Source organism: Hymenobacter psoromatis (assembly GCA_001596155.1).
Taxonomy (GTDB): Bacteria; Bacteroidota; Bacteroidia; order Cytophagales; family Hymenobacteraceae; genus Hymenobacter.
On sequence record CP014771.1, the window covers coordinates 346,029 to 403,699 of the forward strand.

A 57,671-nucleotide genomic window follows, 5' to 3' on the forward strand; every position below is an offset into this window, starting at 1 on the left:
GGTCGGCCAGCATCTGGTCGCGGGTGGTGCCCAGCGTTTCGGCGGCGCTATATAAATATAGGCCGTGGCCCGCCTCATCCTGCACCTTGGCCAGCAAAATGGACTTGCGGCGCAGCGAAGGCGCGCGCGTTATCCAGTTGCCTTCGGGCAGCATGCCCACCAGCTCGGAGTGCGCGTGCTGCGAAATCTGCCGAATCAGCGTCTTGCGGTACGCGTCGGGCATCCAGTCTTTAGGCTCGATGCGCACGTCGGCATCAATGCGGGCCTGAAACTGCTCTTCGGGGGTAGGGGGTAGGGTTTCCATGACTGCACAACGAAAACTAACAACCGTTAGTTTTTCAAAGATAAGAAAAAAAACGCGCTAGGCGTGAGCTGTAAAGCGCAGTGGCAGTCCGTTCGGCGTTAGCGCAAGTCGTTCAATGCCAAACGGAGTACCGCTCCGTTTTACACCTTGGCTTCCTCGTCGCCCAGCACATCGTGCACATACAGCATCTTCACCAGCACCGTAATAATGGCGATAATGGGCGTAGCCAGCGTGAGGCCCAGCAGGCCCGTAAACGAGCCAATGATGAGCTGCCCCAGCAACACGAGCGCGGGCGGCAGCGAAATCAGCCGCTGTTGCACCACCGGCGACACGGCCGCGCTCTCCAATGTCTGCGTGCCCAGGTACAGCAGCAGCACATACAGGGCCATGTGCGGGCCACCGTTGAAGAAGGCCAGCAGCAGCGCCGGCACCATCGACACCACCGGCCCGATGTTGGGAATAAACGTGACCAGGCCGGCAAACAGCCCCAGCACTCCCGCCAGCGGCATGCCCAAAAACCGCAGGCCCACCACCGTGAGGCCGCCCACCACGGCCATCGATACCAGCCGGCCCAGCACCCATTTTACCAGCGTGTCGCTGAGCTTATCGTACACTTCGTTGGCGCGGGCGCGGCCGGCTTTGGGCACCAGCATCACTAGGCCCGCCCGGTAGGTTTTGGGCTGAATGACCAGAAACACCGCCAGGAAAAGAATCACGTAGCCATCGGCCAGAATGCTAAAAGTGGTGGAAAAAATGCCCGTGGCCCGGCCCAGCCACTCCGACGTGCCACCGGTAAGCTTGCGCAGGTCGAAATTTTCGCCGGCCAGCCATTGCCCCCAACTCGTGCCGTTCACGCGGACCTGCACGTCGTGCAGGGCCTGTGGCAGCTGCTGCCGCAAGCCACTCAGCTGCTCGCTCAGCGTAGCCGAAAATAACCAGCCCATGCCCCCGAGCAGCCCCAGCACCAGCAGCGCCAACAGCCCCAGCGCCAAGCCCGTGGGCAGGCCCGTGTGGCGGTGCAGCCACTCGGCCCCCGCGCGCAGGGGTAGGGCAATGAGCAGCGCCGCCAGCAGGCGCAAAAACACCCCAAACGCGAACCCCAACAAACCCGTGAAGGCCAGCAGCAGCAGCGTGAGGCCCACCGCGATGAGCACCCGGTGCACGTAGGTCGTTAGTGAGGGGGTAGGGGATGGTTCCATAAAGCAAGTAAAAAAACGGGATGCCAGGCACTTACCTTGGCAGTAAGCCCATACGGCTTAAACGCCTTTTTCGTCGATAAAAAGGCCGATGCGGGTGCCTAGGCATCATAATCAATCGTCACCTCCGGCGTGGTGGGCCGGGCCTGGCAGGTGAGCACGTAGCCCCTGGCTACCTCAGCTTCCGAGAGCGAATAGTTGACATCCATCGCCGCGGTGCCGCTCGTGACGCGGGCCAGGCAGGTGCTGCACATGCCGTTTTTGCACGAGTACGGCGCGTCGAGGCCGGCGGCCAGGGCCGCGTCAAGCACCGTATCGCCGTAATAAGACATGGCCAGGGGGTAGGCGCGGCCGTCGAGGCGCAGCGTCACCTGGCTCCGCTGGTCATCTTCGCCCGCCGGGCGGGGGGTAGGGGCCGCCTTCTGGGCCGCGCCGCTGGCCGAGGCAAACAGCTCAAAATGAATCTTCTCAGGCGCCACGCCGGCTTCGGCCAACGCCTGGCGCACGCCGTGTATCATCTCCTCGGGGCCGCAGATGAACGACTCGTCGAGCCGCCCGGCCGGAATGAGCTGGCGCAGCAGCTGCGCCGTTTTGGCGTGGTCGAGGCGGCCGTAGAACAGGTCGCTGTCGCCCTGCTCGCGGCTCAGCACGTGGTACACGCTCAGTCGATTCATAAATGTATTCTTTAGACCTTCAATCTGTTCCTTGAAAATAATGGAGTTGCGCCCCCGGTTGCCATACACCAGGTACACGTGGCTGCCCGGCTCGGTCAGCAGCACCGTGCGGGCAATGCTGAGGATGGGCGTGATGCCGCTGCCCGCCGCAAACAGCCCGTAGCGCCGCACTTGTTCCGGGTGCAGGCTCGGCGTGAAGCGACCCTGCGGCGGCAGCACGTCGAGCACATCGCCGGAGCGCAGGCCATCGGCCACGGCTAGCGTCGAGAAGCGCCCGCCCGGCACCTGCTTGATGGCCACGCGCCATTCATCATCCAAGGGGCTGCTGCACAGCGAGTAGCTGCGGCGCAATTCCTCGCCTTCGTGCTCGCGGCGCAGCGTCAGGTACTGGCCCGGCTGGTAGCGAAAAGTCTCGCGCAGCTCGGCCGGCACCTCGAAGGACAGCGACACGCAGTCGGGCGTTTCGCGGGTGATGCTCTTTATTTTTAAGGAATGGAAGCGGCTCATTTATAATTTATTGCCTAATAAAGGCTCGTTGTCATGCTGAGCCTGCCGAAGCATCTCGCGTGGGATACTAATTTCAATCGTTCAATTATGCGAGCGAGATGCTTCGGCAAGCTCAGCATGACGTTCTTTTATGGTTAGTAGTTCGGCTACCCCAGCTGCCGCCGGTCCTGCACCCGGCTCAGCTTGCCGCCTTCGCTGCGCGGCAGCTGCCCGCCGCCCAGCAAAAACACCCGCATGCTAAGGCCGATGTTATCCTTGATTTTCTTGGCAAACTGGCCTTGCAGCTCACGCAGGGCGTCGTGCTGCTGCACGTGCGCGGCCGTGAGGGGGGTAGCGGCCAGGCCCAGCGCGCGCAGCAGCGGCTCGGCCACTTCCACATGCACCGCCACCTCGTCGAGCGCGCCGCGCCGGGTAACTACTACCTGGTAGTGCGGGCTGGCGTGCGGCAGCTGGCTGATAATATCCTCAACTTGCGTAGGGAAAAAATTGACCCCGCGAATGATGAGCATATCGTCGGCCCGGCCCCGAATCGGCCCCATTTTCACGTGCGTCCGCTTCACCGAGTGCCCGTAGGTGAGGTGGGTGATGTCGCCCGTCCAGTAGCGCAGAATGGGCAAGGCTTTTTTGGTTAGCGTAGTGAAAATCAGTACGCCCGGCTGGCCTTCGGGCACCGGCTCGCCGGTGTCTTTGTCCACTATCTCGGGGTAAAAATGGTCCTCCCACACGTAGCTGCCGGTGCCGCGCTCGTCCACGTCTTCCTGCGAAATGCCGGGGCCGAGAATCTCGCTCAACCCGTAGATATTGGTGGCCGCCACGCGCAGGCCAGTCTGCACCTGCGCCCGAATGGCCTCGCTCCAGGGCTCAGCGCCCAGCACGGCCAGCTTCAGGTTGATAGCCTTGGGGCCGATGCCGCGCCGCTGTAGCTCTTCGGCCAATACCTGCGCGTAGGAGGGGGTAGCGCACAGAATTTCGGGCCGAAAATCCTGCAATAATTGTAATTGCCGGTCGGTGCTACCCCCCGATACCGGGATGACCGTCAGCCCCAGCCGCTCGGCGCCGTAGTGCAGGCCCAGGCCGCCCGTGAAGAGGCCGTAGCCGTAGGTATTCTGCATTTTCATGCCCGGCCGGCAGCCGGCGGCCACCAGCGAGCGCGCCACCACTTCGGAGAAAATGGCCAGGTCGCCGGCCGTGTAGCCCACCACCGTAGCCTTACCCGTGGTGCCGCTGGAGCAGTGCAGCCGCGCCACCTCCTGCTCAGGCACCGCAAACAAGCCAAAAGGATAGTTATCCCGAAAATCCGCCTTCTTGGTAAAGCCCAGCCGGGTCAAATCTTCCAGCCCCCGAAACGTGGCCGGGTTAATACCCGCCTCGGCAAACCGGCGCTGGTAGAACGGCACCCGCGCCGCCAGGTAGGCCACCTGCTCCTTCAGCCGGGTGTTTTGCAGGGCGCGCAGCTGGGGCAGCGGCAGGCGCTCAATGTCGGGGTTGAAGAGCATGGGTAGGACCGAAGTGGGAGGAAAATCGGCTAACGCTGCAAAACTAACAAACGTTTGTTGTTAATAGGAGCTGCGTCTTAATTAGCTTGGGCGCGTGACCAACCAAGCACGACTGCCAGGTGGCTGCCTACCCCTGCAAATACAAGTTTACCGGCACGCCGAAGTGCGCGGCAAGGCGGTTGGCGGCTTCAGTAGTTTGGTCCAGGGTTTCTACCGACGTGCGCCCAATAATGATGCCCTGCCGGGAGTGCTGCACCGAAAGTATAATGACGATTTCTTCTAATCGGCCAGTTGAGTTTTGCCAGCTTCCCCAACTCATAGCGGCGGGCATTCGACTCTGGAGAACCGAAAACTTTTTTAACGTCACGCCCACAATAGTTGGCAGCTTTTGCCAGCTACCGAAACGCCAGCCAAGCAAGTCATAATAATCTCTGACTTGCGTGAATTCAGCACTGATTTCTTTGCCAGCATACCCCCTGCTAATGAGTATCCACAGGGCTAGGCAAATCAACACGGCCTGCCAGGGAGCCATGCCAAAAGCGACTAAAATAATGGCCAGCGGGATGGTCGCGCTCAGGTATTTTAGCCGTAAACCAGTGCGAGAGAGGGGGAAATCCATGCCGCCAAAAATAGGTTACAAAGCGCCCTCTACACCTTCAGCAGCGCGGCGTCCTGGTGCCCGGCCAGCTGCTGCCACAGCAGAATCAGCACAGCCTGGGTAGTGTAGTCGATATTAATCTGCCGGCCGCGGTCGATGTTTATCTGCCGGCTCACGGTGCCAGCGGGGGTAGCGCAGGCGATGCAGATGGTGCCCACCGGCTTGAGTGGCGTGCCGCCACCGGGGCCGGCAATGCCGCTGGTGGCCAGGGCCACGTCGCAGCCCAGGCGGGCGCAGGCACCCTCGGCCATCTCGCGCACGGTGGGCTCGCTCACGGCCCCGTGCTGACCCAGAGTTTCGGCGTTCACACCTAGCAGGCTCTCCTTGAGGTCGTTATCATACGCCACTATGCTGCCGCGGAAGTAGGCCGAGCTGCCCGGCACGCTGGTAATGCGCTGGGCCACCGCGCCGCCGGTGCAGCTTTCGGCAGTGCCGAGCTGCCAGCCTCGGGCCTTTAATAATTGGCCTACCACTACTTCAAGCGGCGAGTCTTCTTCGGCAAAAATGTACTCGCCGATGCGCTGGCGCAGCTCGGGTAGCAGGGCCAGCATCCGGCCGCGCAGGTCGGGCTGGCCGTCGTCGGTGCCGGTGAGGCGCAGGCGCACGCTGCCCAGGCTGGGCAGGTAGGCCAGCTTGATGTGGGGGGGTAGGGCGCTTTCCCAGTCCTTGATTTTCTCGGCCAGAAACGACTCGCCCAGCCCGGCCGTCATGATGACCACGTGCTTGATGGGGGCCAGCTGAAACTTCGCCCGGAGCTTGGGCAGCACCTCATCGGTCATCAGCTTTTTCATCTCGAAGGGCACGCCGGGCAGGCTGATGAACACCGTGCCGCCGTCCTCCAGCCACATGCCGGGCGCGGTGCCCACGGCGTTGTGCAGCACTTCGGTGCCGGCCGGCACCAGCGCCTGCTGGCGGTTCACGTCGAGCATGGGCCGGCCGAAGCGCTTGAAAATGCCTTCCACGTGGTGCAGCGTGGGCTCGTGCAGCACCAGCTCGCGGCCGAAGTAGCGGGCCAGCACGTGCTTGGTGAGGTCGTCTTTGGTGGGGCCGAGGCCGCCGGTCATCAGGATGACAGTGGCGCGCTGGCGGGCCTGGTCGAGGGCGGCCACGATTTCGTCGGCGCGGTCGCTCACGCTTGTTATCTGGCGCACGCGCAGGCCCAGGCGGCCCAGCTGCTGGCCCATAAAGGCCGAATTGGTGTCCACGACCTGCCCGTAGAGCAGCTCGTCGCCGATGGTCATGATTTCAACGTCCATGAGGGGGGTAGGGAAGTTTGGCAGGGTTTTGTAGAGAACTTTGCGCCGCAGTGCTTGCAGGACAGCTATACGAGCCGTCCGGTTTTTAGCCCCGCTTTTTTTCTTTTACCGCTTTATGAAAAATTTACTCCTGGCCTTGGCCTTGCTCAGTGCCGTGCCCGCCCTGGCTCAAACCAAAAAAAAGACGACTACCAAGAAAACCACCGTCGTTAAGAAGAAGGCCCCGGTGAAGGCCACCACCAAAAAAACCACGGCCACCAAACCCACCGCCGCCGCGCCTACCCCCGCCCCCGCGCCGGTAGCGCCCCTCACCGAGGCCGAGGCCGCCAGCGGCCTGCGCGAAGCCCTCACCACGGGCATCACCAAAGCCGTGGGATTTGCCTCCGAAAAAGATGGCTTCAACCTCAACGACGACATCCGCATTCCGTTTCCGCCCGATGCGCAGCTCGTGGCCACCACGCTGGGCGCGCTGCCCGGCCCCATTGGCAAGCAGGCCGTGGAGCAGGCCACCAACCTCATGAACCGCGCCGCCGAGGCCGCCGCGCCCGCCGCCAAAGACATCTTTCTCAACGCTTTGCAAAACCTCTCGCTCAGCGACGCGCTCTCGCTCGTGACCAGCGGCAGCAAGGACGCCGCGACCCAGCTGCTACGCAAAAACTCGGAAACGGCCCTCAACGCCGCCCTGCGCCCGAGCATCGTGCAGAGCCTCGACCAAGTGGGGGCCAACGCGGCCTACGCCAAGCTCATTGAGCGCTACAACAAGATTCCGCTCGTGACGCCCGCCAACGCCAGCCTCACCGACTACGTGACTAAAGAAACCGTGGACGGCCTCTTCGTGCTGCTGGCCCAGCAGGAAGCCAAAATCCGCCAGAACCCGGCCGCGCAGTCCACGGCCCTGCTCAAGCGCGTGTTTGGCGCGAAATAATTTTTTGCCCCCGCCCCGCCCGCGATTCTGTCGAGACAAACGCGCGGCCTGTCGATTAAAACCCAGCCCCGACCGCCCTGCGGCCGGGGCTTTTCGTTGGAACATTAAACCACTAAACGAAAGGAATGTCTAACGTTTGTAACTTACATAATCTGTTGTCTTCATGAAGATTACATACCTGCTAGCGCTGAGTTTAGGTCTGCTCGCCGGCTGCCATAAGGACGCCGACCTCACGCCGGCTCCCACTACCCAGCTGCACCTGACCTTTGGGGCGGGAGCGCTCACGCTCAACCCCTCGGGCTATGCGCCGCTCACGGCGCGGCTCATGCTCAACTCGCCCCAGAGCGGGCGGCTGCGCCTGGTGGTGCACGGCCGGCACGGCACGGCCTCGGACCTCACCCAGCAGTTCAACGACGAAGGTACGGCGCACGCGGTGGCCATAATGGGCCTGTATGCGAACTATGCCAACAGCGTGACGGTGTCGCTGGTGAATCCCACCGGGCAGGTGCTGGCCGATACGACCCTCACTATCCAGACCGCCGCCCTACCCCCCAACATGCCGACCGGCCTCGTGACGGCCGAGCCAACGGGCACGGCCCTGGGTGGCGACTTTACCTTGGTGAGCAACTTCAGCGCTACCGACCCGCAGATGCCGCTCATCCTGGATAACTACGGTGATATTCGCTGGCTGCTCGACTACCGCACCCTGGCCGAGCTGGGGCAGCTTTCGTACGACTGCGGCATCAGCCGGCTGCAAAATGGTAATTATTGCTTTGGCGATAAAACGACCAGCCAGCTTTTTGAGGTTGATGTGTACGGTAACATCATCAACCGCTGGAACCTGCCGGGCTACACCTTTCACCACGAAATGTATGAGAAGCCCGACGGCAATTTTCTGGTGACGGTGAACAAAAACGGCAGCACCCACCCCGACGGCACGGCCACCAACGAGGACTATGTGGTCGAGATTGACCGCCACGCCAACCGCGTGCTCACCGAGTGGGACCTCAAGCAGAGCCTGAACGAAAACCGCCACGCCCTGGAGCCCGACCCCGTGGACTGGGTGCACGCCAACGCCGTGCTCTATGACCCCTCCGACAATACCATCATCGTATCGGGCCGCTACCAGGCGGTAGTGAAGCTCACCTACGACAACCACGTGAAATGGCTGATGGCCCCGCACCGCGGCTGGGGCCTCAACCACCAGGGCCAGGACCTGAGCCAGCTGCTGTTTACGCCGCTCGACGCCAGCGGCCAGGCCATCGCCGACACGGCCGTGGTCAACGGCTCGGCCAACCATCCCGATTTTGAGTGGAACTGGTACCAGCACTCCATTCAGCTGATGCCCAACGGCGACCTGCTGCTGTTTGACAACGGCACCAACCGCAACTTCATCCACGGGGCCCCCACTCACTACAGCCGCGCCGTGGAATACCGGCTTAACCCCAACGCCCACACGGTGCAGCAAATCTGGACCTACGGCAAGGAGCGCGGCGACGACACGTACTCGGCCATCGTGTCGCGGGTGCAGTACCTGCCAGCCGTCAACCACATGATGTTCTGCCCCGGCTACCTGGTACCCAACACTATCGGCCAGGGCGGCAAAATCATCGAAGTAGATTATGCTACCAAGAAAGTGCTGTTTGAAATGCAGGTGAGCGATGCCAACGGCTTTGCCTTCCACCGCGCCCAGCGCGCGAGCATTTACCCTTGATTAGCGGGTAGTAGCGCAAAAAAGAGAGGGGGTAGGCACCGCGCCAGCGGTGCCTACCCCCTCTCTTTTTATCAGCTTGTCAGCTTGCGCTTAGTAGTCGCTGTCGTAGTCGTCGCCCCGGCCCCGGCCGCGCGGGCTGCTGCCAAAAGAATCGTCGTCGTCGTCGGCATCGAGGTCGTCGTCGTCCTCAAGAGGAGCGAGGCCGCTGCTGCCATCGGGGTCCTCGGCGGCTTCGGCGGTCGTAAATTCTTCCTCCGTCATGGAAGCCAGGTCGAGCGCCTCGTCGTGCGAGGAGCCCGTGTCGCGCCACATCAGGTAGTCGGCGTACTTGGCCGCCAGCTGGTTTTCGCTGGAACCCTTGGTTTTAGCGCCGCCCGTGCGGGCAAACTCGTCGAGGTTATCGTCGTCGGTGAGGTCGTCCTCGTCCAGGTCGTCGTGCTGTCGCATAGCAAAAATGGCAGTAGAAGGGAGTTAATTGATAGTTTAGGGGGTAGGGCGAAGATACGGCGGGCGGCGAAATGGGTTGGCCGAAACGCGTAAAAGAACCTCCCAACCCCCCCGCCAGCGGCACTTTGCGGTAGAGGTCGGCCAGCGTCAGCTCTATCCCAATGGCCGGCAGGGGCACCACCGCCGCCAAGCCCTCAAACGTGTCGAAGGCCCACACCTTGGGCTCGCGCCAGGTGGCCAGGCGCACGATAGGCTGCGTGCTTTCAAGGAGCAGGTAGTGCCGCAGCGTGGGAATATCTTTATAGAGGATGAACTTGCCCACCCGGTCGTATTCCCCCGTGCTTCTTGATATCACCTCCGCTAGCACGATGGGATTCAGCAGCGTATCCAGGTACTTGTCGGAGGCAAATTGCGGCGGCCCGCACACCACTGATAAGTCGGGGTAGGTATAGAGCCCATTTTCCTTCACTTGCAGCCGCATATCGCTCACGCGAACCGTGCAGTCGCGCTCACGCAGGGCAATATTGAGCGCCGTTGCGGCATTCAGATTCACTAAGTTATGCGCATTGCTGGCGCCGGCCATCGCATACACTGCGCCTTGGTAATACTCGCTCTTGAAAGAGGCAGCGCGTTCAGCTGCTAAGTATTCTTCGGGCGAAACCGGAGTAAAGGCAAGGCTGGGAGCGGCAGACATGGGAAGCTGGTAAGTGGTTTACCCAAAAGTAAGCACGAGCCGCTTACCCCTGCTGAAAGTCCGTAATCCGCACCTGGCCCTCGCAAAACGCGTATTCGGCCGGCACATTCGAGGAGACGATAACCAGGCGGCCGGCGTCGCGCACCCGCGCCACGTGCTCCTGGTACCAGGCCGCGCCCTGGGCATCGAGGTTGGTGGTGGGCTCGTCGAGCAGCAGCAGCGGGGCTGCCGCATACAGGGCCATGCCCAGCTTGAGGCGCTGCTTCATACCCGACGAAAACGTGCGCACCGCCTGGTGCCGCGACTTGTGCAGGTACATGATATCGACTAGCCCCGCCACCGACAGGCCCGGCCGCAGCGGCTTGAGGCGGGTGTGAAAAGCCAGCAGCTCCAGCAGCGTAAAGTCTTCGGGCAGCTCCAGGTAGGGCGCGCAGTAGGCCAGCTGCTGCGGCACGGCGGCGGGGGGTAGGGCCCTACCCCCCAGCGAGTACGCCACCTCGCCCTCAGACGGCAGCAGCTGGCCGGCCACAATGCTGAGCAGCGTGCTCTTGCCCGCGCCATTAGGCCCCAGAATGGCCGTGGCCGTGCCCGGCCGAAAATCGTGACTCAGGTGCCGAAAAATCCACTGGCGGCCGTAGCGGCGGCCCAAGCCCTGGGCAGAAAGGGTAAAAGCCATGAGTAAGTAGGTCGCGCAAAAAGAACGTCATTCCGAGCTTGCCGAGGAATCTCGCTTGCGGTCGTTCGGTCCTTGTTCAACGACGCAAGCGAGATTCCTCGGCAAGCTCGGAATGACGTTCTTTTTGCGCAAATCACTTGGCGGCTAGCATAGCTGGCGGCTTTTCTCCAGAACGAAACCAACAGCCAGCAGCTATGAAATTAGTCCAGGCCTTCCTCGGGCAGCATGCCGCGGCTTGGGCCTTTGATGATGCCACGCGCCGCCGCCTGCACAAACTGCACCACCTGGGTGCGCTCAGCCGAAGCGGGCAGCTCGGCTTCGATGCGGGCCAGCGCGTCGAGCAGGGGTAGGCCGCTCAGGTACAGCACGCGGTACATCTCGTGCACTTCGTTCACCTGCTCCTCGCTGAAGCCGCGGCGGCGCAGGCCCACCGAGTTCACGCCGGCGTAGGTCAGCGGCTCGCGGGCGGCCTTCACGAAGGGCGGCACGTCCTTGCGCACCAGCGAGCCCCCCGCGATGAAGGCGTGCGGCCCAATATTGGTAAACTGATGAATGGCCGTGGTGCCGCCAATAATGGCCCAGTCGCCCACCACCACGTGGCCGGCCATCTGGGTCGAGTTCGAAATTACGCAGTGGTCGCCCACCAAGCAGTCGTGAGCAATGTGCACGTAGGCCTGCAACAGGCAGTGGCTGCCCACCACGGTGCGGCCCCGGTCAATGGTGCCGCGGTTCACGGTCACGCACTCGCGCAGCACGGTGTAATCGCCGATGTGGGCCGTCGTCACCTCGCCGGCAAACTTCAAATCCTGCGGAATGCCCGCCACCACCGCGCCCGGAAAAATCTGGCAGTTTGCCCCAATCCGCGCCCCGTCCATGATAGTCACGTTGGGCCCAATCCAGGTATTTTCGCCAATCTCCACGTCCCCGTAAATAGTGGTGAACGGTTCAACAGTAACTCCCGGCGCGAGCCGGGCGGCGGGGTGGATATGAGCGAGGGGAGAAATCATTTCTGAGTTAAGAGTTAAAAGTTAAGAGTTAAAAATTAGCGGATGAGAGCTAAAACTGCCGGCTGGCAACTCTTAACTCTTAATTCTTAACTTTTAACTCCCCTTGCGGACGATGGCGGCGCTCATCTCGGCGTCGCACACCACTTTGCCATTCACGAAGGCCTGGCCTTTCATCTTGGCGATGCCGCGCTTGATGGGGGCCGTGAGCTGGCAGTGAAAAATGACGGTGTCGCCGGGCAGCACCTTTTTGCGAAAGCGCGCATTCTCAATCCCCAAAAAGTATTGCCAGTAGTTTTCTGGGTCGGGTACGGTGTTCATCACCAGAATACCGCCAGTCTGGGCCATTGCCTCAATCTGCAACACGCCCGGCATCACGGGGTTACCAGGGAAGTGGCCCTGGAAAAAGGGCTCGTTCATGGTTACGTTCTTCACGGCCGTCACCATCTGCGAGTCGAGGTGAATCACCTTGTCCAGCAGCAGGAAGGGGTAGCGATGGGGCAGCACCTGCATAATGCGGTTGATGTCCATCACTGGCTCGCGGCTGGGGTCGTAAAACGGCACGGCGCTGGTACGGTCTTCCAGCATCCGCTTCTTGATTTTTTTGGCGAAAGCTACGTTGGCGGCGTGGCCGGGGCGGGCGGCCAGAATCTGGCCCTTGAGCGGGCGGCCCACTAGGGCCAGGTCGCCCACCAGGTCGAGCAGCTTGTGGCGGGCAGGCTCGTTTTTGTGGCGCAGGTCCACGTTGTTGAGAATGCCTTCTTTCTTCACCGACACCTTGGGCTTGCCTAGCATGGCCGCCAGCTCGTCCAGCTCGTCCTCGCCCACCACGCGGTCCACCACCACGATGGCGTTGCTCAGGTCGCCGCCCTTGATGAGGTTCGATTTGTAGAGATGCTCCAGCTCGTGCAAAAAGCAAAAGGTGCGCGACGACGCAATTTCATCGCTAAACTGCTTGATATCAGTAAGCGACGCGTGCTGCGAACCCAGCACCGGCGAGTTGTAGTCCACCATCACCGTGAGGCGGTAGTCGGAGAGGGGTAGGGCCGCGATTTCCACGCCCCGCGCATTGTCCATGTACCGAATGGTATCGGGAATCTCGTAGTAGTTGCGCAGCGCGTTCTGCTCCTCAAAGCCCACCGTGTTCAGGGCCTTGATAAACTCATACGACGAGCCATCCATGATGGGCGGCTCGGGGCCGCTAAGCTGAATGAGCACGTTGTCGAGCTGCAGGCCCACGAGGGCGGCCAGCGTGTGCTCCACGGTGTTGACGCGCGCGCCGTTTTGCTCAATGGTGGTGCCCCGCGAGAGGTCCACCACGTTGTCCACGTCGGCATCGACCAGGGGCTGGCCCGGCAGGTCCACGCGCTGAAATTTGTAGCCGTGGCCCACCGGAGCCGGGCAAAACGTCATCGTGGCTTCCGCCCCCGTGTGCAGCCCGATGCCCCGCACCGTGACGGGGGCCTTGATAGTGTGCTGTTTATCGTTCATTCTTTCAGGTTGCTAGTTTTCGGTTCCTGGTTCCTGGTTCCTGGTTTCCAGTTAGTAGGCTGACGAATATGCATCAGTTTAGTAACCAGAAACCAGGAACCAGAAACCAGGAACCAGAAACCTCCTCGCAAAGCTAAGGCTTATCCGTCGCCGCCGTGCTTTTTTCGAGCGCGGCGAGGCGGCGCTCCAATTCGGGCAGGCGGCGGTACACTGCGGCGGCCCGCAGGTTGTCTTTGAGGTTGAAGGCCGGGTAGCCCTGCAAAACCTGGCCTTCCTCGCGCACCGATTTTTGCACGCCGGTTTTGGCCGCCAGCGTGGTGCGGTTGGCCAGCGAGATGTGCCCCACCAGGCCTACCTGCCCGGCCAGCACGCAATAGTCGCCCACCTTCGAGGAGCCGGAAATGCCACTCTGCGCCGCGATAACCGTGTGCCGGCCCACTTCCACGTTGTGGGCAATCTGCACCAGGTTATCGATTTTGGTGCCCTGCCGAATGAGCGTGCTACCCATCGTGGCGCAGTCCACGGTGGCATTGGCCCCAATGCTCACGTCGTCTTCCAGCACCACATTGCCAATCTGGGCAATGGCCCGGTACGAGCCATCGGGCTGCGGCGCGAAGCCAAAGCCATCGGTGCCCACCACCGCGCCGGCCTTGATGACGCAGCGCTGGCCAATAACGGTGTCGGCGTAAATCTTGGCCCCGGCGTGAATCACCGAATTATCGCCGATGCGCACCCGGTCGCCGATGTAGGCGTGCGGAAAAATCAGCACGTTCTCGCCCAGCACGCAGTTGTCGCCCACGTACGAAAACGCGCCCCGGTAGTGTCCGCCGCCGATGGCCGAGCTTTCGCCCATAAAGCTGGGCTGCTCCACGCCGCGCTTGCCCATGCGCGTGGCCTGGGCATAAAATTCGAGCAGCTTAGTGAAGGCCGAGTAGGGGTCGGCCACCCGCACGAGGGTCGCCGCCACGGCCTGGCGCAGCGGCAGCTCGGGGCTCACGATGACGGCCGTGGCCCTGGTCGAATACAGAAAAGGCTCGTACTTGGCATTCGCCAGGAAGGCCAGCGCGCCGGGGCCGGCTTCCTCAATCTTGGCCAGGCTCGATACGGTGGCCTCAGCATCACCTTCCACGGTGCCGCCCACCACCTGGGCAATCTGCGCAACGGTAAACTTCATAGCGGGCAAAAGTACGGGCGGGCGCGTTACCGTATGTCGGCCACGTCGGCACCGAAGTAGGCGCGCAGCCGCTCGCGCAGCAGGGCCACCAGCGCGGGGTCCTGAAAGGGATAGTCGTCAGGAATGCGCAGGTTGATAATCGGCTTGCCTTGCAGCGCCGGCCCAAACTTGGCCCGCAGGCGGTCGGCGTGCTTTTTTTCCATCACGAAAAGGACGTCGGCCCAGCCCAGGTAGCCGGCCGCCACGCGCACCCTGGCACCCGGCTCGGTGCCGGCCGAGCGTGCCAGCAGGTGCGGGTGGTCGTCAAACAAGCGCTCGGCCGTGAGGCTGCGCCAGCGGTTCTGGCTGCAGATGAAGAGGAGCTGCCGGGGTAGGGGGGTAGGGGCGGGCACGGTAGCTGAATTTTTACCAGAAAAGGCTGCCTTGCTAGTATCGTTAATATGCTGAATAAGATAATTTTAGTTGTTTAGAGGGGTAGGGGCTCGGCGCGCACACCCTTATTGGTCATTTTTACGGGCAGAATATCCCCCTTTTTATCAAAGTGCATTTCATCCAGGCACACCTCGCGGTGGTTGCCCTCTTTGTCGCCGAGCGGGTGGCGATGGTACACGATGTACCAACGGTCGGTGCCCGGCACATTGAGCACCGAGTGGTGGCCCGCGCCGGTACCAACGGCCAAATCCTGCTGCAACACCTTGCCTACCCGCCGAAATGGCCCAAATGGCGAATCACCCACGGCGTAGGCCACCGAGTAGTCGGGGCCAGTCCATTCGCCCTCGCTCCACATGAAATAGTACTTGCCCTGGCGGCGGAACATCACCGGCCCCTCCACGTAGCCCTCGGGCGTGATGGACTTGAATACTGTGCCATCAGCAAAAGGCACGAAGCCCGTGAAGTCGTCCTTGAGCCGCGCGATGTTGCAGTGCCGCCAGCCGCCGTACACGAGGTAGTACTTGCCGTCTTTGTCCTTGAACACGAACTGGTCGATGGGCTGCGCGCCGTTCTCGAACTTGTCCACCAGCGGGTGGCCCAGGTGGTCTTTGAACGGCCCGGCCGGGTTGTCGGCCACGGCTACGCCAATGCCGCCGCGCTGCTGGTTGTTCTGAATGTCATTGGCCCCAAAAAACAGGTAGTATTTCCCGCCCTTAGCCACGATGGCCGGGGCCCACACGGCCCGGCGCGCCCACTTCACGTTGACCGTGTCGAGCACGTGCAGGTGTTTGGTCCAATGCACGAGGTCGGGCGAGGAAAAAGCATCCAGGTACACCTGCTCCTCATACTTGGCCGAGCACGTAGGATAAACCCAGTATTGCGACCCGAAAATGGCGGCCTCCGGGTCGGCATACCAGCCGGGAAAAATGGGGTTGCCGCTGGTAGCCTTAGCCGACGGCGGCGACTGCGTGACGCGGCCGGCTGGCCGGGGGGGGCCTGCTGGGCCGGGGCCAGCCGGGCGGCACCAGCCGCCGTGGCCAGCACTGCCGTGAGGAGCAGGGCGGCCCGCATCAGGTGAAGGTGGGCGTTTCGGGGGCCATTTCGAGGCCGGCCGGCGCGGGCTGGTGGCCACGAACCCCATACCAGGCAATGTAGGCGTAGCACACCATCGGCAGCAGGTAGGCCAGCCGGAACGCGTGCACCCCGCCGCCGCCCAGCTGGCTATCGGCCATGAGCCCGAACAGCGGCGGAATGATGGCCCCCCCCACGATGGCGGCCGATAGCAGCCCCGACGCCTGCTCGGTGTGGCGGCCCAGCCCGGCCACGGCCAGCGTGAAGATGGTCGGGAACATGATGGAGTTCATCAGGCCCACGGCCAGGATGCTGTACATGGCCACCGGCCCGTTGGTGTTAATCGAAATCAGGATGAGCACCACGGCTCCCAGGGCGTTGAGGGCCAGCACCCGGCCGGGCCGCACGCGGCTCAGCACCCCAACGCCGATGAAGCGGCCAACCATCGCCCCAAGCCAGTAGAGCCCGACTTTGTTGCCGGCGGCTACGGACGAAAGGTCCATTACGTCTTTCTGAATCAGATAGTTGAGCATCGCGGAGCCAATGGCCACCTCGGCCCCCACGTAGGTGAAGATGGCCACCAGGCCCAGCAGCAGGTGGCGGTAGTTCCAGGCGTTGGAGGTGTCGCCGGGGGCGGCCGGCGCGTGCTCGATGACCGGCATTTTCAGAAAAAACAGCAGCCCGCTGATGATGACGAGCGCCAGGCCAATGTAGAGGTAGAGCGACTGCACGGGGGCCACGTCGATGGCCGCAGCCTGCACGGCGGTCAGCTTCTTGAGGTCGGGGAGCTTGGACAGGATGAGGGCCGTGCCCAGCGGCGGGGCAATGGCGGTGGCCAACGAGTTGAACGCCTGGGTGAGCGTGAGGCGGGCCGACGCCGACTCGGGCGGACCCAGAATGGACACGTAGGGGTTGCCGGCCACTTGCAGCATAACCACGCCCGAGGCCAGCACGAACAGCGCTCCCAGGAATAGCCCGAACGTGCGGCTCCCAGCGGCGGGGAAAAACAAAAAGCAGCCCAGCGCCGCCACCAGAAAGCCCACCAGCATCCCCTGCTTGTAACCCAGCCGCTTAACTACGTAGCCAGCCGGGATGCCCATTATCAGGTAAGCCCCGAAAAAGCAGGAGTTGACCAGCATAACTTTGGCATAACTCAAGCTGAACAACCCTTTCAGGTAAGGAATCAGGATGTCATTCAGGCAGGTGATGAACCCCATCATGAAAAATAACACCGTGAGCGACGCCAGGGCCGAGGTGTAGCGGGGGGTAGGGGTGAGGCTGGTAGCCGGGGTGGGCCGGGCAGCCGAGGTAATGATGGGGGTAGCCATGCGGGGTGGGAAAAGTTTGAACCGGGTGCTAAAGGTATTCGCCAAGCCCCTATTTATCGCCGGAACGGCCAGCTTAAAATGCAAAAAATGCTCATTTTTGTCAAAAAAATACTAGCGCTCACCCGTGCTTCCGCCCGACCTTCGTTCCGCCCGCCTTCTTCCACTCCTACCCTTCGCCGATGTTCGTTTCTAAACTTACCGCTACTACTTTGCTGCTGAGCCTGTTGGTCCCGGCCACCCACGCCACCGTGCGCCTGCCCGCGCTGGTAGGCAGCCACATGGTGTTGCAGCGCGACCGCCCCGTGCCGGTGTGGGGCTGGGCCGCGCTAGGCGAGGCCGTCAGCCTCACGTTTCGGGGCAAAACGTACCGGGCTACCCCCCCCGATGCCAGCGGGCGCTGGCAAGCCACGCTGCCGCCTACCCCCGCCGGCGGGCCGTATGAGCTGACGGTGAAAGGCCAGAATACCATTGAGTTGACTGATGTGTTGGTGGGCGATGTGTGGCTGGCCTCGGGGCAGTCTAACATGCAGTTTAAGGTGAAGGATGCCAACCCCGGCGGCTACCAGCCCACCCAGAACGCCGACCAGGAAATAGCCGCCGCCAACTGGCCCGACATCCGCTTTTTCACCGCCGACCAGGCCGTGGCCTACCGGCCGCAGGCTGAACTGGCGGGCACGGGCTGGCAGGTATGCAGCCCAGCCACCGTGGCCGGGTTTTCGGCGGTGGCCTACTTTTTTAGCCGCGATTTATATGAGAAGTACCACGTGCCGATGGGCGTGGTAGTGAGCAGTTGGGGCGGCACGCCCGCCGAGGCCTGGGTGAGCGCCGAGGGCCTGAAAACCTTGCCCGAATTCGCGCCCCGCATTGCCACCTTTGCCGCCAAGACGACCAGCCTCAGCGACGACCAGCGTGCTTACGAAACCCAGCAGCGCGAGCTGCTGCGCAACGTGCGGGCCCACGACAAAGGCTACCTGCCGAACGGCACCACCTGGGCTGCGCCCGATTTCGACGCCCGCGCCTGGCCTACCATGTCCCTCCCCGGCCTCTGGGAAGCCACGCCGGCCCTGGCCAGCTACGACGGCATCGTGTGGTTTCGGAAGGAAATCGACCTGCCCGCCGCGCTGGCCGGCCAGCCGCTGACCCTCACGCTGGGCAAGATTGACGACAGCGACAGCACCTATATCAATGGCCAGCGGGTGGGCTACGGCTACGGCTACGACAAGCTGCGCACCTACCAGGTGCCCGCCGGTGTGCTGCGGCCGGGCCGCAACGTGCTGGCCGTGCGCGTGGTAGACACGGGCGGCGGCGGCGGCATCGCGGGCGAGCCCAGTGAACTGGCCCTGCGCGGCGCGGGCCAGACGCTAGCGCTGGCCGGTCCCTGGCAGTACCAGGTGGGCCTACCCCCCGAGGACCAGCCCGTGGCGCCCGCGCCGGGCGGCAGCCAAATGGCCCCCACTACCCTTTACAACGCCATGATTGCGCCGCTCCAGCCCTTTGCTTTCAAAGGGGTTATCTGGTATCAGGGCGAAACCAACGCCGACCGCGCCGAGCAGTACCGCACGCTGTTTCCGGCGCTCATCACCGACTGGCGTCGGCACTTCGGGGCCGACCTGCCCTTCCTGTTTGTGCAGCTGGCCAACTTCCAGCCCGCCCGGCCCCAGCCGGCCGAGTCGGCCTGGGCCGAGCTGCGCGAGGCGCAGGCGCTGGCCCTCAAGCTGCCCCGCACGGGCATGGCCACGGCCATCGACATTGGCAATCCGGCCGACATTCACCCCCATAACAAACAGGAAGTGGGCCGCCGCCTGGCCCTGGCCGCCCGCCACGTAACCTACGGCGATAACCAGATGGTTTACAGCGGCCCTACCTACGTCGGCATGGCGGCCAGCGGCGGGGCCATTCGCCTGAAATTTACCCACCTCGGCCCCGGCCTTGAGGTGCAGAATGGCCCCGCGCTGCGCGGCTTCGCGGTGGCCGGGGCCGACCGGCAGTTTCACTGGGCCACGGCCCGGCTGGTGGGCAACGAGGTGGTAGTGCAGAGCGCCGAGGTGAAAAACCCCGTGGCCGTGCGCTACGACTGGGCCGACAGCCCCAACGGCAACCTCTATAATAAAGCGGGCCTGCCCGCCGTGCCCTTCCGCACCGATAGCTGGCCGGGCGTCACGGACGGCCGCAAGTAGCCCGGCTGGCGTGCGGGCCTCTTGCCCCGCCCAGGGGGGGTAGGAAAACCCCAGCGCGCGCACGCTACGCCGCCGGGTCGGTAGCGCGCATAAAAGCCGCCACGAACCGCTTGAACACCAAGCTCCTGGCCAGCAGTAATTGCAGGATAAAAATACCCGTCAGCGCGGTGGTGATGCCGGCCAGCACGTCCAGCACGTAGTGGTGGCTGTTGTAAACCGCCGCAAACCAGATGCCCAGCATAACGCTGAGAAAGAACAGGTTCAGCCAACCCGACCGGTTTTTCACCGCGTAGTACAGCACCACCACCGGGTAGGCCGAATGCAGCGAGGGCATTGCCGCGAAAACGTTGGAATTCTTGGCGTAGATAGACTGAAATAGGCCAACTCCAAAGTAGGCGTCGAAGCGGGCCAGGCCGGCGGTGCTGCCCAGCTTCAGGGGTTGAAACGCGAAGCCGTGCTGCTGCACGTACCAGGGCGGGGCCGCCGGGTGCAGGTAGTAGAGCGTGAACCCCAGCAGGTTAACAATGAGAAAAGTGAGCGAAAACTCAAAGAACAGCCGGCGATTGGTGAAAAATAAATAGCCCGCGAAAACTAGCGGCACGGGCACCCAGCACAGGTAAAAGATGCCGCAGGCCACGTCCAGCCAGGTGTGTTTGTGCAATAGCCAGTACTCATTGGGCGTCAGCAGCAGGCCCTGCGAATGGATGCCAAACAGGCTTTTCTCAGCGTGGTAGAGCGACGCGATGTCCACCGCCCGCACCAGGTAGTTGGGAATAATCTTCAGGTAGTCATACAACACCCAGTAGACCAGAAAGATAGAAAACCCGGTGATGAGGCGACGGGTGAAACCGGATAAAAAATAGCAGCCATTGACCAGCACCACCAGCACCACCTGTTCGGCGTGAAAGCCCAGCAGCCAGTGCGAAAGAAAAAAATAAGCCAGCGTGAGCGCCGGCACCAGCCAGGTGAGATGGCGGCCGGCGGGCCAGCGTGCGGCACCAGAAGGGGGGTAGGGCATAGAAAGAAATTCGGCCGGAGCGGGCCGGTAAACAACGGTGGCGAGCGGGCTACACCGGAATCCGCTCCACCACCGGCTTCTGGCTGGCCGCGTCGCGGCCCGTCAGCTCAATATACCGGACGTTAGGCACCCAAAACGTGCCGCCCTCAATGCGCAGGTACACCCGCTCCAGCTGAATCTGCTTGTTGGCCACGGTCGCGTACACGTGAAAGGCGTTGTCGAAGCCGGACTTCATGAGCACGAACGGCACCTTGCCGTAGGCGGCAAATTTCAGCGCGTACTTGCCCGGCGCTATCTTTCTGGCGCTGAGGCCGTAGGCAAACCGGCGCTGAATAAAATTCAGGTCCTTGCGCTGCCCCTGTTCCTCATACCGCAGCCAGAAAATATTAATGGGCTCGTCCTCATCCAGCTGGCCCGCGCTGTTCACGTTCAGCTGGTAGATGATGGTATTGGTATTGGGGTCGCGCTGCAAGTAAAAAAGCTGGTGCGCCACGCCGCTCGGCACCGGATACGTGAGCATGGGCGTGGGCTGCTGCCCCGCCGCCACCAGCGATAAGCTGCTGCCCAGCAAGCCGATAAGCAGCACCGCCGCCTTCGCCGCCTGGGAGGGGGGTAGGGCGGCGGCCGGCGCGGCGGCGCGCAGGGCCAGCGCCCGCTTGGCCTGGCGCAGGCGCGCCACGGCCGTAATGTTGGCCAGCACGGCCAGCACGGCAATCGGGAAGGTGAGAATCGACATGGTTTCAAAGACGTGAAACGGAATGCCCGGCACGAACAGCTTATAGTCGCCGCCCAGCCAGGCCGAGCTGACGCCGCAGGCTAAGGCGCTGACGCCCAGCAGCACTACCCGCTCGGGGCGCTGCATCAGGCCGCCCTTGCACTCCACGCCTAGGCCCTCGGCGCGGGCGCGGGTGTAGCTCACCATCATCGAGCCGATGAGGGCGATGAACGCGCCCAGCGAGCCCAGCAGGTAGTGGTGCGCCACCAGGTAGTAGCAGATGCCCAGGAAGGTAAACAGCTCGCTGTAACGGTCTAGCACTGAGTCGAACAGCGCGCCGTAGGTGCTCTGCATATTGCCCAGGCGCGCCACCTGCCCGTCCAGCATATCGAAGAGGCCCGCAAACAGGATGAGCGCGCCGCCCCAGCCCACGTAGCGCAGGTCGCCGCGGTTGCCCTCCTCGCCGCCCACGATGAAGAGCACCGCTACCCCCACGTTCAGCCCGAAGCCCGTGAGTGTCACGGCGTTGGGCGTGAAGCCCAGCCGAATCAGCAGCCGCACGAAGGGGTTGATAACCTGGTAGATGCCGCCTTGCAGCGCGGTGCGGAGTGCGTCGAATGTCATGCGGGTCGGGGCGTTAAAAATCAAACTTAAACCGGCCCCGAATGCCCCACGCCGCCACGTTGGGGTTGTCCAGGTACGTGAGGCGGCGCACCAAGTCCACCCGAAACAGCTTGAAGATGTTGGCCAGGCCCACGCTGGCTTCGGCGTAGGGCTGGCTGCCCAGCGAAAAGGCGATGGGCTGGCCCCGGCCCAGGTCGGCCCGCAAAAATTCGTATAGCTCGGGGTGCAGGCCGGGATTGTTCTGGTCGCGCAGGCCGCCGTAGAGAATTTTGAGCGACGCCACCTCGCGCAACTTCAGCCGCCGGATGAGGGGTAGCTTATTGAAAATGAAGCCGTTGAAATTATGGTCCAGGAACAGGCTGGCGTAGTGGTCACTCGAAAATTCCAGGAAATTCATCAGGTTGTACGATTGTAGCTGGTACGAAAACGTCTGGTTGGCGCGGTGAATATCGAGCAACGGAAACGGCACCTGCCCAAACAGGTAGCCCGCCTCAAACGTGACGTCGGTGTGGCCCAGCTGCGAGAGATAAAACCGCTTGTTGAAGTTGAAAACCAGGTTTTGGTAGGTGTACTCGCCGCCCAGCACGCCCTTGAAGCCCGCGTTGAGAATGAGCGTGTAAACGGGCGCGGGGCTGATGATGGGTGTGCGGTAGAGCTTGCCTTGGTAAAACTTTTCGCGCGGTGCCCAGCGCAGCGTCAGCCCCAGCTCGGTGGTGCGCAGGCCGGCAATTGGGTGAGCTTCGCCCGCCACGCGGTTGCGGAAATAGAGGCCGCCGGCCGGACTTTGCAACCAGTTTTTGAAGCTGAGCGCGTACGAAAAGTGGTTGTTGAACTCGTGCAGGTAGTCAAAGCGCGCAATGTCATTATACAAGTATTTATCATTGATGCCGCGCTTAAAGGACAGCAAAAAATTGTCTTCCTGCACGAACTGCAATTCCTGCCCCGGAATCTTGGTGTCGCGCTGGAAGCTGGCCCGGATAAAATTCTGCGCAAAGGTGTAAATCGACTTATTATTAAGCGAATACGTCGAGCTGAAGAAGTATTTCCACTTCTCATCCCGGAAGCCGTAGGCCCCGTAGGTTTCAAAATAAATGCGCTTGCTGAAGTCCGGCGTCGTCCTACCCCCCAGCCGCAGCCGGAAGCCCTCCACCGGGTTGAAGCTGTAAAACGTGTTGGATGGCCCCACGTCAATCGGCCCAAACGCCTTGTAGCCCGAAAACAGGAACGTAAACAGCGTGAGCGAGCGCTGAAACGACTTGATAGTCTGGAGCGTATCGATATTTTTGTAAATCGTCCGCTCCATCAGCGTCAGGCTGTCGGGCCGGTTTTGTTGCCAGAAAGCCGCGTCGCGGCCGGTGGTGCTGTCGGCCATCACCACGGCCGGGCCGGCGTAGAGGCTGTCGGGCTCGGGCTGGCCAATGCGGTAGTTCTCGTTGATGACCGTGCGCACGCCAAAAAAGCCCGAGCCCTTGCGGGTGAGGCTGAAGTCGATGGCCAGCACGCTCTTGCGCAGGTGGTAGCGCTGGTCGGGGTTGGGCGCGAACTCCAGGTCGGCGCTGAGGCTGCGTATGAGGTTGAGGTTGATGCGACTATCTGCCCCCAGCTCGGCGCGCTGCACGGCGTAGTGCCCGTCGAGCGTCACGTAGAGCTTGCCCGTGAAGAGCAGGTCGCCCCGGTTGCGTGGGTTAAAGCTCAACTCAATTAGCTGCGGCACGTGCTCCTTGAGCGTGTCGCTGATGTAGTATTGGTAAAAGGTCGGTCCGCCGTTGGCAATGGGGCTCAGCAGCTGATTGCCGAGCAGGCTCACGTTGTTATCGTAGATGTTGATGTCCTGATACATCCGGTTGAAGTAGGTGCTCAGGCCGTCATTATCAATGAATTGCTTGTCAAATTGCACCTGCTTGCTGGCCAGCACCACGGTTTTGAGCGTGGGCGGGTCTTTGCGGTAGTATTCCTTCGACAGCTTCTCCTCCAGGTACACCGGCAGCACGTTCACGCCGCCCACCGCCGTCGAATCCTGCTTCTTAAATAAAAACTGGTAATTGTGAAATATCTTCCGGTTCTTGAATTTCTCCGATAAGTTGCTGAACGAGAACCCCATCTTCTCGTACTTCTCATACTCCACGTAGGGGTAGCTTTCGGGCTGATTCTCGGCCTTGTGGGCGATAATCTGCCGGATAAGCTCCACGGCGGGATTTTCCTTATTTTTATAGCGCGGCGGCTTGGTGCCCTTGACGACCACCTCGTTGAGCTGCGCCGAGCTGGTCACCAGCTGCACATTCAAGGTCAGCGGCTGGCCGGGCACGAACGTTTTGGTCACCTGCCGGTAGCCCAGGTAAGTGAAAACCAGGGTCGCGTATTGCGCGGGCACTTGCAGCGAGTAGTGCCCCTGCTCATCGGTGTTGACCCCGAGGGCCGACTGGGGCACGGCAACGCTCACGAAGGGCAATTTGGCCTTCGTCCGGGCATCCGTCACCACTCCGCTGATGGTGGTAGTCTGGGCCAGCGCCGGCCCCGCGAGTAGTACCAGCAGCAGCCAGAGCAGCCCCACCGGGGCCAAAAGCCTGCTACACCAAAACCTTATCATTTCCTGAATACAAAATAGAGCTGCAAAAAGTAGTTGAACCCGACGCCAACCGCTAGGGAAACCAGCACTTTGCTTGCCAGATAATTTAGGTGTAATTGCTGGGTAAACAGATAAACGCCACCAGCGTTCAACAGCATACTGCCCAGCCACACCAAAAAATACCGGCCGCCCTGCGCCGGAGCCCGCTGGTGCGGTGCCTGAAACACGTAGTGCCGCCCCAGGTAAAAATTGACTAGGCCCCCGGCCGTGTTGCCCAGCGCCGTGGCGAGCAAATACCAGCTGTGCAGGCCCTCGACGCAGGCCACTGTCACCAAAAAATCGACAGCCGTGCCGGTCGCGGCGGCGGCTTGCGCGCGCAAAAACCGGCGGTAGCCCACCACCCTTATAGGTAGCCCAGCCGCCGGCCGGCTTGTAGCAGCAGGTTGGTGTAGAGGCCGGCTAGCACGTCGTCCATCATCACGCCCACGCCGCCCGGTAGCTCTTCCATATTCTTGATAAACAAAGGCTTAGTGATATCAAAAAAGCGAAACAGCACGAGGCCGGCCAGTAAGTTCGGCCCCGTAACGGGAATCCGCAACATGCCGACCCACATGCCCGCCACCTCATCGATGACAACCCGCGAGCTGTCTTTGCCCCACTCAGGCTCGACGCGCTGGGCGGCCAGCGTGCCCGCGGCCAGCACCCCGAGCGTGAATAGGGTGGCCGGGCCGGGCCGCCGCGTAGGGTCGCGGGTGCGGGCCAGGTATAAGGCGAGGCAGCAGGCGGCGGCCGCCACCGTGCCGCCGCCTTTCACGTACCCGATGCCTAGCACGCTGGCGAATAGATTAAACAATTGAGTAATCAGTTAAGAATTAGGAGTTAAGAGTAAGAGTTGAATAATACTTCGAGAGAATTTAACGCTCAACTCCTAACTCCTTCACATCGCCGGACCATCTTGGTAGGCTTCTTCGCTGGCGGCGGCCACGGGCTCTTCGCCCATGAGCAGGCGCAAGGTGTTGTGCAGCGTCACGAGCTGCTTGAAGATGTCGTGCTCGGGCCGCAGGCCAGGCGCGGTTTGGGGCGACTTGAGGTAGAACGAGAGCCACTCCTGCACGCCCGCCAGGCCGGCGCGCTTGGCCAGGTCCATAAACAGGGCTAGGTCGAGCACCAGCGGGGCCGCCAGGATGGAGTCGCGGCAGAGGAAGTTAATCTTAATCTGCATCGGGTAGCCCAGCCAGCCAAAGATGTCGATGTTGTCCCAGCTCTCCTTGTTGTCGCCGGCGGGGGGGTAGTAATTGATGCGCACCTTGTGGTACATATCGCCGTATAGCTCCGGGTTTTCTTGGGGGTGAAACACGCTGTCGAGCACGCTCAGCTTCGACACTTCCTTGGTGCGGAAGTTATCGGGGTCGTCGAGCACCAGGCCGTCGCGGTTGCCCAGAATATTGGTGGAGAACCAGCCTCGCACCCCCAGCGAGCGGGCACTCAGGCCGGGGGCTACGATGGTTTTCATCAGGGTCTGGCCCGTTTTGAAGTCCTTGCCGGCCACCGGCGTGCCGGTGGTGGCGGCCAGCTCCAGCAGCGCGGGCACGTCCACGGTCAGGTTGGGGGCACCATTCACGAACGGCACGCCCTCGCGCAGGGCGGCGTAGGCGTATATCATGCTGGGCGCGATGTGGGGCGCGTTGGCCCGCAGGCCCGCCTCAAAGTTGGCCAGCGTGCGGTGCGTGTCGGTCAGCTCGTGGTAGATTTCCGTCGAGCCGCACCACACCATGACCAGGCGGCTACAGTCGCGGGTGGCCTTAAAGTTACGAATATCAGCGATAACCTGCTCGGCCAGGTCGAGCTTGGTGGTGTAGGTCTTGACGTGGGTGCCGTCCAGGTTCTTGACGTAGCGCGGGTCAAACGCGGCCTTCATGGGCACCAGCGCCTCCATCTCGGCGCGCACGGGCTGCAAGGTTCGGTAGTCCAGCACGCCGGCCTTCAGGGCCGCCTCGTACACGTTGTCCTCGTACACGTCCCAGCCGCCAAACTCAATATCAGCAAGGGCCGTCAGCGGGGCAAAGTCTTTGATGACGGGGTTGCCGGTTGAAGTGCGGATTTTGCCCATCTGCGTGAGCGAGCCAATGGGCTGGGCAGTGCCTTTGCGCACCGCCAGCACGCCCGCGATGAGGGTAGTGGCCACGGCTCCCATGCCGGGTAGGAGGATGCCAAGTTTGCCGTCGGCTGGCGCAACCAGCCCTTTTTGTTCTTTCATTTGAAGTGGCGTTCGGTACTACATGAAGCAAGATGATGTTGCAGCTTCCGATTTGGTGCAACAAGACGGATATAACTTGGAATTATTTTATCCGCATGAAGGGCGGATTAACCAATTCGGGGCGCAAAGGTATTCGGGCGACTCTGTTCGGACGGCTGAATTTTGAATCGGCTACGCTAAGCTGGGTGGTCAACTATCTGGTAATTACCGCTAAAAAACTCATCTGCTCTCCTCTGCCCGCCGTTATTTGGGTCGCCGGTACCTTAGATTGGCAGTTCGAAAGCTGTTTGGACAGAATTGCCCGCCGCGCGTTGCCGATTATTTTACTTTCCAGAATGACCAAAACAGTCCTATTGGCCGCGATGTTGCGCGCGCTCAGCACGGGCACGTTCGCCCAGGCCCAAGTCTCTACCCCCCCCTCGCCGGCCGACCTCGTGAACCCGCTGATGGGCACCGACTCGAAGCCCGAGTTTTCGAACGGCAATACGTATCCGGCCATTTCGCGGCCCTGGGGCATGAACTGCTGGCTGCCCCAAACCGGCAAAATGGGCAACGGCTGGGCCTACCAGTATGAGGCCAATAAAATCCGGGGCTTCAAGCAAACGCACCAGCCCTCGCCCTGGATGAACGACTACGGCCAGTTTGCGCTCATGCCCGGCACCGGCAGGGTAAAGGTGGACGAGGACGCCCGCGCCAGCTGGTTTTCGCACAAATCCGAAACCGCCAAGCCCTACTACTACCGCGTGTACTTGGCTGATTATGACCTCACCACCGAAATAGCGCCTACCGAGCGGGCGGCCCGCTTCCGCTTCACCTTTCCGCGCACCGACAGTGCCTGGGTAGTGCTTGACGCGCTAAACAAGGGCTCGATGGTGAAGCTCCTGCCGGCCCAGAATCGCATCGTTGGCTACACCACCAAAAACAGCGGCGGCGTGCCGGCCAATTTCAAAAACTACTTCGTGGTCGAGTTCGACCACCCGTTTACCCAGGCCCGGATTTTCAACGATAAAACCTTGGTGGCGGGCCTGCAAGAGCTGGCTGCCGACCACGTGGGCGCGGCCGTGAGCTTCAAAACCCGCAAGGGTGAGCAGGTGCAGGCGCGGGTGGCCTCGTCGTTTATCAGCGCCGAGCAGGCCGAACGGAATCTGCAAGAGATTGGCAGTAAGGATTTTGAAGCCGTAAAGCAGGAAGGTCGCGCCGCCTGGAACCAGGTGCTGGGCCGCATCGAGGTGGCGGGCGGCACCGACGCGCAGCAGCGCACCTTCTACTCGTGCCTGTACCGGGCGCTGCTGTTTCCGCGCCGCTTTTATGAGCTGGACGCGGCCGGGCAGCCCGTGCACTACAGCCCCTTCAATGGCCAGGTACTACCCGGCTACCTTTACACCGACACGGGCGTGTGGGACACGTTTCGGGCGCTGTTTCCGCTGCTTAACCTGGTGTATCCTGACGAAAGCGCCAAGATGCAGGCCGGCCTCGCCAACGACTACCGCGAGGGCGGCTGGCTGCCCGAGTGGGCCAGCCCCGGCTATCGCAACGTGATGGTGGGCAACAACTCGGCCTCGGTAGTGGCCGATGCCTACCTCAAAGGCGTACGCCCCGCCGACCCAAACGACACCAACACGCTCTACGAGGCGCTCCTCCAGGATGCCAACCACGCCGGGCCGCTCGAAGCCGTGGGCCGCGCCGGCGTGGAATACTACAACAAGCTCGGCTATGTGCCTTACGATGTGAAGATTAAGGAGAATGCCGCCCGCACCCTCGAATACGCCTACGACGACTTCACCATCGCGCAGCTGGCCAAGGCCTTACATAAGCCGAAGAAGGAAATCGACCTCTACAGCCGGCGCAGCCAGAACTACCGCAAGCTCTACGACAAGCCGACCGGCCTCATGCGCGGGCGCAACCAGAACGGCACGTTCGAAACGCCCTTCAACCCCTTCAAGTGGGGCGATGCCTTCACCGAAGGCAACAGCTGGCAGTACACCTGGTCGGTGTTTCACGATGTGCAGGGCTTGATGAATCTGATGGGGGGTAGGGAAAAATTCGCGACTAAGCTCGATTCCGTGTTCACCCTACCCCCCATTTTTGACGCGAGCTACTACGGCGAAGTCATTCACGAAATCCGGGAGATGCAGGTGGCCGATATGGGCCAGTATGCCCACGGCAACCAGCCGGCCCAGCACATCATCTACCTCTACAATTACGCCGCCCAGCCCTGGAAAGCCCAGTATTGGGTGCGCGAGGTACTCGACCGCCTCTACCGCCCTACCCCCGACGGCTACTGCGGCGACGAGGACAACGGCCAAACTTCGGCCTGGTACGTGTTTTCGGCCCTGGGCTTCTACCCCGTGTGCCCCGGCACCGACCAGTACGTGCTCGGTGCGCCGCTCTTCCCCAAAGCCACCCTGCACCTGCCCGGCGGCCCCGACGTGGTGCTGAACGCGCCCGCCAACTCGGCCGAAAATAAATATATTAACCGCTTAACCGTCAACGGCCAGGAATATTCGCGCAACTGGCTCAGCCACGCCGAGCTGGTGAAAGGTGCCGTCCTAAATTTTGAGATGAGTGCCCAGCCGAATACGACCCGCGGCACGGGGGTAGGGGACGCGCCGTTTTCGATGTCGAAGGCGGAGAAGTAAAGCCAGTTGTCATTGCGAGCGCCACGAAATGAAGCGCGGCAATCTTTCCTTCACGTTAGGGTCACTACCCCGACGATTAGGAAAGATTGCCGCGCTCCGCTTTGCTACGCTCGCAATGACAGGGCGCAGTCGGTACGCGCTAAATAAATATCCGATTCCCCGAAAAATTACCCCGAAACTCCTTGGGCGTGCAGCCTTTACGCTTCTTAAACGTGCGGTTGAAGTTGGAGATATTATTAAACCCGCACTTGTAGGCCACCTCGGCCACATTGTGCGTGGTATCTATCAGCATGCGGGTGGCGTGGCCCAGCCGTATTTCGTTGAGGCTGTCGATGAACGTGCTGCCGATGCGCTTTTTGATAAAGCGGCTGAACGACGCCTCGGGCATGTTGGCCACCTTCGCCACCTCCGTTAGGCTGATGGGTCGGCTGTAGTTGGCGTTCATGTATTCGAATACCTTCTCAATACGCCGGCTGTTGTAGTTAAACTGCTCATTGTCAGAAGACGAGTCCGACAAAGTGCGCATGTTGCGCGAGGTGGACAAGTCGTGCAGAATGGAGAACAATTCCAGCACCGAGTCGAAGCCATTTTTCTGCTCCAGCTGCAACAGCCGGGGTAGGAGGCGCTCAATCGTTTCGGGCGAAAACAAGATGCCGCGCTGGGCCTTGTCAAACATCGTTTTGATAAAGCTGAGCTGGTTGCGCCGCAGCAGCCGGTCTTCAAACAGGTCCTTGTGAAACTGAATAGTCAGCTCCGTAATTAGCTCACTTTCACACTTATGCGTAAACCAGGCGTGGTAGAGGTTGGGTCCCACGAGCACCAGCTCCACCTCATCGATGACCTCGATGTGGTCGCCCACGATGCGCTTGGCACCCCCGGCGTTGAGGATAAGATTTAGCTCATATTCCTCGTGGTAGTGCAGCGGGAAATCAAATTTTTTCTTGACCCGCGAGAAGAGCGTGAAGCAGTCGCTTTGGGTAAGCGGCGTGATTTCGCGCATGATGTCCTGTTTCATGGGTGGGAAAGGTTTAATAGTTCGAGCCAATAAAAGTACACTTTTTAGACAAAATGCTATCAACTGCTAGTGGACGTTCGTTTAGCTGCTATTTACAAAATTTACCTTGATAAGCAAGTGATTAGCTGATAAAAAAATCATAATTGCTTAATAGTGCGCGAATCTTCTACAAGCAAACGTCGAAATAGTATTACGAAGACGCGTTCTTTCTCAGGACCTTTGCCCACCTGCACTTTCTACCTCACTCAATCTTTATGGCTACTGCCCGCCAGCGCCATCCGCAAGCGCGCCGCCGCTTTAACCAGGCCGTGACCGCGGCTCGGGGCCGAGGTGCTGGCCAACCCATTCGCTACCTAAAGAATTGACTGGTAGGTAGCTGCGCTACTAACGCCCCAGAGGCTGTTCCTGCCGGGTGGCTACTTGCCACAGACCAGGGGCGGCCTCGGTGCTTTTACGGGGTAAGAAACTATGCTCACATGCTTATGAAGAATATTCTGTCGCGCTCGCTGCTGCTAGCAGCACTTGCCCTGGGCTGCACCCAGGCCTTCGCCCAGCCTACCGGCTTCGTGCGGCGCAAGGGCACCGAACTCACGCTCGATGGCAAGCCCTACCGCTTCATTGGGGCCAACTACTGGTACGGGGGTCTGCTGGCTACTCAGGGCGAAGCCGGCAAAGCCCGCCTAATCAAGGAGCTGGATTTTCTGAAAAAGCAGGGCGTCACCAACCTGCGCGTGATGGTAGGAGCCGAGGGCCTGAACCACGGCTACAAGTACCGCGTGCCGCAGCCCCTGCAAACCGAGCCGGGCAAATTTGACGAGAATATCGCCGTGGGGCTCGACTACCTGCTGGCTGAGCTGGACAAGCGTCAGATGAAGGCCGTGCTACACTTTACCAATACCTGGGAGTGGAGCGGCGGCCTTACTCAGTACCTGGAGTGGAACGGCTACCCCGCCACGCCCCTGCCCAAAGACCCGGATTTTGTTTGGAATAAGTTTCAGGAGTACGTCGCGCAGTTTTTCACCTGCGCGCCCTGCCAGCAGCAGGTGGATACGTACATCCGCTACGTGCTGGCCCGCACCAATACCATCACCAAGAAGCCCTACTTGCAGGACCCGGCCATCATGGCCTGGGAAATAATGAACGAGCCCCGGCCCATGACCCTGGCCGCTACCCCCGCCTTCGAGACCTGGATGCGGCATACCTCGGCTCTCATTAAGTCTTTGGATAAAAACCACTTGCTGACCACCGGCAGCGAGGGCGACGCGGCTTCGGACCGGAAAATGGACGTGTTCGAGCGCGTCCACTCCGACCCCAACATCGACTACCTTACCATCCACATCTGGCCCAAGAACTGGGGCTGGTTCCGCGACACGGCCACGGCCAAGGGGATGCCCGCCGTTATTGCCAAAGCCAAAACCTACGTGGAGAACCACGTGGCCGTGGCCCAAAAGCTGGGCAAGCCGCTGGTGATTGAGGAGTTTGGCCTGCCGCGCGACGGACAAGTATTTACCCTGACCTCCAGCACCACGCTGCGCGACGAGTATTTCGCCGCCCTTTTCGGGATGGTGAAGGCGAACCCAATTATTACGGGCTACGACTTCTGGGCCTTCGGCGGCACGGCGCGGCCCATCCCCGGCCAGGTGTTCTGGAAGAAGGGCGATGCCTACCTGGGCGACCCCGGCGGCGAAGAGCAGGGCCTGAACTCGGTATTCGATGCCGACAAGTCCACCTGGGCCGTTGTCGGCAAGTATCTTAAAACCATGAAATAAGCCATGAATTTTCGTTCTCTCACGTTGGGCTTAGCGCTGGTTACCACGCTGGCTAGCCACGCCCACGCCCAGGCAGTTCCCGCCGACCCCGCTGCTACCCCCGAAACCAAGCGCCTGCTCAGCAACCTGCACAAGCTGCTGGATAAGGGCGTCATGTTTGGCCACCAGGATGATATGGCCTACGGCCTCACGCCCGCCGGCCAGCGCTGGATAGGCGAGGCCGGCCGCTCCGACGTGAAGTCGGTCACGGGTTCCTACCCCGCCGTTTTTGGCTGGGAGTTGGGCCACGTGGAGCTGGATAGCGCCCGCAGCCTCGATGCGGTGCCGTTTGCCAAAATCCGCGAATATATCCAGCAGGTGTACGCGCAGGGCGGCGTCAACACCATCAGCTGGCACCTCGACAACCCGCACGACGGCAAAAGCGCCTGGGATACGACGCGCACTGTGCAGTACATCCTGCCCGGCGGCCCGGACCACGCCAAATTCGTGAGCTACCTCGACCGGCTGGGCAACTTTCTGGGCAGCCTGAAAGGGGCGAAGGGTGAGGCTATTCCGGTGATTTTCCGGCCTTTCCACGAGCACACCGGCTCGTGGTTCTGGTGGGGCGAGAAGAACTGCACCGCCGCGCAGTACAAGCAACTCTACGAGTTCACTATCAACTACCTGCGCGATACCAAAAAGCTGCACAACCTGCTCATCGCCTACTCGCCTTCCGACGTTGACACCCCGGCCCACTACCTGGAACGCTACCCCGGCGACGGCTACGTGGACGTGCTGGGCGTGGACATCTACTACGCCGGCGATGGCTCGGCTTTCAAGAAAGCAATGGCGGCCAACCTGCCCATCCTCACCGAAGTAGCCAAAGAACACCACAAGCTGCCCGCCCTCACCGAAACCGGCTCGGAGCGCCTGCCCGACGCCAACTGGTGGACTAAAACCCTGCTGCCCACCATCGCGGGCTATCAGCTGAGCTACGTGCTGGTGTGGCGCAACGGCCGCCCCGACCACTACTACGCGCCCTACCCCGGCCAGGCCAGCGCGGCCGACTTCCAAGCCTTCGTGAAGGATAAAAAAGTGCTGCTGGAAAAGCAGATAGCGCCTTTGAAGCTGTATTCTAAAAATTTGTAGTAATCGCCCTCCACAGGTTACCTCACCCCCTAGCCCCCTCTCCTGCGGAGAGGGAGAACTAGTTTCTAGCTCTAAACTAAAACTAGAGCTAGTTCCCCCTCTCCGCAGGAGAGGGGGCTAGGGGGTGAGGTAACCGTTCGCGCCGCCACTTCCTACCCCCCGCATGAAGCTCCACCTCATAGACTTCCTCATCATCGCCACCTACCTGCTGGCGACGGTGGGCATTGGCCTCTACTACCGCAAAAAGTCGAGCCAGGATAAGGACAGCTACATGCTGGGCGGCCGCACCCTGCCCTGGTACAAGCTGGGTTTGAGCGACGCCTCGGACATGTTCGACATCAGCGGCACGATGTGGATGGTGAGTTTGTGCTTCGTCTATGGCATGAAAAGCATCTGGATTCCCTGGCTCTGGCCGGTGTTCAACCAGGTGTTTCTGATGATGTACCTCTCGCGCTGGCTGCGGCGCTCGGGGGCCAGCACCGGGGCCGAGTGGCTGGCCACGCGCTTTGGGCAGAAGGGGCCGGGCGTGTGGGCCTCGCACCAGGTCGTCATCGCGTTTGCGCTGCTGAGCTGTCTGGGCTTCCTGGCCTATGGCTTCGTGGGGCTGGGTAAGTTCATTGAGATATTCATTCCCTGGAACTTGGTAAGCGGCTACATTCCCTTCCACGTAGCGCCGCAATACGTGCCGCACGTGTATGGCATCGTGTTCACGCTCTTCGCCATGTTCTACTCCATCATCGGCGGGATGCACAGCATCGTGCTGGGCGATATTATCAAGTACTGCATCATGACGGTGGCCTGCATCGCCATTGCCATCATCGCTTACATCAATCTGCAAGGCCACGAATTGGCGGTGCCTAAGGGCTGGTTCAACCCGTTTTTCGGCTGGCGGCTGGGGCTCGACTGGTCGAAACTCATCCCCGAAGTCAATAGTAAAATCTCCAGCGACGGATATTCGCTGTTCGGTATTTTCTTCATGATGATGGCCTTCAAAGGCATTTTCGCCTCGCTGGCCGGCCCCGCGCCGAACTACGATATGCAGAAAATCCTGAGCACCCGCTCGCCCGAAGAAGCCAGCAAGATGAGCGGCTTCGTTTCGATTATTCTCCTACCCATCCGCTACGCGCTCATCATCGGCCTCACCATTCTGGGCCTGCTCTACTACCACCAGATGGACCTGCGCACCGCCACCGGGGCCATCGACTTCGAGCGCATTCTGCCCGCCACCATCAATAACTTTCTGCCGGCCGGCCTGGCCGGGCTGGTGCTCACCGGCCTGCTGGGCGCGTTCATGGGTACGTTCAGCGGCACCGTGAACGCGGCGCAGGCGTACGTAGTGAATGATATCTACCTCAAATACGTGAATCCGCAGGCCAGCACCAGCCGCATCATGTCCATGAACTACGTGGTGGGGGTGTTGGTCGTGGCCGTGGGCGTGCTGCTGGGCTTCCTGGCCCGCGATGTGAACACGGTGTTGCAGTTCATCGTGTCGGCGCTCTACGGCGGCTACATCGCTTCCAACGTGCTCAAGTGGCATTGGTGGCGCTTCAACGCCACGGGCTTTTTCGTGGGCATGACCACGGGCATTGTGGCGGCGGGTTTTTTCGGCTTTTTCATCGAGTCGGGCAATTTGCTGTATTGGTTTCCGCTGCTGTTCGGCATCTCGCTGGCGGGCTCCATCATCGGCACCTACCTCTCGCCGCCCACCGAGGCGGCCGTGCTGCATCATTTCTATAAAACGGTGCGCCCCTGGGGCTTCTGGGGTCCGGTGCTGGCCGAGGTGCAGGCCCTGGACCCCACCTTTCAGCCCAACCGCAACTTCAAGCGCAACATGTTCAACATCGTGCTGGGCATTATTGCGCAGCTCTGCCTCACCATTCTGCCAATGTACCTGCTGCTGAGCCAGCACGTGCCGCTGGCCGTGGTAGTGGTCATTCTGATTATCGTGGGCACCATCCTGAAAAAAACCTGGTGGAATCGCCTGAGCGATGACTAGCTTTTTAAGCCGTTAGCTAGTAGCTGTTAGCTGTTATCTCTCTGTTCAAAAGTATATAAATATTCTTATTTATTCAAAAAAGCTATCAGCTATCAGCTAATAGCTAACAGCTTAAAGAAATGTCTTCCGTCTTCAACCACCGCCTGCACCTGCTGCAAGCCAAGCACGACCAACTACTTCATCTTCTTAATGAAAAGCAGGAAGTCGGCAACGGCATTTTCGACCGCTACCAGCACCCGGTGCTTACGGCGGCCCACGCCCCACTCACTTGGAGATATGACCTTAACCCCGCCACCAATCCCTTCCTGATGGAGCGCATCGGCATTAATGCCACGCTTAATTCGGGGGCCATGAAGTGGCAGGGTAAGTATGTGCTGGTGGTGCGCGTGGAGGGCAACGACCGCAAGTCGTTCTTCGCCGTGGCCGAGAGCGAAAACGGCATAGATAACTTCCGGTTCTGGGACCGCCCCATCACGCTGCCCGAAACCGAGGAGCCCGACACCAACGTGTACGACATGCGCCTGGTGCGGCACGAGGACGGCTGGATTTACGGCCTCTTCTGCACCGAGCGCCGCGACCCCAGCGCCCCGGATGCCGACCAGTCGGCCGCGCTGGCCAAGTGCGGCATCGCCCGCACCAAGGACCTCGTGACCTGGGAGCGCCTGCCTGACCTCGCCACCGGCTCGGCCCAGCAGCGCAACGTGGTGCTACACCCCGAATTAGTAGATGGCAAGTACGCTTTTTATACCCGCCCGCAGGATGGCTTTATCGATGCCGGCAAGGGCGGTGGCATCGGCTTCGGCCTGTCGGCGAGCATCAACCCGGCCCAGGTGACGCAGGAAGTTATTATTGACAAAAAGCAGTACCACACTATCGCGGAAGTGAAAAACGGCCTCGGGCCGGGTCCCATCAAGACCGACCAGGGCTGGCTGCACCTGGCCCACGGCGTGCGCAATACCGCCGCCGGCCTGCGCTACGTGCTGTATATGTTCCTGACCGACTTGCACGACCTGACCCGCATCACCCACAAACCGGCCGGCTATTTCCTGGCGCCGGAAGGGGAGGAGCGGGTCGGCGACGTGTCGAACGTAGCCTTCAGCAACGGCTGGATTGCCGACGACGACGGCCGGGTGTTCATCTACTACGCCTCGTCCGATACCCGCATGCACGTGGCCACCACCACCATCGAGCAGCTGCTTGATTACGTGATAAATACGCCCGAAGATGGCCTGCGCTCGGCGCTGTCGGTTCAGGCGATTAATGCCTTGGTAGACCGGAACCTGGCCGTCCCTACCCCCTCGGTGAGCGAGCGCGTGGCGAGCGCCGTAAGTGCGAACGGGGTTTCGGGGAATTTGAATTAAAAATTAAAAATGATAAATTAAAAATGGGGATAAAAGCCTCGTGTTTTTAGCCCTGATTTTTAATTTTTAATTCATAATTTTTAATTAAAAACCCATGCTGCAAGCCGCGGAATTTCAAACGGAACTAGATAATATCCTAGCTTACTGGCGCACCTTCGCGCCGGACGAAGCGGAGGGCGGTTTCCTGGGGAAAATTGACAACGACAACCGCCCGAGTCCCACTGCGCCAAAGGGTGCGGTGCTGCACGCCCGCATTCTGTGGACTTTCGCGGCGGCTTGCAACCACCAGCCCAATGCCGAAAACCTGGCTGTGGCCCGGCGCGCCTACGAGTATATAACGGCGCATTTTCTGGATGCGGAGCACGGGGGCGTGTACTGGTCGGTGGACTACCAGGGCCGGCCGCTCGATACCAAGAAGCAGATTTACGCGCTGGCTTTCACCATTTATGGTTTGAGCGAATATTACCGCGCCAGCGGCGACGCGGCGGCCCTGGCGCACGCGCAGGCGCTGTTCCGCACCATTGAAGCGCACAGCTTCGACCCTGCGGAAGGGGGCTACTTCGAAGCTTTTGCCCGCGACTGGCAGCCACTCGGCGACCTGCGCCTGAGTGCCAAGGATGCCAACGAGAAGAAGACCATGAATACGCACCTTCATATTCTGGAGGCGTATGCCAACCTCTACCGCGAGTGGCCCGACGCGGACCTGCGCCAGCAGATAGATTCCCTGCTGCTGGACTTCACGGACCACATTATTGACCAGGAAACCGGCCACCTTACCTTGTTTCTGGATGAGCACTGGCAGCCTCGGCCCGATGCCGTGTCCTACGGCCACGACGTGGAGGCGGCCTGGCTGCTGCTGGAGGCCGCCGAGGTGCTGCACGAGCCCGACCTCGTCGCCCACTTTCAGCAAACGGCCGTGCAGCTGGCCCGCGCCGCCGCCGAGGGGGTAGGGCCCGATGGCGCCCTGACCTACGAGCTGCACCCCAGCGGCCACCTCGATGCCGACCGCCACTGGTGGGTGCAGGCCGAGGCTGTGGTGGGCTTCTACAACGCCTACCAGGTGAGCGGCGACGCGCAGTTTCGGACGCTGGCCGAGGGCGCGTGGCGCTTCGCGCAGCAGCACATTTTGGATAAAGAAAACGGCGAGTGGTTCTGGGGCGTGCACGCCGACGGCTCGCTGATGACCGGCGAAGACAAGGCCGGCTTCTGGAAATGCCCCTACCACAACGGCCGCGCCTGCCTCGAAATGCTGCGCCGGCTGAATGCCCCGAACCCGTAACCCTACTCTTATGAACAGTCGCCTTTCCCTACCCCCCCGCTGGCTGGTCGTCCTCCTGCTGCTGGCCGGCCTGACATTGCCCCGGCTGGGGCAGGCCCAGAACCCGCTGCTACCGGGCTATTTTGCCGACCCCAGCATCAAGAAATTTGGCGATAAGTACTACCTGTACGTGACCACCGACGGCTACCAACCCTTCGGGAATCTGGGGCTGACGTTCGTCTGGACTTCGACCAACCTCAGCGACTGGCAGCCGGAAGTGGTGGAGGGACTGCCTTATAAATCGGTGTGGGCCCCGGCCGTAGTGCGGGGCAAGAATAACAAGTACTATCTCTACTGCCAAAGCTCAGTGGACTACACCGGCTACGTGTACGTGGGCGACACGCCAACGGGGCCGTTTAAGAAGGCAAATCAGCTAGGGGGCTTTGATTTAGAGCCGTTTACCGACCCCGTGTCGGGTAAAATATACGTGGTGTCGGCCTCGCAGGAAATCTATGAGATGGACAATGACCCGGCCTCACCTACTTACCTAACCAGGATTACCAACCGCATCCCGGTGAAGGGCCGCTTCGACTTCACCGAAGCGCCGTATTTGTTCTACCGCAAGGGCCTCTACTACCTCATGTGGGCGGGCGGGAGCTGCTCGCAAAAAAACTACAACGTGCGCTACGCCACGGCCAAGTCGCTGGCCGGCCCTTACGTGGACGCGCCCGCGCCGCTGCTGCAAACCGACGAGGCGCACGGCGTGTTTGGGCCGGGCCACAACTCGATGCTGGAAGTGGAAGGCCGCACCTTTGTGCTCTACCATCGGCAAGACGCGGAGCGCGCCCCCACCTGCGGCTTCCGCTTCACCTGCGCCAGCGAGGTAACTTTTAACCCCGATGGCAGCCTGAAATTTTTGCGTTATATCGACGACTTGGGGGCGGCGCTGGGTCGCAAAAGCCCCTACCAGAACCTGGCCCTGAATAAGCCGGTATCTGCCAAAACCGAGGAGACGGCCCACCGCGTCATTCAGGCCGTGGACGGCCGCAACGACACGCGCTGGACCACCGGGGCTAACGAGCCCGGCACCCTCACTATTGACTTGCTGCGCGAGCAAGCCGTGCAGCGGGTGGAAATGGATTTCGAGTATCCCGATAAGTTGCTGACTTTCAAGCTGGAATATTCTACGGATAACCTGAGCTGGACTACCCTGGCCGACCACTCCAAAGAAGCCATTATGGCCTACCAGGCGCGGGCCCTGGACCAGGATTTCCGGGCGCGCTACGTGCGCCTGACCGTGCTGAACTCCGAAGACCGCAATGCCTCGGTGTGGGAGCTGCGGGTGCTTGGCCCGAATGCCGGCCACTAAGCGGGGCGGCTTACCGTCCTTCTCGCCCCGGTGGCGTCTTGGTAGCCAGGTAGTTAGTTTTGATTGGAGCTGAGTTGCTCCGCTTTTTAGTACTCTACTTCTATGCGTAAATTTCTGCTGCTGGCCGGCGCGCTGGCCTTTTCCACGGCCGCGCTGGCCCAAACCTATTCAGTGCGCGCCTACGGCGCGGTGGCCGATGGCCGCACCGTGGCCACCGCCGCCATTCAAAAAGCCGTGGACGCCTGCACCCAGGCCGGCGGCGGCACGGTGGAAGTGCCGGCCGGCACTTACGTCATCGGCACAGTCTTCCTGAAAAGCAACGTGACCCTGCACCTCGACAACGGCGCGGTGCTCAAGGGTAGCCCCAATCTGGCTGATTACCACGCCTATACCATGCCCGTGTACGGTCAGAACTACTACGGAATGCTGTATGCTGAAAACGCGCAGAACGTGGCCCTCACCGGCCAGGGCACCGTGGACGGCAATAATTCGGTGTTCTACGACTTCACCCAGGCCAAGAAAATAGACACCGCCTCCACGCGCTACACGCGCCAGAAAAACAACTTCCGCCACGTAGCCAGCGGCATTGGCGACGGCCCGGTGGTGCCCAAGGACCGGCCCCGCCAAATGGTAGTATTCTCGGTGTGTAAGAACGTGACCGTCAAGGATGTGTCGCTGATTAACTCGCCGTTCTGGACGATGCACTTCGCCGATTGCAACGACGTGCGCGTAACGGGCATCCGGCTTTATTCGGACCTGCTGGTACCCAACGCCGACGGTGTGGACTTCACCAGTTGCAGCAACGTAACGGTGAGCGATTGCGATATTCAGTCCGGCGACGACGCGCTGGTTGTCTGTGGCTACAATCACCACTTCGAGATTCCGGGCTACCACAATTTGCGCCACGTCTCGGAGAATTTCGTGATTACGAACTGCAACTTGCAGTCGGCCAGCAGCGGCATCCGCATCGGCTTTCTTGACCAGAACACCGTGCGCAACGTGACGGTGAGCAACTGCAACATCACGAATTCGACGCGCGGCATCAACATTTCGCTACGCGACGAAGGCTCGCTCGAAAACCTGACTTTCGATAATATTCGCATCGAAACCAAGCTGCGCACCGGCGACTGGTGGGGCAACGGCGAGCCGATTCACGTCTCCGCCATTCGCGGCAACGCCGATAAAAGCGTGAAAATGGGCCGCATCAAAAACGTGCGCTTCAGCAACATCACCTGCCGGGGCGAAAACGGCATCCTGCTCTACGGCACCACCGAAAGCCCCCTCGAAGACGTGGAGTTTCACAACCTCACCTTCGATTTCGTGGACAGCCCGCTCAACAGCGTGGCCGGCGGCAACGTGGACCTGCGCGGCAATCTCGACCCCAAATTCGGCCTCTTCGCCCGCGATATTCCTGGCTTCCTGGCCGAGCACGTCAACGGCCTGACGGTGGACAACTTCAAGCTGAACTGGGACGGTGCGAAAGCATCTTTCCTATCGAATGGCCTCGAAGTCAATCACTTCACTAGCCTACGCATTCGCGACTTTCAAGGTGCCGGCGCGCCGGGTAACGCCAAGAACCAGCCGCTGCTATTGCAGGATGGCACCGGGGCAATGGTGGATGGCAAGGTAAGAAAAGCGAAGTAGGGTGCGGGGCTTGCCCCCGCCCGGCGTTGAACGAAACCCACGCGAGTCGTTCAACGCCGGGCGGGGGCAAGCCCCGCACCCTACGTGGTAAGGCGTAACCGTGGGGGGCAGGTCCAGTTTACGCCACTTCCGTCACCCGCACTTTCACGCCTTTTACCTTCGCGCCGTTCAGCTTTTCGAGGATTTCGGCGGCTTGTTTGCGCGGCACGGCCACATAGGAATAAAAGTCGAACACCTCGATGCGGCCAACGGTATGGCGCTCCAGGCCACCGACATTGACGAACGCGCCTACCAGGTCGTGGGCGCTGACCTTGTGCTTCTTGCCGGCCGTGACGTGCAGCGTGATGGTTTCGGGGCGTGGCAACTTATTAGCGGCGTTGGCGGGCGGCATAGCGGGCGGGGCCAGGCGCTTCCATTGCACGGCCTGGGCGGCGGGCCAGGCTTGCACGCGGCTTTGCTCGGGGGGGTAGCCAGCAGGTGAGCGGTGCCGGCTACGCCGGCCCGCGCCGTGCGGCCGGCCCGGTGCTGGAATGTTTCGGCATCGTGCGGCAGGTCGTATTGAATAACAGTGTCGAGGGCCGGCACGTCGAGGCCGCGGGCGGCTACGTCGGTGGCTACCAGGGCCTGGGCCGAATTATTGCGCAGCTTCATCAGGGCTTTGTCGCGCTCGGGCTGGGGCAGCTTACCGTGCAGTACTTCGGCCGCTACGCCGCGGCCGCGCAGAAACTGGGCCAACTCCTCCACCTTATCGCGGGTGTTGGCGAAGATGAGCGTCTGGCCGGTTTCGGGCTGTTGCAGCAGGTGGTAGAGGGCGGCGGGCTTGTCTTCCACGGCGTTGAGGACGTGGCCGCGCAGCGTGAGCGAGGCGGGAAGGGCCGCGCCGATTATCTCGCCGTTGATGCCGCCAGCGGCGGTCAGCATCCGGGGGCGGGTGAGGTAGTCGCGCACCAGGGCCATCACCTTATCGGGCATGGTAGCCGAAAACAGCAGCGTCTGGCGGCGGCGCGGCAGGCGGCTGATAATGGTCGCCATCTCTTCCTGGAATTTCAAATCCAGCAGCTTGTCAGCCTCGTCCAACACCAATACTTTCAACTGGTTAGGAATAATTTGGCGCTTTTCGAGGTGGTCGAGCAGGCGGCCGGGGGTAGCGACTACTACGTGGGGCGTTTGCTGCAAAGTCTGCACCTCGTCGCGCATGGCGTGGCCGCCGTAGAGGGCCGCCACCCGCAGGCCGGGTGCCGGCATATATTTGCCCAATGCCTTGAGCGCGTCGCGCACTTGCAGCGCCAGCTCGCGGGCCGGCACCAGCACGATGGCCTGCACGGCCTTGGCGGCGGGGTCAATTTGCGCCAGGATGGCGAGGCCATAAGCGGCCGTTTTGCCCGAGCCGGTGGGGGCCTGCCCGGCCACGTCCTGCCCATCGAGGGCCGGCTGGAGCACCAGCGCCTGCACGGGGGTAGGGTGGATAAAATTCAGCTCAGCCACGCCTTGCAGCAGCTCGGGCGAGAGGTTGAAATCGGAAAACGAGGCCGGAGCGGCGGGGTCAGCTTGCATCCAGCAAAGGTACGGCTTGCGGTAGAGGGTAGGGGATAGTGACTAACAGAGAACGTCATGCGGACGAAGGAAGCATCTCTACTGCGTAACTAACCTCAATCGTTAGACCAAATTGTGCGGTAGAGATGCTTCCTTCGTCAGCATGACGTTCTCTGTTAGCTACTTGTCATTAATCCCTACTCCGCCACGTTCACCAGCCTATATCGCACGGCGGTTTTTTTGGGCCGGATATCCAGCCCCACGTGGTGGGCATATACTTTAGTGAAGGCCGCGCCGAAGTAAAAAATCATCGCTGAATAAAACACGAACAGCAGCACCAGCACCGTGCTGGCCGCCGGCCCGTAGATGGGGCCGAGGTCGCGGCCCACCAGCAGCAGACCCAGCACCCGCTCGCCCGCGCCGATAAGCAGCGCCGTGAGCACCGCCCCGCGCCGCACCGCTCGCCAGGGCACTTTGGCCGCGCTCAGGGTGCGAAATACAAAGCCGCACCACACGGCCAGAATCAGCAGGCTCACCAGGGTATTGAGCGTCTGCACCGTGTAATAGGCGAAAGTGGCATCGAAATCGGCTATCGCGTCGGCAAAAACACCCACTAGCGCATCGGCCGAGAACGCCAGCATGGAGAGCGCCGCCGTGGCCAGCAGCACGCCCGCCGAGCGCACCCGCTCGCGCAGCGCCACCGATACCTGGCTTACCTGCCGCCGCGGCCGCACCTGCCATAACTGATTGAGCGAGTGCTGGATAACGGTGAACAGCGTGGTGGCCACGAACACCAGAAACGCGAAACCCAGCCAGGTAATAAGCCGGTTGCGGCTCGCGTGGCCCACGTTATGCACCGTTTGCTCAACCATCTCCGTGGCCGTGCTGCCAATAATCTGGCCGAGCTTGGTGAGCAGCATTCGCCGCGCACCCCGCGCCGAGTACACCGAGCCCAGCAGCTGCACCAGAATAATAACAATGGGCGGCAGCGCGAACGACGTGAAAAATGCCGTTGCCGCGCCCAGCCGCAACGGGTCGTTGGCGGCCAGCTCGCGGGCGGCTCGGCGCAGCAGCAGCCACTGCTCGACCCACCAGGGCCAATGATGGGGCAGCGGCGAGGTAGGAGATAGGTTATTGGACATGAGAAGCTTAACGCGGGAGCGACAACATTTTGCCCCCAATCCGGTACAAAGGGACGGCCGCCAGAAAGCCCGGCTTCACGCCCGTTCAGCGGCGGGGCGCGCTACTAATACGTATTTTCCCGGCTAGTTACGCATGACAGTTACTTCCATTTCCGCCACCGGGGTGCGGACCATTCCCGACGCCCCGCCCCGCACCTGGATTCAGCGTCGCCTCGTTGACCCCTTCATGAGCTTGCTCAAGGCGGGCCTGGCTCCCGGCAGCCTGGCCCTCACGGCCGGCCTGGGAGTAGCGTTTGGGCTGGCTCCCACCTTCGGCCTTACCACCATCATCAGCACGGCGGTGGCTCTGCGCCTCAAGCTCAACGTGGCGGCCATGCAGCTGGTGTGCCACGTGCTGAGTCCGTTGCAGTTGCTGCTGATTCTGCCGTTTCTGCGCTGGGGAGCCACGCTGCTGGGCCAGGGTCGCGAAGTAGCGCACCTCAGCATGGCCCAGCTTAAGGGTATGATTAAAACCGATGGCTGGGGCCACGTCCTGCACCTGCTCTGGCGCGCCGAGCTGGGTGCCCTCCTCATTTGGGCCGTGGCGGCGGTGCCGGTAGTGCTGGCCCTCTACTTTGGCCTGCGCCCGCTGTTCAAGCGCTTCATCGACCGCCACGAGCAGGCCGAAGCCGCCGCCCAGGCCACCACCGTGGTCGGATAATGCCGCTGTTCTAAGCAGTAGAGAAAATCGCCAGCCCGTCATTCCGAGCTTGCCGAGGAATCTCGCTCGCATCGTTGCACAAGGCTCGAACGATGCGAGCGAGATTCCTCGGCAAGCTCGGAATGACGGGCTGGCGACCCGCAAAAAGCTTCACTACTTTGTAACTGCTGTTACGCCCTATCTTATTTGAGATGGCGAAGGGGAGTAGCGCGAACTTTGTAGTTCGCGTTCCCGCGCCGTTCTACTGGCTTTAACGGCGCGGGGACGCGAACTACAAAGTTCGCGCTACTCCCCGTTGCGTAACACCGGTTTGTAAGGCTTCGCTTGAAAGAAGGGGGTAGGAACCACGCAGCCCATTGGCTTGCCGGTTCCCACCCCCTTTAGTTTAAGCGAAGCGACGTTTACGCCTCGTACAGCGGCCGCACGTCGGGCTGGCGGAAATAAGGGTTCACGCCCTCGTCTGAGTTCAAGTCGAGCAGCATCAAATCCACGTGCTGAAAATCGCCGGTGCGGCCTTCCAGCGCGGGGCCCAGCTCTTGCATAAAAGCGGGGTCCTGGTCCAGGGTTTCGAAGCCCAGCAGCAGGCGCGGCGGCTGGCTGTCGTTGCCCACCAGCTGCATTTGCGCCAGGTAAATTTTGCGAATGTTGGGGCTGGCTGTGCCAAACTCGACCAGCGACTCGGCCAGGCCCTCGGGCAGCGTGTCGGGCACGCTCAGCGTCACCTGCGCATCGGCGGGCAGGGCGCTGCCGCCGCCGGCCAGCTGGCCTTCCAGCAGGGCCTGAATCTCGGCCGCCGGCAGCAGCTTGCCGGCCGGCGAGAAGGGGTTCAGCACGCAGTCCTGGCCCTGAGTCATGCCAAAAAAAGCCTGGCCCGGAATGGCCACCCAGCTCACGGTGCTGGCATCCATGCCGCCGTCGCTGAGGCGCGCCTCGGAGGTGAAGATGGGCAGGCGGCCATCCTGCAACACTTGCAGCTGAATCTGCTGGCCCTCTGCTAGTTGCACTTCGCCCAGGCCAATGTTTTCATCGGGTGCCAGCACCATCAGAATGTTCTCCTGCAGCAGCGCCTGGTAAAAGGCGGGGCGGGCATTCTCATCCACCGGGGCCAGCAGCAGCAAGTGTTCCAGCACGTTTTGCGGCTCAAACGGAAACTCCGGCAGGGGCGGCGGGGCCAGTGGGCCGGGGCCGGCTTGGGCAGCCGGCAGGGGGGTAGGCACTGGCGCGGCCGGTGCCACGTGGGCCGAGCCCTGGTAGCGGGGGCCGCTTTTGGCTGGCGCTGCCCCTTGGTTGGGAGTAGCAGCGGCATCGCTGGCCGGGGGGGGGTAGGGGCCGGGGCCGACTCCGGTTTGTTTTTCAGAAAGTCAAAGAGACCCATAGAAGTGGTAATAGGTAATAAGTACTAGGCAATGGTTGGGTTTCAGGAAAGAGGCTGATTAAAACGCACTCAGTAAGCACTCATCCTTGAAAAACAAAGGTAGGCTAGCGCTCGCCACAGGCGCGCAGCTCGGCTTCGGTGCCGGCAATGGTGCGCACGCCGGCCGGGCCGGGGTGGTTGCCCCAGTGGCTTTCCACAAAGTTCAGCAGGTTGGTAATCTGGGCCGGCGAGAGGTGGTGGTGGGTGGCCGTGTCCTGCACGCCCAGCATCAACTGGTTGTAGCTCACGCCATTTACCACAATCGGCCCGCGCAGGCCCTGGCGCACAATGCACGCTAACTGGCCGGGGTGCTGCGCCAGGTAGTCGGAGCCCGCCAGCGGCGGCACCAGCTGCCCAATGCCCTGGCCCTGCTCGCCGTGGCAGCTGGCGCAGTGCTGCCCATACAGCCGCTCACCCTGGTGCCCCTTGTTGGTGAAGCAGGAGGGCAGGGCCAGCAGCAGCCCCAACGCCAGCAGGTTAAAAAATAAGCAGCGAAAGGCGGGAGCAGCCATAGCGAGGGCTAAAGGGCTAGCGCTGAGCGGCTACTGGCTGGCCCTGGCGGGTTTTTACCTCGGCCAGCAGCACGGGCAATTCCTTTTCCAGGCGGGCTACTTCCTGCGGGTTGAGGCTGTCGTAGAGGCCGCGCACGTGGCCCTGGTCATCGACGAGGGCAAACGTGCCGCTGTGGGCAATGCCGCCGGGGGCCTTGGCATCGGGCATGGCCCCGGTGAAATAGGCGGCGGCCAGCGCGTAGGCCGTGTCGCGGCTGGCTCGCACGAAGCGCCAGCTGCTGCCGGGCGTGCCTACCCCCAGGCGGCGGGCGTAGTCGCGCAGCACGGCCAGGCTATCATGGTCGGGGTCAATGGTTTGGGAGAGGAAGCGCACGTTAGGCGTGGTGCCGTACTGCTTGTACACCTTCAGCATTTCGCTCTGCATTTTGGGGCAGATACCGGGGCAGGTGGCGAAGAAAAAGTCGGTGAGATAGACCTTGCCCGCCAAGCTTTGGTTGGTCACGAGGTGGCCATCCTGGTCGTGCAGCCGGAAGGCTGGCACCGTAGCGTGCGTCGTCACCGAGTCCTGGCCGGGCCCCGCCTGCCGCTCCGAGTTGCCGATGTAGGGCAGGGTAGTGGAGGCATCGGGCTGCGCGTCGCTGCCCATGTCGGCCGTGGGGCCGGTGCCGCAGCCAGCCAGCGCGAGCAGCGCGGCCAGGGGCAAAAATCTCAAACGCATCATAATTAAGCCAAAAGCAAAAGCGGCCGGCCAGGCGCTGGCCCGCCAGGTACTAAACCACTGGCGGCACCTAGTCGTTCGCCAAAAAGGGAGGGGGTAGGGGGCGGCTAGCGGCCGGCGCGGCGCAGGGTGGCCTGGGCCGAGTCGATGGCCACGCGCAGCTGCTGCTCGATGCCGCCGAGCTGCTGCCGCTGGTCTTTAAGGTAAGTCAGGCGCAGCGCGCCGGGCGCGGTGCTGTCGGGGGCGTGATATTGGTGCATCCACCCCATCATGGCGTGGTCGGCGGCCTGCATTCTGGTCAGCACGGGCGCGCCGGCGGGCACTTTGGCGGCCGTGAGCTGGGCTTTAAGGGCAAAAAGCTGCTCGGCCTGGCCCATTGCCAGGTCGTGGCGGCTCATCAGGGTGTCTTCCAGGGCATGCGCCTGGGTAGTGAAGTCGGTCGTTTCGGGGGTGGCCGTCGTGGTCTTCGAATTGGAGCCGCAGCCCGGCAGGCCCAGGCTCAGCAAGCCAAACGCCGCACCCAGCGGCAAAAGCAGCAATTTTTTCATTCGGCAAAGGTCGGGAGTAATACGTAATGAACCGTGCGCACTGATTAGGGAACAATGCGCGTCTTACTTGTTCACTGCCCACGGTCCATTTCTCCTTTCTTGATGAATTCTCGCCAACTCGGCCGCTCCGGCCTCACTGTTTCTGCCCTCGGCCTCGGCTGCATGGGCATGTCTGATTTCTACGGCCAGCGCGACGACGCCGAAAGCCTGCGCACCCTGGCCCGCGCCCTGGAGCTGGGCGTCACGTTTTTCGACACCGCCGACATGTACGGCCCCTACACCAACGAGGAGCTGCTCGGCCGCTTCTTCAAAGCCGATAAAACCCGCCGCGACAAGGTGGTGCTGGCCACTAAGTTCGGCATCGTGCGCGACCCCAACGACCCCAGCAAGCACGGCATTAGCGGCCGGCCCGACTACGTGCGGCAGGCGGCCGAGGGCAGCCTCCAGCGCCTCGGCACCGACCATATTGACCTCTACTACCAGCACCGCGTGGACCCCAGCGTGCCCATCGAAGAAACCGTGGGGGCCATGAGCCGCCTCGTGGAAGAAGGCAAAGTGCGCTTCCTGGGCCTCAGCGAGGCCGGCCCCGACACCATTCGCCGCGCCCACGCCACGCACCCCATCTCGGCCCTGCAAACCGAATACAGCCTCTGGAGCCGCGACGTGGAGGCGGAAATCCTACCCCTGCTCCGCGAGCTGAGCATCGGCCTGGTGCCGTATTCGCCGCTGGGCCGGGGCTTCCTCACCGGCGAAATCCAGAAGTTCGAGGACTTCGCGCCCGACGACTACCGCCGCCATTCGCCCCGCTTCCAGGGCGAGAATTTCGACAAAAATCTCCAGCTGGTGGGCCACCTGCGCGACCTGGCCCAAAGCAAAGGCGTCACCGCCAGCCAGCTAGCCCTAGCCTGGGTGCTGGCCCAGGGCGACGACCTGGCACCCATTCCCGGCACCAAGCGCGTGAAATACCTCGAAGAAAACGTGGGTGCCGTAAACGTAACGCTCAGCGCCGACGAGCTGCGCCACCTCGACGAGCTGCTGCCGCTGGGCGCCGCCGCCGGCACCCGCTACCCCGAAGCCGCGATGGGCATGGTGGGACGGTAGTCTGAACCACGGATTCGGCGGATTTTTCGGATTAATCGGATTTTGTGGACGAATATCCGACGGTGGTCTAAATCGTGGTGATTTATTTATTTATTGTGACTGTCAATACCTATTTTAATTATTGCGTGGTGCATGGTCAGTGATTTACTGAATGAGCAGGATTTGCGCACCAACACTCCACCGCGGTGGCGGAGCGAACAATTAAGGGCTTCCACGAGGCTAGTTTGGCCACTGCTTTTGGCACCAGGTCGGTGCGCCGCGGCGGGCAGCACCGTGGCGTATGCCTCCCAGGCATCGGGGTAGTACGTGGTATTGCGCTGATAACGAAGGGGTAGCATCTAAAAAAGCCGCCGCCCCGTGGCCGCGCCCCGACAGCCTGGCACCCGGCCTGCGATGCGCCGCGAGGCCCGTTCGATGGCCAGCCAAAGCCATACCTTTTCGTTTGCGTTTGCCGACAAAGGTCCACACTTCCTCCAGTTCTAACACCGCTTCTGGCTCGACTTCTCCCGAGACTTTTTTTATTCACCGCGCAATCGTCATGCGTGCAACCCCCATAACCCTTACGATGCTACGTTGCGAGTTACGTTCACCTAACAGCTTGCTTACCTGCTCATATCAGGTGGCCCGTTGGGGCGCGGCAGGCGCGAAAACGGCCTGATGACCACCGTCGTGGCAGCGATATTTGGCTTTGCCGCGACTCGACCCATTTTTTTGGAGGCGCTGGCTGGTACATTTGGCGCATGTCAAAATAGTTGAAATCATAAACGAAGGTAATAACCCACCATCGCTTAGACCACCGCCGAATATCCTTCTTATGCAGTGCAAAAAAGGGCTGTCCGGGTGGTAGCCCTTTCTGGATGTTTGTCCGTTTTCTTATCCATCCTCACGTAAGTGTTCGTCCACAAAATCCGGTTAATCCGAAAAATCCGCCGAATCCGTGGTTCAGATAAATTACCCCGTTCAGCTCATCCTGGGCCATTTTCGCCTGCCCGTGCATCTGCTGTGCGAGGTGCTGGCCTACTCGCTGGGCTACCGCTTCTACACGTACTTGCGCGCCCGCACCCCCGACCGCATCAGCGACCAGGGACGGCAGTTCATCTTCATTGGCGCGGCCACCGGGGCGCTGCTCGGCTCGCGCCTGCTGGGCCTGCTCGAACACCCCGAGCTGCTGCTGCACCCGCCCGGCGGCTGGCTCTACTACACCACCAATAAAACGATTGTGGGCGGCTTTCTGGGTGGTTTGATAGGGGTAGAGCTGACCAAAAAACGCCTCGGCATCCGCAGCAGCAGCGGCGACCTCATGGTCTATCCCGTCTTGCTGGGGCTGGCCATCGGCCGGCTCGGCTGCCACTTCAGCGGCCTCGAAGACGGCACTTTCGGCACCGCCACGCGCCTGCCCTGGGGAATGGATTTCGGCGATGGTATTTATCGCCACCCTACTAATCTGTATGAAATCAGCTTTTTGCTGCTGCTCGGCGGGCTGCTCTGGCTGCTAGGTCGCCGCCGGCCGCTGCCCGACGGCCGCCGCTTCGAGCTGTTTCTGGCCGGCTACCTGCTGTTTCGCCTGCTGGTAGAGTTTTTAAAACCCACGCCCGCGCTGGCCGGCCTGGGCCTCACGGCCATCCAGTGGGCGTGCGTGGGGGGGGTAGGGTATTACGTTTGGCTGTGGACGCGCAAGGGCACCCGCCAGCCAGATGCTGCGTTTGAAGTACATTAGGCCATTCAATTTATAGGCAGCGCTATGCAAGCGATTCCTGAAACCTCGCCCCACTTTAGTAATCTTCAACTGGAATTGCTGCGGCTGTATTCCCGCGATTTGCCGGAGGAAGAATTAATAGAAATCAAGCAGCTGCTGGCCGATTTTTTTGCTAAGCGCGCCATTGCTGGGGCTAATGCTTGGTAAGTGCCAACAACTGGACGGAAGCCGATATAGAGCGAATGCTGACCACGAAAATGCGAACTGGTAAAACCGAGGAGAATGCTGCGCTGCGTCATTGATACCAATGTGTTGCTCGTCTGCGTGTCAGATAAGTCGCCCTTACACTGGCTTCCGGATTGGTACTTACGAGTTATGCATAACCACCTAGATTTTAGCTGAATACGTTGAGGTAGTAGAGCGCCACATGGGGCCGATTGTGAGCCAGGATAGTGTAGATTCCCTCCTTACCCGGCGTAACCTCATTGAAATAGAACCCACTTACCGCTTCAACCTACTCCGCGACCCCAACGACAATAAATTCGTGAATTGCGCCATTGCCGCCAATGCCGTGTGCATTGTCAGCCACGACCGCGACTTTCGGGTGTTGCGGACCATTGAGTTTCCGAAGATGGCCGTGGTAGATACGGAAGGGTTTCGGGAGTTGATTTTTCCCTTGTCGCTGTAGTACTTCGCCTGTTAGTGGAATTTCTCAAGCCAACGGCCGCACGTTACTTTGCTAGAATGTTTTTGAAGACTTATGTATTAGTGGGCCTACTGGCACTTTTGACTTGGCCGGGGCTGGCCCAGCAAATTACCGTGGGTAGTGCGGTCTATATGGATACGACCAGCAGCCGCAATTCGGCGTGCGCCGAGGCGGCTGTGGCCCGCTACTATCAGGTAGCCGGTAAGTATCCGCGCAGCTCCGACACGCTGCTGCGTGAGGCGCAGGCATTTCTGCGCCAGCGGGGCCAGGCGTACGCGGGCAGCGGCTACATCACCTTCCGCTTTATTGTGGACTGCCAGGGGCACCGCGAGCCGCGCACCCAAGTATTGCAAACGGACGCTACCTACCGGCGCTTTGCCTTTCCGCCTGCCTTGGTCTCCGCCCTGTATGCTTATTTGCAAACCCTTACCGAGTGGCGGGTTGGCCAGGCGGCGCACCCGGTGCGCTACATTACGTATTTAAACTTCAAAATGCAGGATGGCAAAGTGGTGGCTGTTACTCCTTAGCGGTTTACTAACCGGGCCGCTGCCCGGCCACGCCCAGCCCGCCGGGCCCGCTCGCTCGGTTTCCGCCGACTGCGGCAGCAAGGCTTACCAGGATTCGCTGGTAGCGCGCTACATTGACCGGGGTGCCGAAAAATACGGTTACCTCGACCCGCGCTGGGCACAGTATTGCGATAGCCTAATTGCGCGCTGCCCCAATATCGCGGTGGCCTACCAGCACAAGGCCGTGCCGCTCGTGAAGGATGGAAAATGGGAGGAAGCCTTCGCGCTGGAAGACAAGGCCGTGGCGCTGGACCCGCGCACCTGGCTAGCCTACCGGGGCTTCTTGAAAGTCATTAAAACCAAGGACTACGCGGGCGGCCTAGTCGATTTTCAGCAGGCGGCCCGCCTCAACCCCAAGGGCCGCGAAATGGACCACACCTACCCGTTTTTCGAGGGCCTCTGCCACCTCGAAACCAGGCAGTATGCCCAAGCGGAAGGCGACTTTAAGCGCGACATTGCTTTGCAAAAAGCGTCCTCCGCCGAAGCAAACGTGCATTTCAACAGCCTGTTCTACCTGGGAGTGCTCTATTTCGAAATGAAGAAATACGCCCTGGCCGAGCAGTATTTGCAGCAGTGCCTGCAGCAGTATGCCCAACACCCCGATGCCAATTATTACCTCGCCCTAACTTACCGGGCCGAAGGGCGCGAAGCCGCCGCCCGTCAGTGCCTAACGTTTGCCCAAGAGTGCCTGGCCAAAGGCTATCAGCTGAATGAGGATAATATTGTGTATGAAAACTACCCGCACCAAATAACCGCTTACGAAGTGCAGCAAGCACTGCATCAGTAGAAAGTAATTTTCCACTTCGCTTATAGATGGTCATTTCGTCCCATGCCCGGACGCCCCATGCCTACTGCGATTTAAACCTGCTCCGCAACCATGACGACGGATTTGTAGATTGCGCCATTGCCGCCAATGCCAAGTGTCTCGTCAGTCACGGCCGCGACTTTCGGGCATTGCGAGATGTAAAGTTTCCGAAGGTAGCGGTGGTGGATACGGAGGCATTTCGGGAATTATTAGATAAACAGTCAAGAAGATGATTGATATTGATTATCAAAAGCACCAGCCTACCACTAAGTACAAGAGAAATAGCTTGGACTGTTATCTGTGTTATGCTCGTAAAAAGCTTGTTATTTCTACTCCAGAAGAGGCTGTTCGACAAGCTGTGATAAAGTATTTCATTGAAGTACTACAAGTTCCTGCTAATAGCATTGATGCAGAAGTTCCAATGAGTCACTATACTAAAGGACAAAAAGGAAGGGCTGATATCATTGTTCGAGGACATCAGGATGCGCCTCTAATACTAATAGAGTGTAAAGCACCTACTCAGTTTTTGTCGGACGCAGTAGTGGAGCAGGTTAAGCGATACGATGAATTTGTTCAAGCTAGGGTGCTATTAGTGACAAACGGGATAGAGTCGTATGCTGCGGAACGGGATGAAAAAGGTAGTTGGCGTGAGTTATTGAATATGCCAACCTATTTAGAATTAGTAAACAAGAATTCGCTTGACTACTTGGAATATGAAGAGTTGGAATATGAGCGGGTTGATTTTAGCAAGCCCATTCCAGGAGATATTCTGGCAGAATGTTTCGATAACGGATATATAGGAGAAGAAACAAATCCTAACCTTTATCCTATAATTTTTAACCTAATGGGCTGGCTATTTGATGCCAAAGATAAAATATTGCCCAAAGTATTGGATAAAGTTCAATTGATTGAAGATGCAGGCATCCGTCTTGCTCAGTTTGGTAATGCTGGTGGAGGTGCTTTTGGAACGGAATATCGGTACTTTATACTGAAGGACCGTGAGCAGAATAACCAAATTATTTCACTGACCATAACCGGGATAATGAAAACTGTGAATGACCCGCAGTGGGGTAATCGAAATGGTGCTACGATTCTAGCAGTTGCAATTGATGATTTTAAGTCAAGTCACATGTCGCTTGAGCTTAGGCTTGATAAGTACGTAACTTTAGAAAAGAATACAGCTACTATTTGGCACGATGGTACACTAACTGTTGGTAAACTTGGACAAGCCAAGCGGAAAGCTGTAATTGAGTACATATTCTCAAAAGCACCATACCTAATTAATGATGCAGGTAAAATAATTTTAGGTGTTTTTGATTTGGTTCAAGAAATACATTCTAACCAGTTGCAAACACAAAGCTTCTTGGAGAACCTGATTTTGTACGCGCTATTGCGTGATGAATACCGTCAGTTACACAAGAAATCAATTAGGTAAATCCCCTCCTATGCCTGAACGCCCCTACACCTACTACGACTTCACCCTCAGCCTGTGCCCGCAGTGCCTGCGGCGCATCGAAGCCAAAATCGTCTTTGAGGACGGCAATGTGTTCATGCTCAAGCGCTGCCCCGAGCACGGGCGGCAAAAGGTGCGCATCGCCACCGACATCGAGTACTACAAAAGCATTCGTAACTACGTGAAGCCCAGCGAGACGCCGCGCCGCTTCAACATGGCCACGCACTACGGCTGCCCCTACGACTGCGGCCTCTGCACCGACCACGAGCAGCACTCCTGCCTCACCGTGATTGAGGTGACCGACCGCTGCAACCTCACTTGCCCCACCTGCTACGCTGAAAGCAGCCCTACCCACGGCCGCCATCGCACCCTCGAAGAAATAGAGGCGATGCTCGACCTGGTAGTGGCCAACGAGGGCGAGCCCGACGTGGTGCAGATTTCGGGCGGCGAGCCCACGCTGCACCCGCAGTTCTGGGAAATTCTGGATATGTGCAAGCGCAAGCCCATCAAACACTTAATGGTGAATACCAACGGCGTGCGTCTGGCCAAAGACGAAGCTTTTGTGGCGCGGCTGGCTACCTACTCCGGCGCGTTTGAGGTGTATTTACAATTCGACTCGTTCCGCGAGGAAGTATTACTCAAAATGCGCGGCCGCGACCTGCGCGAGGTGCGCCAGCAGGCCATTGCGAACCTCAATAAATACAACCTCAGCACCACGCTGGTCGTGACCCTGCAAAAGGGGCTGAACGACGACGAGATGGGCGATATTATCGACTACGCGCTCAAGCAGAAGTGTATTCGCGGCGTCACGTTTCAGCCCACCCAGGCCGCCGGCCGGCTCGATAATTTCAACCCCGAAACCGACTCGTTTTCGCTCACCGAAGTGCGCCAGGGCATCATCGACCAAAGCTCGGTTTTCACGGCCGCGGATTTACTACCCGTGCCCTGCAACCCCGACGCGCTGGCAATGGCCTACGCCCTCAAACTCGACGGCGAAGTGTTCCCGCTCACCCGCTATATCGACCCCGCCGACTTGCTCCAGAGCGGCGGCAACACCATCGTGTATGAGCGCGACCCGCGTCTGCGCCAGCACCTGCTCAAATTATTCAGCACCGCCAACACCGTTGATACGGTGGTGCCCGAAATGGACCAATTATTATGCTGCCTACCCCAGGTTTCGGCACCCAACCTGGGCTACGATAATTTATTCCGAATAATTATTCTGCAATTTATGGACGCCTGGAATTTCGACGTGCGCGCCGTGAAAAAATCCTGCGTCCACATCGTGAGCAAGGACCTGAAAATTATTCCGTTCGAAACGATGAATATCTTTTACCGCGACCAGGAAAAATTGGCGCGGCTGGAAGAATTACGCGGCGAACGCCTGGGAATTATATGAGCGAGCCCCAATTGCCGCCGCCCGCGCCGGAGGATAAAAAAACGGTTTCTTGGCCGCTGATACTCAATCTGGGCCTGTTGCTACTCGTGGTTGGCTTTAGCGGCGGCGAGGTGGGCGTTATTTCGAGCAGCGTGTTGGGGCTGGTTGTTATCAACGGGCTGGCGGCGCTCATCGTGCGTATTTCCGGTGGGCGCATGAGCTACGTTATCGCCTTCGTGCTCTCGTGCCTGGCGCTACTGCTGATTGGGCTCAGCGTGTGTGCGCTACTGCTGTCGAACATGGGCGGTATGCACTAATCAGCCTTCGCGCCTTATGGCTTTACCTCCAAAATCACCAGCCTCCAAGCATGGCCTTGTCGTGCCATTGGCGCTGAATGCCCTGTTGCTCCTGCTGGCCGGCGGTCTGGCATATTCATTAGTCACTCCAGATGCGGTGAGCGGTAAGCCTCACCCCAAGGACATTGCGTATGTGCTGTTTTTCACGGCCGTACTCCTTGCTGGTCCTGATGTATTCGCCATTCTGGTCGCAGCCTTGCTTCACAAGCCGCAGTGGATAAACGGCTTCGCCCTGGCTGGTCTGCTGGTATTTTTGATTGGCCTGGGGTCGTGCGGCTACATGTTGTAAGCGGGTAGGCGGGCCAGGTGTTAGGCCGGCGTGGGCTGGCACTTCGGGCAGCTATACGTGGCCCGGCCGCCCACGTAAAATTTCTCGATTTTCACCTTCGGGTGACGCGGGCAAAAGGTATGCGCGTCGCTGCCGGGGGTAGCCGACTCGTCCCACTCGCGGGCGTGAATGAGAAACGATTTCGGGAAAAGCCGGTAATTCGCCTCGTGCTGAATCGCCGTCGTCAACACTAATTGAATGGCGGCGTGCAACGCCGTGGTTTCCTTCTCAGACAAAGAATTACCTAAACGCTCGGGGTGAATTTTGGCCTGAAATAAAACCTCGTCCACAATCCAGTTACCGAGGCCGGCGGTGAGGCTCTGGTCGAGCAGCAGCGGCTTCACGAATACCTTGCGGCGGCTGAGTTTCTGGTGCAGCTCGGCGGCAGTTATTTGCAGCGCGTCGGGGCCGAGCTTCTTGGCTTTCTGGTACGCTTCGGCGCTATCGGCCAGCCGGATGCGGCCAAACTTGCGCGGGTCGATAAACGCCAAATTCAGGCCCGAATCGCTGAGCTGCCAAGCCACGCGGGTGAAGCGCGGGGCATCGGGCGCGTCGCGGTAGGCACCGATGTCGCCGGTCATGCCGAAGTGCAATACCAGCAGGCGGCCATTATCCAACTCCAAGAAGCAGTTTTTGCCCAGTCGGCCGGTGCCAGTAATGGTGCGGCCCAGCAGGGCGGCGCGCAGCTCGTCTTCGGGCACGGCCAGCACGTGCGCGTCGCGCACTTCGAGGCCGGTAATCGTCTGGCCCACGGCCACTTCGTCTATAAAACGGCGGTAGGTTTCGACTTCGGGTAATTCGGGCACGGTAGGTAATTAGCAGTGAACAAGGAATAATGAGCAATGAACAGTTGAGGCCAACCCCATTGTTCACTGCTCATTGCTCCTTGTTCATCACTTTAGCTTGGCCACGCGCTGGCCGGCGCGGTCGTACACGTCGCCGCTGGGCGTTATGAAAAGCTGGTGCTGGCGGTCATCTTCGAGCACGAACGGAAAAGTAGTGTCGCCGGTGCGGCGCAGGTGGCCTACTACCTGCGCCTCGCGCACGGCCCCGTCGTCGTCGGCGCTGCTTTCATCGGCCAGGCGCACCACGTTCAGGGCGCTGGTCAGGTAATACGGCTCATCAGGGTTAGCGCGAAACGTGAGCTGCCCTACCAGCCGCACGGGTGCGGCGCTGGCGTTGCGGGCAAGTGGGGCATCGTTGTCGTCCTGGTCATCCTCGTCGGCTTCGGCCGCGGGGCGGGGGGTAGGGGCCAGCGCGATGGGCTGGGCCGACGGCTGGGCACCCGCCCGGTTGCTGGCCGCAATCTGGGCCGTGGCGCGGTTCCAGCCGCGGCTGATGGCGGCCAGGCGCGGGGCCAGGCCGGGATGGGTTTCCGAGCCTTCCTCGGGCGACACGGCGGCCATCGCGGCCTGCGCCTGGGCGAGACTGGCCCCCAGGCGGCGCAGCACGAAGCCTGAAAACTCGTCGGCCTCCAACTCGTCCTGCGGCTGCGAGCCGCCGCCGCGCAGCGTGTGGCCGTTGAGGTGGTGGCCCATCTCGTGCGCCAGAATGCTGATGCCGGCCCAGTCGGTGTGGCCGGCGCGGTTCACGGCCGCCAGAAACTGCGGGTTATAGAGTAGGTAGCGCTTGCCGCCGTACACCACGGCCGCGGCATTAGCTACCTGGTCGGTGGCGCGCAGCTCGAAGCGCGGCTGCAAGCCCACGGCGTCGGTTATTTCGCGGATAATGCCGGCCGCCTGGCTAGCGGGCATGTCGGCGGGGGTAGGGGCCTGCGCCCGGCTGGCCGGGGCCGCCGCCAGCAGCAAAAGCGCCGACAGACCGGCAGCTACCGCCAGCCGGCGAAAAACGCGAGGAAGAAGGAGCATTGCGGGGCTTGGTTGGTAATTATTAACTGACAGCTAGTTGTCATTGCTTGCTGCGCAACGCGCTCGCTATGACGGACGATTAGCGGGAAGTCCAGTATAAAGACAACGTTACGGCCGACCTTTTTCGTTTAACGAAACAGCGACTAACAGTGGTCGCTGCTACCCCGCCCCTTTCCTTCAGCCATGACCACCACCGCTCATTTGGACACTGACCCCGCTACGCCGGCCGTGCGGGTGCAGCCCGGCGTTCCGTTCCGGCTCGCC

52 protein-coding genes and 1 pseudogene (2 of these 53 cut by a window edge) are annotated in these 57,671 nt (G+C 60.8%); 22 read left to right on the forward strand and 31 right to left on the reverse strand.

Annotated elements, in window-relative coordinates; translation table 11 throughout:
* The 6 genes from paaA to A0257_01620 form a co-directional block, all read right to left on the reverse strand.
* Positions 1-304 carry the beginning of a phenylacetate-CoA oxygenase subunit PaaA gene (paaA, locus tag A0257_01595; GenBank protein AMR25915.1) on the reverse strand. The gene continues 650 nt to the left of window position 1, outside the view, so 304 of the gene's 954 nt are visible here — the first part of the coding sequence; the start codon lies at positions 302-304; its stop codon lies off the left edge, out of view.
* 140 nt (positions 305-444) lie between these two features.
* A complete protein-coding gene (locus A0257_01600) occupies positions 445-1,467 on the reverse strand; it encodes a hypothetical protein (GenBank protein AMR25916.1) in 1,023 nt (340 codons plus the stop codon).
* Positions 1,468-1,601: 134 nt separating this feature from the next.
* Positions 1,602-2,681, reverse strand: coding sequence for a phenylacetic acid degradation protein (locus A0257_01605; GenBank protein ID AMR25917.1), 1,080 nt, complete (start codon positions 2,679-2,681; stop codon positions 1,602-1,604).
* 146 nt (positions 2,682-2,827) lie between these two features.
* Entirely contained in the window at positions 2,828-4,177 is a 1,350-nt protein-coding gene (locus A0257_01610) for a phenylacetate--CoA ligase (GenBank protein AMR25918.1), read from the reverse strand.
* Between the two features lie 127 nt (positions 4,178-4,304).
* The gene (locus A0257_01615) at positions 4,305-4,796 is read right to left on the reverse strand and encodes a hypothetical protein (GenBank protein AMR25919.1); all 492 of its coding nucleotides are present in this window, start codon (positions 4,794-4,796) and stop codon (positions 4,305-4,307) included.
* A gap of 29 nt (positions 4,797-4,825) precedes the next feature.
* Positions 4,826-6,091 carry a damage-inducible protein CinA gene (locus A0257_01620; GenBank protein ID AMR25920.1) on the reverse strand — a complete coding sequence of 422 codons (1,266 nt, stop codon included), beginning with the start codon at positions 6,089-6,091 and terminating at the stop codon, positions 4,826-4,828.
* 115 nt (positions 6,092-6,206) lie between these two features.
* Here A0257_01620 and A0257_01625 point away from each other — a divergent pair, with 115 nt between their 5' ends.
* Both A0257_01625 and A0257_01630 read left to right on the forward strand, forming a co-directional pair.
* Positions 6,207-7,016 (forward strand): hypothetical protein, encoded by an 810-nt coding sequence (locus A0257_01625; protein AMR25921.1) that lies wholly within the window; start codon positions 6,207-6,209, stop codon positions 7,014-7,016.
* 163 nt (positions 7,017-7,179) lie between these two features.
* Positions 7,180-8,730, forward strand: coding sequence for a hypothetical protein (locus A0257_01630; protein ID AMR25922.1), 1,551 nt, complete (start codon positions 7,180-7,182; stop codon positions 8,728-8,730).
* Positions 8,731-8,820: 90 nt separating this feature from the next.
* On the opposite strand, the gene A0257_01635 is transcribed toward A0257_01630, so the two are convergent.
* The 9 genes from A0257_01635 to A0257_01675 all read right to left on the reverse strand — a co-directional run bounded on the left by A0257_01635 (position 8,821) and on the right by A0257_01675 (position 17,047).
* The gene (locus tag A0257_01635; GenBank protein AMR25923.1) at positions 8,821-9,177 is read right to left on the reverse strand and encodes a hypothetical protein; all 357 of its coding nucleotides are present in this window, start codon (positions 9,175-9,177) and stop codon (positions 8,821-8,823) included.
* Positions 9,128-9,760 (reverse strand): hypothetical protein, encoded by a 633-nt coding sequence (locus A0257_01640; protein AMR25924.1) that lies wholly within the window; start codon positions 9,758-9,760, stop codon positions 9,128-9,130. Before A0257_01640 ends, A0257_01635 begins: the two co-directional genes overlap by 50 nt.
* Before the next feature lie 154 nt (positions 9,761-9,914).
* The gene (locus tag A0257_01645) at positions 9,915-10,547 is read right to left on the reverse strand and encodes an ABC transporter ATP-binding protein (protein ID AMR25925.1); all 633 of its coding nucleotides are present in this window, start codon (positions 10,545-10,547) and stop codon (positions 9,915-9,917) included.
* 200 nt (positions 10,548-10,747) lie between these two features.
* Complete coding sequence (locus A0257_01650; GenBank protein AMR25926.1) at positions 10,748-11,554, reverse strand: acyl-[acyl-carrier-protein]--UDP-N-acetylglucosamine O-acyltransferase; 807 nt, start codon at positions 11,552-11,554, stop codon at positions 10,748-10,750.
* Positions 11,555-11,647: 93 nt separating this feature from the next.
* The gene (locus A0257_01655) at positions 11,648-13,042 is read right to left on the reverse strand and encodes a UDP-3-O-[3-hydroxymyristoyl] N-acetylglucosamine deacetylase (protein ID AMR25927.1); all 1,395 of its coding nucleotides are present in this window, start codon (positions 13,040-13,042) and stop codon (positions 11,648-11,650) included.
* Positions 13,043-13,175: 133 nt separating this feature from the next.
* A complete protein-coding gene (locus A0257_01660; protein ID AMR25928.1) occupies positions 13,176-14,216 on the reverse strand; it encodes a UDP-3-O-(3-hydroxymyristoyl)glucosamine N-acyltransferase in 1,041 nt (346 codons plus the stop codon).
* Between the two features lie 26 nt (positions 14,217-14,242).
* Positions 14,243-14,608 carry a protein tyrosine phosphatase gene (locus A0257_01665; GenBank protein ID AMR25929.1) on the reverse strand — a complete coding sequence of 122 codons (366 nt, stop codon included), beginning with the start codon at positions 14,606-14,608 and terminating at the stop codon, positions 14,243-14,245.
* Positions 14,609-14,682: 74 nt separating this feature from the next.
* Positions 14,683-15,576: an arabinan endo-1,5-alpha-L-arabinosidase gene (locus tag A0257_01670; protein AMR29578.1), complete on the reverse strand. Its 894-nt coding sequence runs from the start codon at positions 15,574-15,576 to the stop codon at positions 14,683-14,685.
* A gap of 142 nt (positions 15,577-15,718) precedes the next feature.
* Positions 15,719-17,047, reverse strand: a complete 1,329-nt coding sequence (locus tag A0257_01675) for a hypothetical protein (GenBank protein AMR25930.1) — start codon at positions 17,045-17,047, stop codon at positions 15,719-15,721.
* Between the two features lie 179 nt (positions 17,048-17,226).
* Between A0257_01675 and A0257_01680 the strand changes: the two genes are divergently transcribed.
* A complete protein-coding gene (locus tag A0257_01680) occupies positions 17,227-19,224 on the forward strand; it encodes a hypothetical protein (protein AMR25931.1) in 1,998 nt (665 codons plus the stop codon).
* 64 nt (positions 19,225-19,288) lie between these two features.
* Here the strand turns inward: A0257_01680 and A0257_01685 are convergent, their stop codons facing one another.
* The 6 genes from A0257_01685 to A0257_01710 form a co-directional block, all read right to left on the reverse strand.
* Positions 19,289-20,242, reverse strand: a complete 954-nt coding sequence (locus tag A0257_01685; GenBank protein AMR25932.1) for a PA-phosphatase — start codon at positions 20,240-20,242, stop codon at positions 19,289-19,291.
* A 49-nt stretch (positions 20,243-20,291) separates the two neighbouring features.
* Complete coding sequence (locus tag A0257_01690; GenBank protein AMR25933.1) at positions 20,292-21,581, reverse strand: CDP-alcohol phosphatidyltransferase; 1,290 nt, start codon at positions 21,579-21,581, stop codon at positions 20,292-20,294.
* 13 nt (positions 21,582-21,594) lie between these two features.
* Positions 21,595-24,168, reverse strand: coding sequence for a hypothetical protein (locus A0257_01695; GenBank protein AMR25934.1), 2,574 nt, complete (start codon positions 24,166-24,168; stop codon positions 21,595-21,597).
* Complete coding sequence (locus tag A0257_01700) at positions 24,165-24,548, reverse strand: hypothetical protein (GenBank protein ID AMR25935.1); 384 nt, start codon at positions 24,546-24,548, stop codon at positions 24,165-24,167. The genes A0257_01695 and A0257_01700 overlap by 4 nt, the downstream gene beginning before the upstream one ends.
* Positions 24,549-24,550: 2 nt before the next feature.
* Positions 24,551-25,009 (reverse strand): phosphatidylglycerophosphatase A, encoded by a 459-nt coding sequence (locus tag A0257_01705; GenBank protein AMR25936.1) that lies wholly within the window; start codon positions 25,007-25,009, stop codon positions 24,551-24,553.
* A 75-nt stretch (positions 25,010-25,084) separates the two neighbouring features.
* Entirely contained in the window at positions 25,085-26,404 is a 1,320-nt protein-coding gene (locus tag A0257_01710; GenBank protein AMR25937.1) for an inositol-3-phosphate synthase, read from the reverse strand.
* Positions 26,405-26,739: 335 nt separating this feature from the next.
* Between A0257_01710 and A0257_01715 the strand changes: the two genes are divergently transcribed.
* A complete protein-coding gene (locus tag A0257_01715; GenBank protein AMR25938.1) occupies positions 26,740-29,043 on the forward strand; it encodes an alpha-mannosidase in 2,304 nt (767 codons plus the stop codon).
* A 139-nt stretch (positions 29,044-29,182) separates the two neighbouring features.
* On the opposite strand, the gene A0257_01720 is transcribed toward A0257_01715, so the two are convergent.
* On the reverse strand, positions 29,183-30,058 hold the full coding sequence (locus A0257_01720; protein ID AMR25939.1) for a transcriptional regulator: 876 nt from the start codon (positions 30,056-30,058) through the stop codon (positions 29,183-29,185).
* A gap of 482 nt (positions 30,059-30,540) precedes the next feature.
* Here A0257_01720 and A0257_01725 point away from each other — a divergent pair, with 482 nt between their 5' ends.
* The 7 genes from A0257_01725 to A0257_01755 all read left to right on the forward strand — a co-directional run bounded on the left by A0257_01725 (position 30,541) and on the right by A0257_01755 (position 40,583).
* Positions 30,541-31,827, forward strand: coding sequence for a hypothetical protein (locus A0257_01725; protein AMR25940.1), 1,287 nt, complete (start codon positions 30,541-30,543; stop codon positions 31,825-31,827).
* 48 nt (positions 31,828-31,875) lie between these two features.
* On the forward strand, positions 31,876-32,955 hold the full coding sequence (locus A0257_01730; GenBank protein ID AMR29579.1) for a beta-mannosidase: 1,080 nt from the start codon (positions 31,876-31,878) through the stop codon (positions 32,953-32,955).
* Positions 32,956-33,118: 163 nt separating this feature from the next.
* Entirely contained in the window at positions 33,119-34,951 is a 1,833-nt protein-coding gene (locus A0257_01735; GenBank protein AMR25941.1) for a sodium:solute symporter, read from the forward strand.
* A gap of 119 nt (positions 34,952-35,070) precedes the next feature.
* Positions 35,071-36,312: a glycosidase gene (locus tag A0257_01740; protein ID AMR25942.1), complete on the forward strand. Its 1,242-nt coding sequence runs from the start codon at positions 35,071-35,073 to the stop codon at positions 36,310-36,312.
* A gap of 94 nt (positions 36,313-36,406) precedes the next feature.
* A complete protein-coding gene (locus tag A0257_01745; protein ID AMR25943.1) occupies positions 36,407-37,591 on the forward strand; it encodes an N-acyl-D-glucosamine 2-epimerase in 1,185 nt (394 codons plus the stop codon).
* Positions 37,592-37,601: 10 nt separating this feature from the next.
* Positions 37,602-38,939, forward strand: coding sequence for a hypothetical protein (locus A0257_01750; GenBank protein AMR25944.1), 1,338 nt, complete (start codon positions 37,602-37,604; stop codon positions 38,937-38,939).
* 102 nt (positions 38,940-39,041) lie between these two features.
* Entirely contained in the window at positions 39,042-40,583 is a 1,542-nt protein-coding gene (locus A0257_01755) for a hypothetical protein (GenBank protein AMR25945.1), read from the forward strand.
* Between the two features lie 118 nt (positions 40,584-40,701).
* On the opposite strand, the gene A0257_01760 is transcribed toward A0257_01755, so the two are convergent.
* The 3 genes from A0257_01760 to A0257_01770 all read right to left on the reverse strand — a co-directional run bounded on the left by A0257_01760 (position 40,702) and on the right by A0257_01770 (position 43,258).
* Positions 40,702-40,947, reverse strand: coding sequence for a hypothetical protein (locus A0257_01760; GenBank protein ID AMR25946.1), 246 nt, complete (start codon positions 40,945-40,947; stop codon positions 40,702-40,704).
* Entirely contained in the window at positions 40,872-42,137 is a 1,266-nt protein-coding gene (locus A0257_01765) for a hypothetical protein (protein AMR25947.1), read from the reverse strand. Before A0257_01765 ends, A0257_01760 begins: the two co-directional genes overlap by 76 nt.
* A gap of 176 nt (positions 42,138-42,313) precedes the next feature.
* Complete coding sequence (locus A0257_01770) at positions 42,314-43,258, reverse strand: hypothetical protein (GenBank protein ID AMR25948.1); 945 nt, start codon at positions 43,256-43,258, stop codon at positions 42,314-42,316.
* Positions 43,259-43,391: 133 nt separating this feature from the next.
* Here A0257_01770 and A0257_01775 point away from each other — a divergent pair, with 133 nt between their 5' ends.
* Entirely contained in the window at positions 43,392-43,958 is a 567-nt protein-coding gene (locus tag A0257_01775; GenBank protein AMR25949.1) for a hypothetical protein, read from the forward strand.
* A 401-nt stretch (positions 43,959-44,359) separates the two neighbouring features.
* On the opposite strand, the gene A0257_01780 is transcribed toward A0257_01775, so the two are convergent.
* From A0257_01780 to A0257_01795, 4 genes are all read right to left on the reverse strand, one after another.
* The gene (locus A0257_01780) at positions 44,360-45,175 is read right to left on the reverse strand and encodes a hypothetical protein (GenBank protein AMR25950.1); all 816 of its coding nucleotides are present in this window, start codon (positions 45,173-45,175) and stop codon (positions 44,360-44,362) included.
* A gap of 262 nt (positions 45,176-45,437) precedes the next feature.
* Positions 45,438-45,884, reverse strand: coding sequence for a hypothetical protein (locus tag A0257_01785; protein AMR25951.1), 447 nt, complete (start codon positions 45,882-45,884; stop codon positions 45,438-45,440).
* Positions 45,885-45,900: 16 nt separating this feature from the next.
* Positions 45,901-46,587 (reverse strand): hypothetical protein, encoded by a 687-nt coding sequence (locus A0257_01790; GenBank protein ID AMR25952.1) that lies wholly within the window; start codon positions 46,585-46,587, stop codon positions 45,901-45,903.
* 122 nt (positions 46,588-46,709) lie between these two features.
* The gene (locus A0257_01795; protein ID AMR25953.1) at positions 46,710-47,150 is read right to left on the reverse strand and encodes a hypothetical protein; all 441 of its coding nucleotides are present in this window, start codon (positions 47,148-47,150) and stop codon (positions 46,710-46,712) included.
* A 102-nt stretch (positions 47,151-47,252) separates the two neighbouring features.
* Between A0257_01795 and A0257_01800 the strand changes: the two genes are divergently transcribed.
* From A0257_01800 to A0257_01840, 9 genes and pseudogenes are all read left to right on the forward strand, one after another.
* On the forward strand, positions 47,253-48,251 hold the full coding sequence (locus A0257_01800; protein ID AMR25954.1) for an aldo/keto reductase: 999 nt from the start codon (positions 47,253-47,255) through the stop codon (positions 48,249-48,251).
* 967 nt (positions 48,252-49,218) lie between these two features.
* Positions 49,219-49,899 (forward strand): annotated as a pseudogene (locus A0257_01805) (hypothetical protein).
* Positions 49,900-50,374: 475 nt separating this feature from the next.
* Positions 50,375-50,635 carry a hypothetical protein gene (locus A0257_01810; protein AMR25955.1) on the forward strand — a complete coding sequence of 87 codons (261 nt, stop codon included), beginning with the start codon at positions 50,375-50,377 and terminating at the stop codon, positions 50,633-50,635.
* Between the two features lie 56 nt (positions 50,636-50,691).
* Positions 50,692-51,180 carry a hypothetical protein gene (locus A0257_01815; protein AMR25956.1) on the forward strand — a complete coding sequence of 163 codons (489 nt, stop codon included), beginning with the start codon at positions 50,692-50,694 and terminating at the stop codon, positions 51,178-51,180.
* A complete protein-coding gene (locus A0257_01820; protein AMR25957.1) occupies positions 51,152-52,006 on the forward strand; it encodes a hypothetical protein in 855 nt (284 codons plus the stop codon). The genes A0257_01815 and A0257_01820 overlap by 29 nt, the downstream gene beginning before the upstream one ends.
* Positions 52,007-52,550: 544 nt before the next feature.
* On the forward strand, positions 52,551-53,459 hold the full coding sequence (locus tag A0257_01825) for a hypothetical protein (GenBank protein AMR25958.1): 909 nt from the start codon (positions 52,551-52,553) through the stop codon (positions 53,457-53,459).
* A 10-nt stretch (positions 53,460-53,469) separates the two neighbouring features.
* Positions 53,470-54,876, forward strand: a complete 1,407-nt coding sequence (locus tag A0257_01830) for a radical SAM protein (GenBank protein ID AMR25959.1) — start codon at positions 53,470-53,472, stop codon at positions 54,874-54,876.
* Positions 54,873-55,172 carry a hypothetical protein gene (locus A0257_01835; GenBank protein AMR25960.1) on the forward strand — a complete coding sequence of 100 codons (300 nt, stop codon included), beginning with the start codon at positions 54,873-54,875 and terminating at the stop codon, positions 55,170-55,172. Before A0257_01830 ends, A0257_01835 begins: the two co-directional genes overlap by 4 nt.
* Before the next feature lie 67 nt (positions 55,173-55,239).
* Positions 55,240-55,500: a hypothetical protein gene (locus A0257_01840; GenBank protein ID AMR25961.1), complete on the forward strand. Its 261-nt coding sequence runs from the start codon at positions 55,240-55,242 to the stop codon at positions 55,498-55,500.
* A gap of 20 nt (positions 55,501-55,520) precedes the next feature.
* Here the strand turns inward: A0257_01840 and A0257_01845 are convergent, their stop codons facing one another.
* Positions 55,521-56,345 carry a hypothetical protein gene (locus A0257_01845; GenBank protein AMR25962.1) on the reverse strand — a complete coding sequence of 275 codons (825 nt, stop codon included), beginning with the start codon at positions 56,343-56,345 and terminating at the stop codon, positions 55,521-55,523.
* Between the two features lie 87 nt (positions 56,346-56,432).
* Positions 56,433-57,407: a hypothetical protein gene (locus A0257_01850; GenBank protein ID AMR25963.1), complete on the reverse strand. Its 975-nt coding sequence runs from the start codon at positions 57,405-57,407 to the stop codon at positions 56,433-56,435.
* A 183-nt stretch (positions 57,408-57,590) separates the two neighbouring features.
* Here A0257_01850 and A0257_01855 point away from each other — a divergent pair, with 183 nt between their 5' ends.
* Positions 57,591-57,671, forward strand: the 5' end (the start) of a protein-coding gene (locus tag A0257_01855) for a hypothetical protein (GenBank protein AMR25964.1). 759 nt of this gene lie beyond the right edge of the window; the window shows 81 of its 840 coding nt (coding positions 1-81); the start codon lies at positions 57,591-57,593; its stop codon lies beyond the right edge, outside the window.

Excerpts from the sequence above, each read along its gene's own strand:
- A0257_01740 (AMR25942.1), top strand. The coding sequence starts at position 35,071 with ATGTCTTCCGTCTTCAACCACCGCCTGCACCTGCTGCAAGCCAAGCAC.
- A0257_01605 (AMR25917.1), bottom strand. The coding sequence starts at position 2,681 with ATGAGCCGCTTCCATTCCTTAAAAATAAAGAGCATCACCCGCGAAACG.
- A0257_01645 (AMR25925.1), bottom strand. The coding sequence starts at position 10,547 with ATGGCTTTTACCCTTTCTGCCCAGGGCTTGGGCCGCCGCTACGGCCGC.
- A0257_01765 (AMR25947.1), bottom strand. The coding sequence starts at position 42,137 with ATGCAAGCTGACCCCGCCGCTCCGGCCTCGTTTTCCGATTTCAACCTC.
- A0257_01850 (AMR25963.1), bottom strand. The coding sequence starts at position 57,407 with ATGCTCCTTCTTCCTCGCGTTTTTCGCCGGCTGGCGGTAGCTGCCGGT.
- A0257_01745 (AMR25943.1), top strand. The coding sequence starts at position 36,407 with ATGCTGCAAGCCGCGGAATTTCAAACGGAACTAGATAATATCCTAGCT.
- A0257_01835 (AMR25960.1), top strand. The coding sequence starts at position 54,873 with ATGAGCGAGCCCCAATTGCCGCCGCCCGCGCCGGAGGATAAAAAAACG.
- A0257_01755 (AMR25945.1), top strand. The coding sequence starts at position 39,042 with ATGCGTAAATTTCTGCTGCTGGCCGGCGCGCTGGCCTTTTCCACGGCC.
- A0257_01785 (AMR25951.1), bottom strand. The coding sequence starts at position 45,884 with ATGGCTGCTCCCGCCTTTCGCTGCTTATTTTTTAACCTGCTGGCGTTG.
- A0257_01795 (AMR25953.1), bottom strand. The coding sequence starts at position 47,150 with ATGAAAAAATTGCTGCTTTTGCCGCTGGGTGCGGCGTTTGGCTTGCTG.
- A0257_01715 (AMR25938.1), top strand. The coding sequence starts at position 26,740 with ATGACCAAAACAGTCCTATTGGCCGCGATGTTGCGCGCGCTCAGCACG.
- A0257_01625 (AMR25921.1), top strand. The coding sequence starts at position 6,207 with ATGAAAAATTTACTCCTGGCCTTGGCCTTGCTCAGTGCCGTGCCCGCC.
- A0257_01810 (AMR25955.1), top strand. The coding sequence starts at position 50,375 with ATGGGGCCGATTGTGAGCCAGGATAGTGTAGATTCCCTCCTTACCCGG.
- A0257_01820 (AMR25957.1), top strand. The coding sequence starts at position 51,152 with ATGGCAAAGTGGTGGCTGTTACTCCTTAGCGGTTTACTAACCGGGCCG.
- A0257_01685 (AMR25932.1), bottom strand. The coding sequence starts at position 20,242 with ATGCCCTACCCCCCTTCTGGTGCCGCACGCTGGCCCGCCGGCCGCCAT.
- A0257_01770 (AMR25948.1), bottom strand. The coding sequence starts at position 43,258 with ATGTCCAATAACCTATCTCCTACCTCGCCGCTGCCCCATCATTGGCCC.
- A0257_01695 (AMR25934.1), bottom strand. The coding sequence starts at position 24,168 with ATGATAAGGTTTTGGTGTAGCAGGCTTTTGGCCCCGGTGGGGCTGCTC.
- A0257_01630 (AMR25922.1), top strand. The coding sequence starts at position 7,180 with ATGAAGATTACATACCTGCTAGCGCTGAGTTTAGGTCTGCTCGCCGGC.
- A0257_01800 (AMR25954.1), top strand. The coding sequence starts at position 47,253 with ATGAATTCTCGCCAACTCGGCCGCTCCGGCCTCACTGTTTCTGCCCTC.
- A0257_01690 (AMR25933.1), bottom strand. The coding sequence starts at position 21,581 with ATGACATTCGACGCACTCCGCACCGCGCTGCAAGGCGGCATCTACCAG.
- A0257_01775 (AMR25949.1), top strand. The coding sequence starts at position 43,392 with ATGACAGTTACTTCCATTTCCGCCACCGGGGTGCGGACCATTCCCGAC.
- A0257_01720 (AMR25939.1), bottom strand. The coding sequence starts at position 30,058 with ATGAAACAGGACATCATGCGCGAAATCACGCCGCTTACCCAAAGCGAC.
- A0257_01640 (AMR25924.1), bottom strand. The coding sequence starts at position 9,760 with ATGGCCGGCGCCAGCAATGCGCATAACTTAGTGAATCTGAATGCCGCA.
- A0257_01725 (AMR25940.1), top strand. The coding sequence starts at position 30,541 with ATGAAGAATATTCTGTCGCGCTCGCTGCTGCTAGCAGCACTTGCCCTG.
- A0257_01635 (AMR25923.1), bottom strand. The coding sequence starts at position 9,177 with ATGCGACAGCACGACGACCTGGACGAGGACGACCTCACCGACGACGAT.
- A0257_01620 (AMR25920.1), bottom strand. The coding sequence starts at position 6,091 with ATGGACGTTGAAATCATGACCATCGGCGACGAGCTGCTCTACGGGCAG.
- A0257_01710 (AMR25937.1), bottom strand. The coding sequence starts at position 26,404 with ATGAAAGAACAAAAAGGGCTGGTTGCGCCAGCCGACGGCAAACTTGGC.
- A0257_01750 (AMR25944.1), top strand. The coding sequence starts at position 37,602 with ATGAACAGTCGCCTTTCCCTACCCCCCCGCTGGCTGGTCGTCCTCCTG.
- A0257_01735 (AMR25941.1), top strand. The coding sequence starts at position 33,119 with ATGAAGCTCCACCTCATAGACTTCCTCATCATCGCCACCTACCTGCTG.
- A0257_01680 (AMR25931.1), top strand. The coding sequence starts at position 17,227 with ATGTTCGTTTCTAAACTTACCGCTACTACTTTGCTGCTGAGCCTGTTG.
- A0257_01655 (AMR25927.1), bottom strand. The coding sequence starts at position 13,042 with ATGAACGATAAACAGCACACTATCAAGGCCCCCGTCACGGTGCGGGGC.
- A0257_01675 (AMR25930.1), bottom strand. The coding sequence starts at position 17,047 with ATGGCTACCCCCATCATTACCTCGGCTGCCCGGCCCACCCCGGCTACC.
- A0257_01830 (AMR25959.1), top strand. The coding sequence starts at position 53,470 with ATGCCTGAACGCCCCTACACCTACTACGACTTCACCCTCAGCCTGTGC.
- A0257_01815 (AMR25956.1), top strand. The coding sequence starts at position 50,692 with ATGTTTTTGAAGACTTATGTATTAGTGGGCCTACTGGCACTTTTGACT.
- A0257_01610 (AMR25918.1), bottom strand. The coding sequence starts at position 4,177 with ATGCTCTTCAACCCCGACATTGAGCGCCTGCCGCTGCCCCAGCTGCGC.
- A0257_01615 (AMR25919.1), bottom strand. The coding sequence starts at position 4,796 with ATGGATTTCCCCCTCTCTCGCACTGGTTTACGGCTAAAATACCTGAGC.
- A0257_01650 (AMR25926.1), bottom strand. The coding sequence starts at position 11,554 with ATGATTTCTCCCCTCGCTCATATCCACCCCGCCGCCCGGCTCGCGCCG.
- A0257_01660 (AMR25928.1), bottom strand. The coding sequence starts at position 14,216 with ATGAAGTTTACCGTTGCGCAGATTGCCCAGGTGGTGGGCGGCACCGTG.